The 41940-nt window shown below is 61.6% G+C and carries 43 protein-coding genes (1 of these 43 only partly in view); 11 read left to right on the top strand and 32 right to left on the bottom strand.

From position 1 onward, the window contains the following. The 3 genes in view from ACFOOQ_RS22305 to ACFOOQ_RS22315 are tightly spaced (at most 35 nt apart) and all read right to left on the bottom strand, a layout consistent with a single transcriptional unit that may run on beyond the window. Nucleotides 1–13, bottom strand: the 5' portion of a protein-coding gene (locus tag ACFOOQ_RS22305; RefSeq protein ID WP_379729920.1) for a branched-chain amino acid ABC transporter ATP-binding protein/permease. It extends 1829 nt beyond the left edge of the window; the window shows 13 of its 1842 coding nt (coding positions 1–13); the start codon lies at nt 11–13; its stop codon lies off the left edge, out of view. 2 nt (nt 14–15) lie between these two features. Beyond that, nucleotides 16–894, bottom strand: a complete 879-nt coding sequence (locus ACFOOQ_RS22310; protein WP_379729921.1) for a branched-chain amino acid ABC transporter permease — start codon at nt 892–894, stop codon at nt 16–18. Nucleotides 895–929: 35 nt separating this feature from the next. Next, on the bottom strand, nt 930–2270 hold the full coding sequence (locus ACFOOQ_RS22315; RefSeq protein WP_379729922.1) for a substrate-binding protein: 1341 nt from the start codon (nt 2268–2270) through the stop codon (nt 930–932). A 190-nt stretch (nt 2271–2460) separates the two neighbouring features. Between ACFOOQ_RS22315 and ACFOOQ_RS22320 the strand changes: the two genes are divergently transcribed. The 4 genes from ACFOOQ_RS22320 to ACFOOQ_RS22335 all read left to right on the top strand — a co-directional run bounded on the left by ACFOOQ_RS22320 (nt 2461) and on the right by ACFOOQ_RS22335 (nt 7553). Then, nucleotides 2461–4002 (top strand): helix-turn-helix domain-containing protein, encoded by a 1542-nt coding sequence (locus ACFOOQ_RS22320; protein ID WP_379729923.1) that lies wholly within the window; start codon nt 2461–2463, stop codon nt 4000–4002. Nucleotides 4003–4118: 116 nt separating this feature from the next. Beyond that, nucleotides 4119–4517, top strand: coding sequence for a response regulator transcription factor (locus ACFOOQ_RS22325; protein ID WP_379729924.1), 399 nt, complete (start codon nt 4119–4121; stop codon nt 4515–4517). A 7-nt stretch (nt 4518–4524) separates the two neighbouring features. Further along, nucleotides 4525–4788, top strand: coding sequence for a hypothetical protein (locus tag ACFOOQ_RS22330; protein WP_379729925.1), 264 nt, complete (start codon nt 4525–4527; stop codon nt 4786–4788). Further along, nucleotides 4788–7553 (top strand): ATP-binding protein, encoded by a 2766-nt coding sequence (locus ACFOOQ_RS22335; RefSeq protein WP_379729926.1) that lies wholly within the window; start codon nt 4788–4790, stop codon nt 7551–7553. The genes ACFOOQ_RS22330 and ACFOOQ_RS22335 overlap by 1 nt, the downstream gene beginning before the upstream one ends. A gap of 24 nt (nt 7554–7577) precedes the next feature. Here the strand turns inward: ACFOOQ_RS22335 and ACFOOQ_RS22340 are convergent, their stop codons facing one another. Further along, nucleotides 7578–8195, bottom strand: coding sequence for a TetR/AcrR family transcriptional regulator (locus ACFOOQ_RS22340; RefSeq protein ID WP_379729927.1), 618 nt, complete (start codon nt 8193–8195; stop codon nt 7578–7580). 138 nt (nt 8196–8333) lie between these two features. On the opposite strand from ACFOOQ_RS22340, the gene ACFOOQ_RS22345 reads away from it, so the two are divergent. Genes ACFOOQ_RS22345 through ACFOOQ_RS22370 form a run of 6 tightly spaced genes read left to right on the top strand, consistent with a single transcriptional unit; the run spans nt 8334 to nt 13753 of the window. Next, complete coding sequence (locus tag ACFOOQ_RS22345) at nt 8334–9002, top strand: peroxiredoxin-like family protein (RefSeq protein ID WP_379729928.1); 669 nt, start codon at nt 8334–8336, stop codon at nt 9000–9002. Next, a complete protein-coding gene (locus tag ACFOOQ_RS22350) occupies nt 8999–9937 on the top strand; it encodes a DMT family transporter (protein ID WP_379729929.1) in 939 nt (312 codons plus the stop codon). The genes ACFOOQ_RS22345 and ACFOOQ_RS22350 overlap by 4 nt, the downstream gene beginning before the upstream one ends. A gap of 13 nt (nt 9938–9950) precedes the next feature. Beyond that, nucleotides 9951–10658, top strand: a complete 708-nt coding sequence (locus ACFOOQ_RS22355; RefSeq protein WP_379729930.1) for a glutathione S-transferase family protein — start codon at nt 9951–9953, stop codon at nt 10656–10658. A gap of 2 nt (nt 10659–10660) precedes the next feature. Beyond that, a complete protein-coding gene (locus ACFOOQ_RS22360; RefSeq protein ID WP_379729931.1) occupies nt 10661–11467 on the top strand; it encodes an SDR family NAD(P)-dependent oxidoreductase in 807 nt (268 codons plus the stop codon). A gap of 36 nt (nt 11468–11503) precedes the next feature. Beyond that, the gene (locus ACFOOQ_RS22365) at nt 11504–11767 is read left to right on the top strand and encodes a BufA1 family periplasmic bufferin-type metallophore (RefSeq protein ID WP_379729932.1); all 264 of its coding nucleotides are present in this window, start codon (nt 11504–11506) and stop codon (nt 11765–11767) included. A 54-nt stretch (nt 11768–11821) separates the two neighbouring features. Continuing rightward, nucleotides 11822–13753: a methyl-accepting chemotaxis protein gene (locus ACFOOQ_RS22370; RefSeq protein WP_379729933.1), complete on the top strand. Its 1932-nt coding sequence runs from the start codon at nt 11822–11824 to the stop codon at nt 13751–13753. A 27-nt stretch (nt 13754–13780) separates the two neighbouring features. Here ACFOOQ_RS22370 and ACFOOQ_RS22375 read toward each other — a convergent pair whose 3' ends face one another. From ACFOOQ_RS22375 to ACFOOQ_RS22510, 28 genes are all read right to left on the bottom strand, one after another. Then, nucleotides 13781–14725: a UDP-glucose 4-epimerase family protein gene (locus ACFOOQ_RS22375; RefSeq protein WP_379729934.1), complete on the bottom strand. Its 945-nt coding sequence runs from the start codon at nt 14723–14725 to the stop codon at nt 13781–13783. After that, nucleotides 14722–16146 (bottom strand): phosphomannomutase, encoded by a 1425-nt coding sequence (locus tag ACFOOQ_RS22380; protein WP_379729935.1) that lies wholly within the window; start codon nt 16144–16146, stop codon nt 14722–14724. Before ACFOOQ_RS22380 ends, ACFOOQ_RS22375 begins: the two co-directional genes overlap by 4 nt. A 31-nt stretch (nt 16147–16177) precedes the next feature. Continuing rightward, entirely contained in the window at nt 16178–16942 is a 765-nt protein-coding gene (locus ACFOOQ_RS22385; protein ID WP_379729936.1) for a glycosyltransferase family 2 protein, read from the bottom strand. An 11-nt stretch (nt 16943–16953) separates the two neighbouring features. Beyond that, nucleotides 16954–17928 (bottom strand): hypothetical protein, encoded by a 975-nt coding sequence (locus ACFOOQ_RS22390; protein WP_379729937.1) that lies wholly within the window; start codon nt 17926–17928, stop codon nt 16954–16956. Further along, on the bottom strand, nt 17925–18725 hold the full coding sequence (locus ACFOOQ_RS22395; protein ID WP_379729938.1) for a class I SAM-dependent methyltransferase: 801 nt from the start codon (nt 18723–18725) through the stop codon (nt 17925–17927). Before ACFOOQ_RS22395 ends, ACFOOQ_RS22390 begins: the two co-directional genes overlap by 4 nt. Then, a complete protein-coding gene (locus ACFOOQ_RS22400; RefSeq protein ID WP_379729939.1) occupies nt 18722–19858 on the bottom strand; it encodes a CgeB family protein in 1137 nt (378 codons plus the stop codon). The genes ACFOOQ_RS22395 and ACFOOQ_RS22400 overlap by 4 nt, the downstream gene beginning before the upstream one ends. 218 nt (nt 19859–20076) lie before the next feature. Continuing rightward, complete coding sequence (locus tag ACFOOQ_RS22405; protein ID WP_379729940.1) at nt 20077–20961, bottom strand: glycosyltransferase family 2 protein; 885 nt, start codon at nt 20959–20961, stop codon at nt 20077–20079. Beyond that, a complete protein-coding gene (locus tag ACFOOQ_RS22410; RefSeq protein ID WP_379729941.1) occupies nt 20958–21785 on the bottom strand; it encodes a methyltransferase, TIGR04325 family in 828 nt (275 codons plus the stop codon). The genes ACFOOQ_RS22405 and ACFOOQ_RS22410 overlap by 4 nt, the downstream gene beginning before the upstream one ends. Nucleotides 21786–22039: 254 nt before the next feature. After that, the gene (locus ACFOOQ_RS22415) at nt 22040–22999 is read right to left on the bottom strand and encodes a glycosyltransferase (protein ID WP_379729942.1); all 960 of its coding nucleotides are present in this window, start codon (nt 22997–22999) and stop codon (nt 22040–22042) included. 25 nt (nt 23000–23024) lie between these two features. Further along, the gene (locus ACFOOQ_RS22420) at nt 23025–23891 is read right to left on the bottom strand and encodes a class I SAM-dependent methyltransferase (RefSeq protein WP_379729943.1); all 867 of its coding nucleotides are present in this window, start codon (nt 23889–23891) and stop codon (nt 23025–23027) included. 119 nt (nt 23892–24010) lie between these two features. After that, nucleotides 24011–24397, bottom strand: coding sequence for a hypothetical protein (locus tag ACFOOQ_RS22425; RefSeq protein ID WP_379729944.1), 387 nt, complete (start codon nt 24395–24397; stop codon nt 24011–24013). After that, a complete protein-coding gene (locus ACFOOQ_RS22430; protein WP_379729945.1) occupies nt 24385–25236 on the bottom strand; it encodes a methyltransferase, TIGR04325 family in 852 nt (283 codons plus the stop codon). The genes ACFOOQ_RS22425 and ACFOOQ_RS22430 overlap by 13 nt, the downstream gene beginning before the upstream one ends. Beyond that, a complete protein-coding gene (locus tag ACFOOQ_RS22435; RefSeq protein WP_379729947.1) occupies nt 25217–26092 on the bottom strand; it encodes a hypothetical protein in 876 nt (291 codons plus the stop codon). Before ACFOOQ_RS22435 ends, ACFOOQ_RS22430 begins: the two co-directional genes overlap by 20 nt. After that, on the bottom strand, nt 26089–26721 hold the full coding sequence (locus ACFOOQ_RS22440) for a PIG-L deacetylase family protein (RefSeq protein ID WP_379729948.1): 633 nt from the start codon (nt 26719–26721) through the stop codon (nt 26089–26091). The genes ACFOOQ_RS22435 and ACFOOQ_RS22440 overlap by 4 nt, the downstream gene beginning before the upstream one ends. Then, nucleotides 26718–27419 (bottom strand): WbqC family protein, encoded by a 702-nt coding sequence (locus ACFOOQ_RS22445; protein WP_379729949.1) that lies wholly within the window; start codon nt 27417–27419, stop codon nt 26718–26720. The genes ACFOOQ_RS22440 and ACFOOQ_RS22445 overlap by 4 nt, the downstream gene beginning before the upstream one ends. Next, nucleotides 27416–28315: a hypothetical protein gene (locus ACFOOQ_RS22450; protein ID WP_379729950.1), complete on the bottom strand. Its 900-nt coding sequence runs from the start codon at nt 28313–28315 to the stop codon at nt 27416–27418. Before ACFOOQ_RS22450 ends, ACFOOQ_RS22445 begins: the two co-directional genes overlap by 4 nt. A 59-nt stretch (nt 28316–28374) precedes the next feature. After that, nucleotides 28375–29052 (bottom strand): cytidylyltransferase domain-containing protein, encoded by a 678-nt coding sequence (locus ACFOOQ_RS22455; RefSeq protein ID WP_379729951.1) that lies wholly within the window; start codon nt 29050–29052, stop codon nt 28375–28377. Then, nucleotides 29049–30065 carry an N-acetylneuraminate synthase family protein gene (locus ACFOOQ_RS22460; protein WP_379729953.1) on the bottom strand — a complete coding sequence of 339 codons (1017 nt, stop codon included), beginning with the start codon at nt 30063–30065 and terminating at the stop codon, nt 29049–29051. Before ACFOOQ_RS22460 ends, ACFOOQ_RS22455 begins: the two co-directional genes overlap by 4 nt. An 8-nt stretch (nt 30066–30073) precedes the next feature. Beyond that, nucleotides 30074–30484, bottom strand: coding sequence for an acyltransferase (locus ACFOOQ_RS22465; protein ID WP_379729954.1), 411 nt, complete (start codon nt 30482–30484; stop codon nt 30074–30076). A gap of 162 nt (nt 30485–30646) precedes the next feature. Then, on the bottom strand, nt 30647–31729 hold the full coding sequence (locus tag ACFOOQ_RS22470) for a radical SAM/SPASM domain-containing protein (RefSeq protein ID WP_379729955.1): 1083 nt from the start codon (nt 31727–31729) through the stop codon (nt 30647–30649). After that, nucleotides 31722–32609, bottom strand: a complete 888-nt coding sequence (locus ACFOOQ_RS22475; RefSeq protein ID WP_379729957.1) for an NAD-dependent epimerase/dehydratase family protein — start codon at nt 32607–32609, stop codon at nt 31722–31724. Before ACFOOQ_RS22475 ends, ACFOOQ_RS22470 begins: the two co-directional genes overlap by 8 nt. Then, on the bottom strand, nt 32566–33279 hold the full coding sequence (locus tag ACFOOQ_RS22480; protein WP_379729958.1) for a sugar phosphate nucleotidyltransferase: 714 nt from the start codon (nt 33277–33279) through the stop codon (nt 32566–32568). The genes ACFOOQ_RS22475 and ACFOOQ_RS22480 overlap by 44 nt, the downstream gene beginning before the upstream one ends. Then, nucleotides 33272–34261 (bottom strand): NAD-dependent 4,6-dehydratase LegB, encoded by a 990-nt coding sequence (locus ACFOOQ_RS22485; RefSeq protein WP_449265833.1) that lies wholly within the window; start codon nt 34259–34261, stop codon nt 33272–33274. The genes ACFOOQ_RS22480 and ACFOOQ_RS22485 overlap by 8 nt, the downstream gene beginning before the upstream one ends. Nucleotides 34262–34280: 19 nt before the next feature. Beyond that, complete coding sequence (locus ACFOOQ_RS22490; protein WP_379729960.1) at nt 34281–35573, bottom strand: ABC transporter ATP-binding protein; 1293 nt, start codon at nt 35571–35573, stop codon at nt 34281–34283. Between the two features lie 8 nt (nt 35574–35581). Further along, nucleotides 35582–36436, bottom strand: coding sequence for an ABC transporter permease (locus ACFOOQ_RS22495; protein WP_379729962.1), 855 nt, complete (start codon nt 36434–36436; stop codon nt 35582–35584). A gap of 74 nt (nt 36437–36510) precedes the next feature. Continuing rightward, nucleotides 36511–37605, bottom strand: a complete 1095-nt coding sequence (gmd, locus tag ACFOOQ_RS22500; RefSeq protein WP_379729963.1) for a GDP-mannose 4,6-dehydratase — start codon at nt 37603–37605, stop codon at nt 36511–36513. A 13-nt stretch (nt 37606–37618) separates the two neighbouring features. Continuing rightward, nucleotides 37619–38599 carry a GDP-L-fucose synthase gene (fcl, locus tag ACFOOQ_RS22505; protein ID WP_379729965.1) on the bottom strand — a complete coding sequence of 327 codons (981 nt, stop codon included), beginning with the start codon at nt 38597–38599 and terminating at the stop codon, nt 37619–37621. 5 nt (nt 38600–38604) lie between these two features. Further along, a complete protein-coding gene (locus ACFOOQ_RS22510; protein ID WP_379729966.1) occupies nt 38605–40029 on the bottom strand; it encodes a mannose-1-phosphate guanylyltransferase/mannose-6-phosphate isomerase in 1425 nt (474 codons plus the stop codon). A gap of 1271 nt (nt 40030–41300) precedes the next feature. Here ACFOOQ_RS22510 and ACFOOQ_RS22515 point away from each other — a divergent pair. Continuing rightward, nucleotides 41301–41519 (top strand): helix-turn-helix domain-containing protein, encoded by a 219-nt coding sequence (locus ACFOOQ_RS22515; protein ID WP_379729968.1) that lies wholly within the window; start codon nt 41301–41303, stop codon nt 41517–41519. Nucleotides 41520–41940 lie beyond the last annotated feature (421 nt).

A 41940-nucleotide genomic window follows, 5' to 3' on the forward strand; every position in this document is an offset into this window, starting at 1 on the left:
TGCGCTTAGCCATGATTACGACCGTCCCTGCGAGCCGAGCAGTCCGTGCGGCCGCACCACCAGAACCAGCGTCATCACGGCGAACAGCATCGCCTGCGACAGGCTGGGATCGAACATTGCCGTGATGCTGAGGATTTCGCCGGCGATCAGTCCGCCGAGCACCGCGCCGGGAAACGAGCCGACGCCGCCGATCACCACCACCACGAAGGCTTCGACCAGGATCGCCTCGCCGATATCCGGCGTGATCGGTGCCACCGGCACGTTGACGATGCCGGCAAAGCCCGCTGCCATGGCGCCGATGCCGAAGACCACCATGAAGATGCGGTAGACATTGATGCCGAGCGAGTCGACCATCACCGCATCCTCGATGCCGGCGCGGACGATCATGCCGAGCCGGGTGCGGTAGAGCACGAGATACAGCGCGATCAACGCGACGGCGACAATACCGATCACCGCCAGGCGGTAAGTCGGATAGATCATAAAGCCGAGATTGGTGATGCCGGTCGCCCAGCTTGGCGCCGGCACCGACTTCGACAGGCTGCCGAAGAAGAACCGGATCACCTCGACATAGACGATCCCGAGGCCGAAGGTGACGAGGATCTGGTCCTCATGCGGCCGGCTGTAGAAGTGCCGGATAATCAGCCGCTCCATCACGATGCCGACGAACATCACGAAGATGGCGCCGGCGGCGACGGCAATCAGGTAGGAATCGGTCAACTGGTAGGCAACAAAACCGGCATAACCGCCGATCATGAACATCGCACCGTGCGCGAGGTTGAGGACACCCAGCGTGCCGTAGATGATCGTCAGGCCGGAACTGATCAGCGCCAGCAAGGCACCGAGCACCAGCCCGTTGAACATCTGCGAAATGAAATTAGGCCACGAGAGCATCATCAACCCCGCACACGGATCACGATTTCAGGAGACGATCAGACGTAATCGCCGAGCTTGCAGCCGAAGGCGTCGGGCGCCTGCATCAGGCCCTCGCCGGCGACCACGTCGACCACATCGTAGTAATCGTCCGCCCCCTTCATGTCCGACGCCTTTTTGGCGCGGATGATGACGACCGGCCGTACCAGCTGGTGATCGGCGCCGCGGAACCAGACCTCGCCCACCGTCGATTGCACCTTGAAGCCGGCCTCGTAGGCCTTGATCACGTCCGGCGGATAGAAGGACTTGGCGCGCTCGACGGCATCCGCCCACATGGCGATCTGCATGTAGGCCAGGTTGGCACCCCATTCCGGGTTGTAGTTGTACTTGGCCCGGAAAGCCGCGTTGAACATCTTGGCCAGCGGATACTTGTCCTCGAGCGTCCACCAGTAATCGGTGGCGGCGAACACGCCTTCCATGATCTCGGGGCCGACTTCCTTGGCCAGGAACGGCGAGATGTACGGGACCGCCAGCTTCATCTTGCCGATGATGCCGAAATCCTTGGCCTGCTTGATCGAGAGAACGGCATCACGGCCGAAGTTGATGTTGATCACCACGTCGGCGCCGCTGTTGGCGACATTCAGCAGATACGAGCTGAAATCAGTGGTGCCGAGCGGCGAGATCTGGTTGGTCGCGACGGTCCAGCCGCCGGCCTTGAGATGCTCTTCCATCGACTGCCGCACGGTATGGCCGTAGGTGTAGTCGGGGGTCAGGAAGGCGATCTTCTTGTTCTTGCCGAGGTTCTTGATCAGCACCGGGGCAATCGCCTTGGCAGCGGTCTCGGCGTAGAAGCACTCGCGGAAGGAATAGCGCACGCAATCCTTGCCGGTGGTGTCGTTCGAGCCGGTGATGCCCGGCAGGTAAATGACCTTCTCGCGCTCGGCCAGCTTGTTGTCGGCGACCGCTTCGGCGCTCGACACCGAGCCGGTCATCATCACGGCCTTGTTCTCGCTGATGAACTTCGACAGCGCCTGGACGGCGGTATTCGGCTTGGCTTCGCTGTCGGCGACGCCATGCTTGACGGTCTTGCCGAGCACGCCCTTCTTGATGTTGGGCGAAATCTTGTGCATCAGCTCGTGGCCGGCATTGAGATGCTCAAGCGCCAGCTCATAGCCCTTGATCAGATCCTCGCCGGCGGCGGCGTAGGTGCCGGTGCGGGGAACCGAGACACCGACGAACACGGAATCGCCGGAGGAACCGGCCGGATAGGTGCCGAGTGCGGGATGATCCGCCGCCAGCGCCGGCAGGACCAGACCCGCCGGCAGCAGGGCGCCACCGGCCAGGGCCGAACCGGCCTTGAGGACCATGCGGCGGGAAAGCGGCTTGTCGAATACGGTCATTGGTACTCCTCCCATTTTTGCTTTTCGTGCCTTGGCAGCGCAGGCCACCGGCACACTGCGGTCTATGTCTAGGGAGGGCCCGGAGACACTGCAAGAACAGCCTGCCCGTCTTGAAAACTTTAGTAAAAATGTTGATTTATCGGTATTAACTATGTAAATTTATTTACAAATCGCACATCGGAAAGCGCACATGTCCCGCCTGCCCATCGGCCGCCAGATCCGCGAAGAACGGCAGAAAAAGCGCCTGACGCAGAGGACGCTGGCCCAGGCTGCGGGCATCTCGACCTCCTACCTCAACCTGATCGAACACGACAAACGGCCGATCGCCGGCGCCCTGCTCAACCGCATCGCCGCCGCGCTCGGCACCGACGCCGGCCGCCTGAGCGGTGCCGCCAATACCCGCCTCGCCCAGGACCTGATGGAAATCGCCCGCACCCATGCCGGCCTGCCGACGGCCGAGCCCGAGGCGGTGCTGGATTTCGTCGGCAGCGCGCCGGCCTGGGCGCGCGCCTTCCTGCAACTGCACCGCAGCTATCGCGAAGCCTCGGAAACCGCCGCCGCATTGTCGGACCGGCTGAGCCAGAACCCGGCCCTGATCGAACTCAGCCATGCGGTGCTGACCCGCATCACCTCGATCCGCGCCTTCGCCGAAATCCTGCGCGAACATGGTGAACTCGACGAACTATCGCAGCGGCGGTTTTCCGGCATCATCGCCACCGAGGCCGATGCACTCGGTTCCGGCGCGCGCACCATGATCGAACTGCTCAGCGCCACGCCGGGCCAGGCGGCCGGCATCTCGCCCGATGAAGAGGTCGACGATTTCCTCGTCTATCACAACAACCACTTCCCCGAACTGGAAGACGCCGCGGACGCCCTGCGTGGGCTGATCGGCCAGAATGACCGGATTACCGATACGGCCATCGCCGCACGGCTGGAAAGCCGGCACGGCATCCGCGTCACTGCCATGCCGGAAACGGCAGACACGCCGGAAAGCGGCGTCATCCGGCTCGATTCCGCCCGTTCGGCGGTCAGCAACCGGTTCCTGCTGGCTCGCCATCTGGTCGAACAGGATCATGCCGCGCTGCTGTCGGATATCGTGCAGGCCTCGCCGCTGCTGACCGGCGAGCAGGCGCGCACCACCGGCCGGCGGGCGCTCGCCAATTACCTGGCCAGCGCATTGCTGTTTCCCTATGCGCCGTTCCTCGCCGCCGCCGAGGACTGGCGCTACGACATCGAGCGGCTGGCCCATCATTTCGGCGGCAGCTTCGAGCAGACCGCGCACCGGCTGGTCACCCTGCGCCGCCCCGGTGCCGAGGGCATCCCGTTCGCCTTCCTGCGCAGCGACCCGGCCGGCAACCTGTCGAAGCGCTTCAGCATCCCCGGCCTGCGCATGCCGCGCTACAGCGGGGGCTGCGCGCTGTGGCCGCTCTACGGCGCCTTCCGTACCCCCGACCGCATCGTCCCCCAGCTCGCCCATATGCCGGACGGCGAGCATTACCTGCTGGTCGCCCGCTGTGTCGCCAAGCGCGCGGTCGGCTACGGCGAGCCCGGCACCCTGTTCAGTGTCATGCTCGGCTGCGACGCGGCCTATGCCCCACGCATCGTCTATGGCGACCTGTTCGGCGGCAGCCGCGCCGCCGCCACAGCCACCGGGATCGGCTGCCGGTCCTGCAGCCGGGCCGGCTGCCCGCAGCGCGCCTATCCGCCGGTTCTGGCCCCCACGCCCCGCTGATCACGGACTCGACTGACTGCCACGTCAGCCGGCCTCGACCGGCCTCCCCCGGCATGCTAGCCTGCGGGCAAGCCGGACCACCCAAAAACGAGAACCGGCTTCTGTGGAGGACGTTCATGTCTGGGCGCATTCTGGTCGCCGAGGACGAGCCGTATATCGTCGAGGCGATTACTTTCCTGCTGTCGCATCAGGGCTATCAGGTCACCGCCGTCGAGGACGGCGCCGCCGTCATGCCGGCGATTGCCGATGCAAAGCCGGACCTGCTGATCCTCGACATCATGCTGCCCTCGGCCAACGGCTTCGAGGTGCTGTCGCGCATCCGCTCGGCGCAGAACCTGAAGGCGCTGCCGGTGCTGGCGCTGACCGCCAAGGGCCAGGAGGCCGACCGCCGCCGCATGACCGATCTCGGCGTCGACGATTTCGTCACCAAGCCGTTTTCCAACCGCGATCTGGTGAGCCGGGTCACCCGGCTGATCGGGGCCGTCCAGCCGGACCAGCCCGCCGCGCGGAACTAGGCCGGCGATGGCGGCGCGACGGCGCTACCGCGAGCTTGCCGTCATCCTGCCGCTCGGCGGCGTGATCCTGTTCATGCCGCCCTATCTGCGCATCTTCAACCGCGCGGATTTCCTGTTCGGCATTCCGGTCATGCATCTCTACATCTTCGGCGCCTGGTTCCTCGGCATCCTGCTGACCGCGCTGCTCGCCCGCCGGCTGATCCCGCCGGCCGCCGATGCGGCCGGGCCGGCGCCACAGGATGCCACCGGCGACCGCGACGATCCGGACTGATGCTGGCATCGGGCACCATCGTCGTCGTCGCCGGCCTGTATCTCGGCGGCCTGTTCCTGCTGGCCTGGTTCACCGACCATCGTGCCGCGCAGGGTTCGCGCCGCTTCATCGGCTCGTCGATCAGCTACACGCTGTCGCTGGCGATCTACTGCACCTCATGGACCTTCTTCGGCGCCGTCGGCTCGGCCGCGCGCAGCGGCCTCGAATACCTGACGATCTATATCGGACCGACGCTCGCCCTGATGGCCTGGTGGTATCTGCTGCGCAAGCTGATCCGCATCAGCAAGGCGCAGCGCATCACCTCGATCGCCGACTTCGTCTCGGCCCGCTATGGCAAGAGCGCCTCGCTGTCGGCACTGATCACCGTGATCGCCGTCGTCGTCGTCACCCCCTATATCGCGCTGCAGCTGAAAGCCGTCGCGGCCGCCTATAACGCGGTCAGCGACCATACCATGCCGGGCCTGACCCAGCTCGGCGAGACCAGCCTGTCCGGCGATACCGGCCTGTGGGTGGCGATCTGCATGGGCACTTTCGTGATCCTGTTCGGCACCCGCAATCTCGGCGCCGACGAGCGCCATCCCGGCGTGGTCGCCGCCATCGCGCTGGAATCCATGGTCAAGCTGTTCAGCCTCGGCGCCATCGCCATCTTCGCACTGTATGGCCTGAACGACGGCATCGCCGACCTGTTCCATCATGCCGCGCAGGCGCCGTCGCTGCAGCGCCTCTATGTGTTCGGCGAGGGTTTCGAGCCGCGCTGGATCGCCACCACCTTCTTGTCGGCCGCCGCGATGATCTGCCTGCCGCGCCAGTTCCAGGTCGCCGTGGTCGAGAATTCCGACGAACGCCACCTGGCCACGGCCTCCTGGGTGTTTCCGCTCTACCTGCTGCTGTTCAGCCTGTTCGTCATCCCGATCGCCATCGCCGGGGTCACCCGTCTGCCCGAGGGGATGAACCCGGACCTTTACGTGCTGACCCTGCCGATGGCCTACAATCAGGACTATCTCGTGCTGCTGGCTTTCATCGGCGGGCTGTCGGCCGGAACCTCGATGGTGATCATGGCCAGCATCGCGCTGTCGATCATGATCTCGAACCATCTGGTCACGCCGCTGCTGCTGCGGCTGCCGTATTTCACGCCGCCGGGCAGCGGCGATTTCTCGCGGACCCTGCTGCTGGTGCGCCGCTTCAGCATCGTTGCCATCCTGACGCTGGGTTATGTCTATTACCGCACCATCACTTCGGCCGATCCGCTCGCCTCGATCGGGCTGGTATCGTTTGCCGGCGTGGCGCAGTTCCTGCCGGCCCTGCTCGGCGGCGTGTTCTGGCGCGGCGCCACCAAGAGCGGCGCCACCACCGGACTGCTGGTCGGCTTCGCAGTCTGGATCTATGCCCTGCTGCTGCCCAATTTCGCCATCCCCGGCTCGCCGCTGTTCGAACTGGTGCGCAGCGGCCCCTGGGGCCTGACCTTCCTGAAGCCCGACGCATTGTTCGGCCTCGGCGGCTGGGACAGCCTGGTGCACGGCCTGTTCTGGAGCCTGTCGTTCAACATCGCCGCCTATGTCGGCGTCTCGCTGCTGACCACGCAGTCGCCGATCGAACAGCTGCAGAGTGCCATCTTCGTCGACATCTTCGAGCGCGGCGCCGAAAATGTCGACAATGCGCTGCAGCGTTCGGCCCATGCCGACGACCTGCTGCGGCTGACCCAGAGCATTCTCGGCCATGAACGCGCGCACCGGATCTTCCGCGACTACGCCCGCAGCCAGGGCCGCAAGGACGACCTGCCGGTGCCCGATCCGGCACTGATCGCCTATGTCGAACGCCAGCTCGCCAGCAGCGTCGGCGCCGCATCGGCCCGCACGCTGGTCTCGCGCATCGTCATGGGCGAGACCATCACCGTCGAGGCCGTCATCTCGATCCTCGACGAAACCAAGCAGGCGATCCGCTACAGCCGCGAACTGGAGCGCAAGTCGCACGAGCTGGAAGAAACCGCCGAGAAACTGCGCCGCGCCAACGAGCAGCTGCGCCAGCTCGACATGATGAAGGACGACTTCCTCAGCCAGGTCAGCCACGAACTGCGTACGCCGATGACCTCGATCCGCTCATTCGCCGAGATCCTCGCCAACGCGCAGGACATCGAGAATCCCCAGACCAAACGCTTCCTCGGCATCATCCAGCAGGAAAGCGAACGTCTGACCCGCCTGCTCGACGAGATCCTCGATCTCAACCGGGTGGAGAACGACCAGGTCGACTGGCCGCTCAGCGCGGCCGATGCGGCACAGATTGCCCGTCAGGCCATGGCCGCCATGGCTGGCCTCGCCAAAAGCCACAATGCCCAGCTGATCGATGCGCTCGGCGATGCGGCGCTGCCGGTCCGGGTGGAAGCCGACCGCCTGCAGCAGGTTTTCATCAACCTGATCTCGAATGCGATCCGCCATAACGACAGCGCCGCCCCGGCGATCTGGGTCGAGGGCGGTACCGCCAGTGACGGCATGACGGTGGAAATCCGTGTGCGCGACAATGGCCCCGGCATTCCACCGGAGGATCGCGACCTGCTGTTCGGGAAATTCTCACGCGGCTGGAGCGGCCGGCGCAAACACCATGGCAGCAGCGGCCTTGGCCTCGCCATTTCGCATGGCATCATCCAGCGTCTGGGCGGCAGTCTGAAACTGGAAGACTCCGGCGACCGCGGCGCCGTCTTCGTGGTGCGCCTGCCGGCCGCCGGTGCAACCGGCAGCGAGGCAAGACTGGCGCGCGCCGCCGGGACGTAAACGACACTCAGCCGTGCAAGCTGCTCAGCTGTGCAGCGGAACTTTCCGCGCCGCCGTATCGCTGTCCAGCAGGTCGTAGATCGGCCGCACCAGGCCGTGCAGCAGGTCGCGCTCCGGCCGTGTGCGGGCGAGGACGCGAATGCCGAGCAGCACGCTCAGCAGCAGCCCGGCCAGGTCATCGGCGGATTGTGCCGTGGTGATGGTGCCGTCGCGCTGGCCGCCTTCGGCACAGCGGCGGAAGAAGGCCTCGACCTGCTCCAGCATGCCGGTCACCACGCGACGGAATTCCGGGTCGTGCGGCGCGACCTCGAGGGCCGAGTTGACCAGCATGCAGCCCTTGCGCTGGGTGTCCTTCAGCGAGCGGTCGATGATCTCCTCGAAAAAGGCAGTGATCGCCTGGCGCGGCGGCAGATGGCCCTCGAAACGGCCGACGCGGTCGCCGAAGCTCTGCGCCAGGTAATGGTCCAGCGCCCGCCGGTACAGTCCGCGCTTGTCGCCGAAGGCATTGTAAAGACTGGCGCTGGTGATCCCGGTCTTCTCGGCCAGGTCGCGGACCGAGGTGCCGTCGTAGCCGTGCTGCCAGAAACACTGCACCGCCGCATCGAGGACGGCTGTTTCGTCGAATTCTCTCGGCCGCGCCATGGAGCCCTTCGCAGAAATGTGACCCGACAAGGTTATTGCGCTTGCCGCCGGTTTGGTACATTCTATAACAATCGTTCTAAAACGCAATGCCGGTCGGGATTCCCGCCGGTGCCGCCATCTCCTGCAGGGCACACGACGATGACACTGGAACAGGAACTTGCCGATTTCCGGGCCGAATGGGAGCGCACCGCGCCCGCCGGCCGGGCCGAACTCTACTCCGCAAAGGTCGAGGAACTGCGGGCGAGCGCCCTGTTCGACCAGGCCCTGCGCAGCGGCCAGGCTGCCCCCGATTTCACCCTGCCCGACACCCAGGGCCGCCCGGTGACCCTGTCCGGCCTGCTGCGTGGCGGCCCGGTGGTCGTCACCTTCTACCGCGGCGGCTGGTGCCCCTATTGCAATATCCAGCTGCGTGCCTATCAGCGCGCACTGCCCGAGATCGTCGCGCTGGGCGGCCGGCTGGTGGCGATCTCGCCGCAGTCGCCCGATGCCTCGCTCGGCACCGCCGAGAAGAACGCCCTCGAATTCGACGTGCTCAACGATGCCGGCAATGCCGTGGCCCGCAGCTTCGGCCTGGTCTTCGCCCTGCCGGAAGAATTGCGCGACGCCATGCGGTCGGCCGGCAAGCTGCTGCCCGATTTCAACGGCGACGACAGCTGGGAACTGCCGGTGCCGGCGACCTTCGTGATCGCGCCCGACGGCAAAGTGTCGCTCGCCCATGTCGAGGTCGACTACCGCCTGCGCCTCGAGCCGGACGCCATCATCGCCGCCCTGCGCGCGCTGCGTGCTGCCGGCACCCGGGCGGCATGACCGCTGCCGCCGCGTCCGTGCCTGCCATGAAGACCGACACCCGCAGACTGGCGGCCGGCTTCGGCTGGGCTGCCGTCACGGTGACGATCTTCGCCGGCTGGTTCGTCGTCACCCGCTTCGGCGTCACTCACCACACGCTGCGGGTCTGGGACGTGATTGCGCTGCGCTTCGGCGGCGGCGCGATCCTGCTGCTGCCCGCCCTGCTGGCCCCCGGCCGCCGGCTGCCGCCGCGCCTGTGGCTGGAGGGCCTGCTCTACGCCATCCTGTGGGGCGCGCCCTTCGTCCTCTTCGTCACGCTCGGCCTGGAACTGACGTCGGCGGCGCAGGCCTCCACGGTCACCCCGGCGCTGATGCCGGTCTTCGCCGGTCTGATCGGCTGGCTGGTCTTCGGCGAACCGCCGGGCGGCCTGCGCCTGCTGGGCTATGTGGCGATTGCCGCCGGCCTGGTCGCGCTGGTCGCCGGTCATGCGATGGCGGAAGGGCATTTCAGCCCGGGCGGCATTCTCGCGCTGGTCATCGCCGCCGCCATGTGGGCGGTCTACACCCTGCGGTTTCGCCGCAGCCGGCTGCCGGCGATCCAGGCGGCGGCGCTGATCTGCGTCTGGTCGGCGGCACTGTACCTGCCGGTCTACCTGCTTGCCGGCCTGTCGCGCCTCGGCGAGGCCTCGCCCGGCGAACTCGCCTTCCAGGCCGTCTACCAGGGCCTGCTGATGAGCGCGGTTGCCATCGTCACCTTCAACCGCGCCGTCACCCTGCTCGGCGCCGGCGCCGCCACCGCGATCATTGCCCTGCTGCCGGCGATCACCACCGCACTGGCCTTCCCGGTACTGCGCGAGGCCCCCAGCCTCGCCAGCGGCATTGCCACCGCCGTCATCGCCGCCGGCGTGCTGCTCGCCGCGCGGCCGACCCCGCAAGTTCCCCAAGCCACCCCGTAACAGGAGAGTTTTCGTGATCCGCTTCTATTTCCATCCGACGCCCAATCCGGCCAAGGTCGCGCTGTTTCTCGAAGAGGCCGGCCTGCCCTACGAACTGGTGCCGGTCGACACCCGCAAGGGCGAGCAGCATCTGCCGGCCTTCCGCGCCATCAATCCGAACGGCAAGCTGCCGGCCATCGTCGATACCGAGGGCCCCGGCGGCAAGGAAACCCGCGTCTTCGATTCAAGCGCGATCCTGCTCTATCTCGCCGAAAAGACCGGCCGCTTCGCCGGCAGCCCGGCCGACCGGCCGGAACTGCTGTCCTGGCTGTTCTTCATCGCCAGCGGCATCGGGCCCTATTCCGGCCAGGCCGTGCACTTCCAGCTCGCCGCGCCGGAGAAGCTGCCCTATGCGATCAACCGCTACCGCCGCGAGGTCGACCGCCATTACCAGGTGCTCGACCAGCATCTTGCCGGCCGCGACTACATCGTCGGCAGCGACTACACCATCGCCGATATCTCGGCCTGGGGCTGGCTCGACCGCGCCGGCGTGGCCCTGCCGGGCGAGGCCGACGTACTGGCCGCCTATCCGAACCTGAAGCGCTGGTTCGCTGCCATCGATGCGCGGCCGGCGGTCGCCAAGGCCCGCGCGGTCGGCAAGAGCCACAGCTTCAAGGCCGAAATGGACGAGGACGCCCGTCGCGCGCTGTTCCCGTCGAACTATCCGAAGGCGGCGGAATAACCATGGAGATCACCGGCAAGCGCATCATCATCACCGGCGGCACCAGCGGTATCGGTCTCGCCACGGCGCAGGCCCTGCAGGCCAAAGGCGCCCGCGTCTTCATCACCGGCCGCCGGCCGGACGTGCTGGCGACGGCGCTCGAACTGCTGCGCCGCGGCGGCGGCTGGGCCGAGGGCGTCGCCGCCGACGTGGCCACCGAGGCCGGCCGCAAGGCCACGCTGGATGCCGGGCAGCAGACGCTCGGCGGCCTCGACATCCTGATCAACAATGCCGGCGGCGTGCGTGCCGGCCGGCTGGAAGACACCTCGGAAGCCGAAATCCGCGCGATGATCGAGGTCGACCTCGTCGCGCCGATCCTGCTAGCCCGCGCCGCCCTGCCGGCCCTGCGGGCTTCGGGCGACGGCCTCATCGTCGACATCACCTCCGGCATCGCCCTGATCGGCATGCCCTTCTACGCGACCTATGCCGCGGTGAAGGCCGGCCTGGCGCGCTTCGGCGAGGCGTTGCGGCGCGAGCTGAAGGGTGAAGGCGTGCATGTGCTGACCGTCTATCCGGGCGCCACCGACACGCCGATGATGCAGACCTCCAAGGCCGGGCCCGATGTCGGCTTCGTCAAGGAGCCGGCCACGGCCGTGGCCGAGGCGATTGTCGACGGCATCGCCACCGATGCCTTCGAGGTGATCCGCGGCGGCGAGGCGCGCGCCAAGATGATCGCCACCAACCGCGAGAATCCCGCCGCCCTCGACGAACGCTTCCTCGGCCTCAAGCCGGCACTTGCCGAGGCCGTGCGCGGGCATTCGGCGCTCTGACTTCGCGTATCCCCACAAGCCAACGGAGACGACACCATGCAGACCCGAACCCTCGCCACCGCCACCGTCATCGCCGCCGCGCTCGCGCTCGGCGCCGGCCTTGCCGCCAATGCCCAGGCGCAGAGCAAGACCGAGAAATGCTTCGGCGTTGCCAAGGCCGGCAAGAACGACTGCCAGACCGCGACTTCATCCTGCGCCGGCACCTCGAAGAAGGATGGCCAGACCGATGCCTGGCTGGCGGTGCCGACCGGCACCTGCGTCAAGATCGTCGGCGGCAGCCTCGAGTCCAGGAAGAGCTGATCGCATAAGAGCCTGTCCGGCCTCCCCGCCGCGACATCCGTCGCAGGATTCCCCATGCGCCGCCTGAAAATATCCATCCGCATCGCCATCGCCTTCGCCCTGCTATTGGCGGTGGTCGGCGCACTGGCCGCCCTCGTCTATGCCAATCTCGGCATCCTGGAATCGGCCAAGCACAAGACCGATCATGCCTCGCGCATTCTCGCCGAGATCGGCCGCTACGGGCTGGCCATGTCCGACCAGGAAACCGGCCTGCGCGGCTATGTGCTGACCGAGGACAAGGGCTTCCTGAAACCGCTGCAGGACGGCGCGGCTGAAGCCAAGGCCGCACAGCAGCGGCTGGCCCGCCTGATCGGCCGCGACGACGCGCAGAGCCGGCGGCTCGACATGCTGGAGCAGCAGGTCGCCGACTGGCAGGGCAAGGTGTCGGCGGTGATCCTGCGCGATTTCGGCGATCCGTCGAATGCCGAACGGGTCTATGCGCTGATCCGTTCGACGGACGCGCGCGACATGATGGACGACATCCGCGCCTCGCTGGATGCCATCGAGAGATATGAACGGCAGATCCTCACCGAACGCTCGGCCCAGCAGGAAACCGCCTTCGCCCATGCCTATCGTTATTCCGCCACCGGCCTGGTGCTGCTGACCGGCATCGCCCTGCTGGCCGGCATGCTGATGCACTGGTCGATCGCCGTACCGATCCGCCGGCTGACCGCCGCCATGCGCCAGCTGGCCGCCGGCGACCTGTCCGTCGCCATCGCCGCCAACCAGGGCCATGACGAGGTGGCCGAGATGGCCGAGGCGCTGGTGGTGTTCCGCGAGAATGCCGCGGCCAGAGCGATGCTGGAGGGTCAGAACGCCATGCGCGCCGAAGAGGAAAGCCGGCGCACCGCTGCCGAGCGCGAGCGAGACCGTGCTGCCGGCGAGGAAATCGCCGCCCTGGTCGCCGCCGTGGCCGCCGGCGACGTCAGCCGCCGCCTGCCGGCCGAAGGCAAGGACGGGCTGTTCCTGGTGATGGCGCGCGAAATCAACCGCCTGACCGAAACGATGAGCGAAGCGCTGACCGAAGTCAGCGCGGTGCTGACCGCCCTGTCGTCCGGCGACCTCACCCGCCGCATCGCCAGCCGCCACGACGGCATCTTCGGCGCCATCCGCAGCGATACCAACAGCATGGCCGACAAACTCGCCGGCATCGTCACGCGGCTGTCGGAAACCGCCGCGGCCGTGCATACCACGGCCTCGGAAATCTCCACCGGCGCGACGCAGCTCGCCTCGCGCACCGAAAGCCAGGCCTCAAGCCTCGAGGAAACCGCGGCAGCGATGCACGAGGTGACCACCACAGTGCGCCACAATGCCGACAACGCCCAGGCCGCCAGCCGGCTGGCGCTGGTCGCCCGCGACACGGCGGAAAAAGGCGGCGACGTGGTCGGCGCCGCCGTGGCCGCCATGCAGCAGATCGAGGACAGCGCGCACCGCATCGCCGACATCATGAGCCTGATCGACGAGATCGCCTTCCAGACCAACCTGCTGGCGCTGAACGCCAGCGTCGAGGCGGCGCGTGCCGGCGAGGCCGGTCGCGGGTTCGCCGTGGTCGCCCAGGAGGTGCGTCACCTGGCGCAGCGTTCGGCCAATGCCTCGAAGGACATCAAGGCCCTGATCGGCGCCTCGAACGGCCATGTCCGCAACGGCGTCGACCTGGTGAACCAGACCGGCGCCGCGCTCGGCGAGATCGTCGGCGCCGTCAAGAAGGTCTCGGATATCGTCGGAGAGATCGCGCTGGCGTCGCAGGAGCAGACTACCGGTCTGGAGCAGGTCAACCAGGCCGTAGGCCATATGGACGAGCTCACCCAGCGCAACAGCGGCCTGGTCGAAGAAACCACCGCCTCGGCCCAGCTGCTGACTGACCAGGCCGGCGCGCTCACCGAGGTGATCGGCTATTTTCGCACCGGCAGCGGCATGGACGCCGGGGTCAGGCCAGGCAGGATATGACGGGGCGGAAACGCCCACGACAAGGTGTCAGCTCGACGCCTTGATCTTGCGGTACCATTCGGCCGCGATCGCCAATCCATCTTGCATGGTATGCGGTGGCGCCCAGCCAAGCTCGGTCCTGATTGGCGCACAATCCGCCGTCAGCGATCCCAGCAGCCGCTCGATGGCCGCCCCCTTGCCAAGCAGCTGTCCGCACAAGCGGAAGCCCGCGGGCGGCACCGGAAACAGACGCGGGCGGCGGCCAAGGGAAGAAGCGATACGCCGGACCAGTTCAGGCGTCGACACATCCTCGTCGTCACTGACCATAAATGTTTTGCCGGCTGCCTTTGCCTGTGTCAGGCAGGCGACGATTGCATCAACCAGATTGCCGACATGGATCAGACTGCGGCGATTCCGGATGGCCGCAAATGGCAGTGGCCAACCGGCATCAACCGCCTGCATCAGGCGCAGGAAATTGGCGCCGACACCAGGGCCATAGACCAGTGGTGGCCGCAAGATAACAGCCTCCATCCCGGTCCGGCCCGCAATCTCCAGCAATCCCTGCTCGGCCTGCCATTTGGAAACGGCATAGGGACCGCAGGGGGCCGCGGGATCGTCAGCCTTGTAAGGCCGGTTGCCTCCCTCGCCCAGCACCTTGATCGTGCTGAGGAAAACAAACCGCTTCACCCCTGCCGCAGCAGATTGCCGGGCCAGATTTGTCGTGCCCTCACTGTTGACCTGCCGGTAAAGCCGCGCGGCGTCGGTGCCCTCGGCCCCCATCACATGCACGCGGGCCGCCAGATGGAGCACCGCATCAGGGGCGTCCGACAATGCGGCCGCCCAGCTCGTGCCGCCGTCAATATTCCCGATAACGACTCCTATCGCCGGCCCGGGCCGGCGCATGGCGCGGATGACCGTATGGCCGGACCGTTCCAGACATGCACAGAGTTCGCGGCCGACGAAGCCGCTGGCGCCCGTAACGAGGACCTTCAAACCACCCGCTCCAGCGTGCTGTCGCAAAGCTGCGTGGCCTGCCGGTACGAGCCGGCCTCGGCGTAGCATCGCAGTTCCGGCGCGTTGCCGGAGGCCCGCAGGTGGACAATATCCCCGTCGGCAAATGTCAATCGCACGCCGTCTGTGGTATCGAGACCGGCAATCCCGCCCTTGAACACGAAAACCTCCGCCCGGAAAGCTGCGTCATCTGTCAGGCGTGCAAGCAGTGTCCGCGACACCGCATTCGGAACGTCCTGGATACGGTCGCTGTGGGTGAAGCGCGGCGGCAGGTCGGCAACCAGATCGGCCAGCGAGCGCCGCGCCTGAACCGTGGCAGCCAGAATGGAGATCATGGGCAGGATGGCATCCCGGGTCGGCAACGCCTCCAGGCCCGGCAGCGACGAGGCCAGCAGAAATCCGCCATTCGCCTCGAACCCGGCCACGGACCCTTCTCCCGTCGCGAGTAGGTCATTCATCCCGGCGATGACATACGGGGAGCCGATGCGTGTCCTCGCCACGCGCCTGAAAACCCCGGCCTGCTCGATCGCCGTGTTGCAACTGACCGGCACGGCCAGGGCCTGAATGCCGAGCGCCCGGGCACAGATCAGGCCCAGCAGGTCACCACGAATAAAATTGCCATCGGCATCGAATACAAGCGGGCGGTCGCCGTCGCCGTCGGTCGACACCACGGCATCAAGGCCAGACTCGGCACACCATTGCCGTGCCTGCGCCAGATCCGCGGCACCGACCGCCTCGGTGTCAATCGGCACGAATGTATCGCTGCGCGCCAGCGGCAGTGCTGTCGCCCCGAGGCCTTCCAGAATCGCCAGTGTCACATCGCGGCCCACGGCACTGTGCTGGTACAGGCCGATACGCAGGCCACGCAAGGCGCCGGCACCGAAGAACCCGATATAGCGCTCAACATATCTGCGGCTGGCTTCTGCTGCGGCTTTGGGAAGCGCGGCGGACGTGGACGGCACATACGAGCGGTCGGCCGGCAGCGGCAGAGTCGCCATGGCCTGCTCGTCCTCCTTGAGAATCTCCCCCGTCGGTCCATAAAACTTGATCCCGTTGCGATCAAACGGGATATGGCTGCCTGTCACCACCATCCCCGGCATCACCGCCGACAGACAGTGCAGGGCCAAGGCCGGTGTGGGCAGCGTGCCGAGAAACACCACCCCGTGGCCGAGATGCCGCAGCGTCTGGCAGACCGCCCGGGCGATCGCCGGACTGCTGGGCCGCAGGTCCATCGCCACGGCCACGGCGCCACCGTCTGCCAAGCCGCCGGCCTGCCGCATCCGCTCCACAAAGGCGAATACATAGGCCGAGACCGCCTCAAGGGTCAGATCGGCAACCAAAGCCCGGACACCGCTGGTGCCGAACGCCACCTGCGGAAAACCGGATTGCAGGGTCGATGTCATGGCAGGACCATGGTACCGGCAGCCACTGCTGTCACCGCGCCAGCATCTCAAACAGCTTGATCGGGTATTTCGAAAGTATCTTCAGCATATTGGTCCGTATGCCGTTTTCCCGGCAGGCGCGCAGCACTTCCCGGTTCAGCCGGATTTTCGCCTGCAGACCGTTGGTGCTGACACCACCAGCCTGCATCCTGACCAGCACCTCGGGCAGATGACGGTAGCGAAGCTGCTGACCGTGGAATATTCGGATAATATATTCAAAATCTCCGGCGATCCGGTAGTCCGTTTTGAACAGTCCGGCCTTGCGAACCACCTCGCGCCGCAGGAACAACGCCGGATGCGCCGGCATCCAGCCCCAGGCCAGGCGTCCCGGGCTGAACCGGTCGGACCGATAGCGCCGGACTACCTGCCCGGGCTGCCCCTCGCGAAAGAACGTGACGTCGCCCATCAGGGCGTCCAGCCCATGCTCTGCAATCTGCCCGGCAACGCGCGACAACACATGAGGCGACACGTATTGATCATCAGCATTGAGAAACGCGATGATGTCGCCGCTGGCCCGCTGCAGGCCCTTGTTCATCGCATCGTAGATGCCCTTGTCCGGCTCGCTGACGACTGCGGCCAATCCGCCGCGGAAACGATCCAGGATGTCGGCCGTGCCGTCGGATGAAGCGCCATCAATGACGATATGTTCGACATTCCGGTAATCCTGATCGGCGACAGACTGCAGCGCCGCACCCAGCGTCTTCGCGCTGTTATAGCAAACCGTGATGACGGAAACGGTTGGCAGCGTCTGCTCCATGTACCGGATCATCAGTAGCGGATGAACTGGCGCGCGATCTCTTTGAGTGGCATCGGGATCAGCTGCTGGATCCAGCGGCGCTTCCGCATGCTTGTGGGCGAGACGAATCCGCCGGAGAAGCCAGCAATGATCGATTGCACCTCGCGGATAACCTGCCCGAGTTTGGTTTCGTAGGCCTGATAGACCATCTCCGGCTCGCGGCAACTGGCGGTGTAAAAGGTCGAAAGCCGGTCGAACCGTCCGTTCTCGATCAACTGGAACTGGTGGAAGTGGTAGAAGATCAACGGGCTGTCCTGCACCGTGATGCCACCAGCCGCGTCATGCGCAAAGCGGTATTGTTCGTAATTCCAGGGCGCGATGCCGGCTCCCGGATGCATCAGGATATGGCACCCCGAATACCGGCCTGGCCATTCATCGAGGTATTTCTGGTCACCCATCTTGCCGTCTTCGAGCCGGTAATAGCACCATTCCATGCATTGGTCGCGCCAGCGCGACAGACACGCCATGCCCTGCTCGTCCCGCCGGAAACTGACCCATTCGACGCAGAATCGGCCATTGACCTCGCGATCCTTGAGCCGCTCACTGAAGCGATGTTCGATGATGGCGATCGAGGCATCCCCGATTTCGTCGAATAACGGCTGTATCGGAGAATAGAACAGCAGGTCAGCGTCAAGATAGGTAATGAAATCGATCTCCGGATTCCGCTGCAGCACATGCCAGGGCAAACAGGGGGACAGGGTCCAGCAATATTCGGCGATGCCGCGATCAGCCTTCGCCTTCAGCAACGCTTCATCCTCGATCTCATCCAGGGACAGGCAGACCACATCCGGCAGCTTGAGTTGCTCCAAGATGCTCCGCGTCTGCGCATCCATGCAGAGCACATGTACATGGGCATCCGGACAGTTCTGCCTGAGCGTCTGCAGCATTGCCACGCCCTTGAACAGGTAGTTTCTATCGAACAGGGTGCAGAAATATCGAGGGCTCATGGGGTACTCTTCTTGCACACATAGGTGCGATTGGCGGCGCCAACCCTGTGAGAAACACTCTCGTCCAGGGTATAGGTTGCGATTACCTCAAGGCCGCAATCGGCCAGAAGGCTGAGGAACTGCGGTTCGTTGAAGTGGATTTCCACCGTCTCCACGCCGTAGGCCTGCTTGCGGTAGTAGACCGTAGGCTGCCCTAGAACCACTGGCGTGCGGTGGAAGATGGCATACTGGCGGGCGACACGAGCGGTCTCGGCCACGCCAGCCCGATATTCCGGGATATGCAGCAGGCAGCAGCCGGAAATCACGATGTCGAAGGCTTCATCCGCGTAGCGCAGCGCGGTGGCGTCCGCCACATCGAAGCGCAGCGCCGGGTATTTCTGGCGCGCCAGGGCAATGAACGGTTCTGCATAATCGCAGCCGGCATAACCCACGCCAAAGCCAGCAATATCCAGGACCTCTGAATAAAACCCGCTGGAACACCCTATTTCCAGCAGCGAGAGCCCGCGCACGTCTGACGGCAGGTCCCGCAGCGCCCGCACCATGATATCGAAGACATCGACCGACTCGCCGTGCCGGTATGTCGCAAGCTGCCGCTCGACCAACTCCCGCTGCCTCGCCGGCAGTTCCTGCGCCTGCCAGGCCGCCCGCAGGCGGCTGGATTCCGCAGTCGCCTGCTCTCCTTCCAGCCGTACGTAATGGGAAGAGACCCCGGCGGCCGGCAGGGCCTGCAGCAGATATCTGAGCAGACGCTTCAGCCCGGGAAAGCGATTCAGCAGCGCGCGAAGCCCGGCAATCATGGATGTTGCGCCCGCAGATACCGTTCCAGAACCGGGACCAGCTCTTCCATGCGATGCCGGTAGGTGTGCTCGCGCAGCGTACGCGCCTGTCCGGCGCGGGCGATGGCCTGCGCGTCCTCGGGGTGGGCAAGGTAATACTGAATCAGTTCGACCGCCTCTTCGGCACTCGAATAGGCAACGACTTCGCTGCCGATCTCGAACAACTCGCCCAGGTTATCCTTCCGATCGGTCAGAAGCAGGGTTCCGACACCGGTTGCTTCATAGAGGCGCATGTTGTTGGCATTGTTCTCCGCCACATTGATATGCCGGTTGAGCGTGATGCGGCTGCGGGCCAGGGCGCGGTACATATCCAGGCCCCAGACTTCACCACCATGCCGCCTTCGTATAGGGGAGGACCGCGGCAAATTTCCTGCGCCATAGCCAAAGAACCGAATGTCAGTATTGCGCGCAATATGTTCGAGCAGTGGCAGAGCCTTACCGTGATGCCGGCTGATTCCACCCACAAAGCTGACACCGACATCCCTTTTTACATCATCAAGCATCGAGAGCACCCGCTCATCGAACCCGATCCGAAAATACTCGGACGCCATTCCGCTTTCCCGCAAGCGTGGAACGAAATGCGGGAAAGACGTCAGAATCAGATCGTATCCACGCAGAAATGATTCGGGCGGCAGCGGAGAAGCAATCTGGCCGACGACAAGGCCGACATGTTTCTTTAGTTGCTGAAGCACTTCACCGGGAAAGAAGCTCAGATCTTGACAATAGAGCACGTCCGGCTTCAAAGCGCGCACATGGGCCACCGCAACGTCAAGCAGACCGGGTAACGAGGAAAGCCATGGTCCCACGACGGGCAGGCGAAAGGCGCGATGCGGCACCTTCAGCGCCAGTGTGCTGACCGGGACATCGTTCTCCCTGGCCCAGGTCTGCTGGAGCTGGACGCAATTAACGATCAGGTCATGAGCCTCACACCCGAGATTGTTGAGGTGCCGGCTATAAAAATCAGAAGTGCCAAAGCACGCATCGAGCAACTTCTTCTGCTGCTCCCGGTAACTCAGCCGAGAGATTCCACTGTTCAGGCGGTAATGCGATGCCACGAAGCGAGGATAGTACGTGTCAATGATCGCGATACGCATACTAACTCCTATCCATGAACCGCAATGCAACGACCGGACGGCCTCCTCTGCCAATGGTGTCTAAAAAAATCATTGGAGATTCCGGAAATGCCGATGGCGGGCTGCATCAGTCGAAAACATAACGCTATGCCCCCTGGTACTCGCGGCAACCTTGGTCATAAAAGGCGGCACAGACAAACTGCAGACACAGCATCGCGAGTACCGCAAACCGCCCTGTATCAACGCATCCATGTGATTAAAGTCCCGGCGCAGGAAAACAAGGCCCTCGCGCAGGAGAAGTAGAGCATCCTAAACGGAGCAGTCAGGCGTTGAAGAGGAGTTCCCACCAGAAGATAAAAAAGAACCTTGCGGATGATATTGCTGGAAGACCGCGGACTGAAGTGGCGTTCCCACCAGTTGAACCGCGAGACATCGTTGCCGTAGACCGGCGGGGAATACACAATAGCCCCGGTTGCCACCAACAGGCGCACCCCGTGCCGGGCAAATCGCATAGCCACTTCGTAGTCGGCAAAATAGTGCGGCAGCAGCCACGGCCGCATCATGCCGAAGCGGCTGAACAGCATGGCGGGATAAAGCGTGCCGCGTCCGCTTAAGGCATCGACCTGGTAAGTCGCCTTGTTTGCCCTCACCTCTTCCGGTGTCAACTCACTCAGCCGATCCCAGACTGCAAGACCGTTTATGTTCACCCGTGCGCCGATGCTCGTCAACGGAGGGTCGCGCCCCGGTTCATGGATCACGCTACCAACCGCGGCGTCACCGTGGCTGCGAGACGTTTCCACCAGAGTCTCGACATACCCCGGCTCAAACGACGTGTCGTTGTTGAGAAAAAGGACATAGTCCCTGTCCGTCGGCTCCTGGGTCCGGACGTATTCAAGCCCGCTCTGGATCGCTCCGCCCCACCACAGGCTGCCATTTCCCCTGAGAGTAACCACGTCCTGCTGGCTGGCAAGAAAATCGCTCGTTCCATCCGTCGATCCGTCGTCGATAACGACGAGATGCAGAGCCCCTACCAGCGTCTGCCGGCGCAAGTCGTCCAGCACTTGCTTGGTATGCTGCAGGCGATTAAAAACCGGGATCAGGACAAAGATTCGCACCGGTTTCACCGCTTCTTTTCCAAAAACCAGCTCTGGTAAGGCGCTTCGTGTCCTGGCGGACCGAAATACGATCCAGGATAGGGATCAAAATTATCCACGATCTCGTAGCCATACTCAGCAAAGATGGCCTCAAGCTGCACGGCATCGAGCAACCACAGGGGATAGCTTGCCGGGTAAATGGCCGGGTCGACATGCTGAACGGCGATTTCGTCCGGGCCGTGACGCTGCGCCATGGTCCTGTGGATCAGCACAAAGGGAAACTGCCCGGCGAGTAACCGACCGAGAATCTCGTGGGGCCGAGGCAGGTATTGCAGCACACTGGACAGTAATAGGAAATCCGGACTCAGCTGACTGACACAGTCTTCCGCCGTTGCAAAGAAGTGCAGTGCCGGAGTTTCGAACTCCCGCCGCCCGGCCGCCACGAAATGCGCCTGCTCGACCACGCCCCAGGCGAAACCGGACAGATGCTCCAGCCATCGACGATGCTGATAGTACAAACTGCCAAGGGCGCCGCCAAAATCCAGCACGCGCAGAGGCTGGCCGCGCGAACCCGCATACAGCATCCAAGCCAGCAGCGCATGGTCGAATTCCCGCCGGTGGAATGTCAGGGTATCCCGCTCGAACATCGCGCGGCCATCTCGGACGTCCCGAGCGGCCGCAACCGCCCGGTCGAGAATGGCGGTCGCATCATAACCAACAGCCGCCGCGGCCGCGGCATTCCAATCACCAAAGCCGGTCTCGAACCGATTGCCGCGCGACGACACCGGTCCTTCTGCCCGCCCCGCCTCAAGCGCCATCCGCCAGACGCCAAGCTTCAACGTGACGGATTTCATACTTTTTTGCCCACTCCAGATTCGCGCAGAACGCACAGAAGCGACCCGACGTCGATGCATGTCTGCAGACACTTCACCCCGTTGTCGCCATGCGGCGACATGTTATCTGGAATCATTCCGATCCCTTCTTCATTCTGGTTATGTAAATATTCACTGGAGCGAGGCGGGACTTGCCTTCTCCGGAAACTGGAACGGACGCCGCGTCGACGCGATCGCATTTTATTACGAGCAGTTCCTCAGCGTACCGAATCCTCTCAATTATTTGCAGGCCCCTCACCCAATCGCGTTGCCATTCTTTTCAGCCGCCTGATGATCCGTATCGGTATCGATGCCTTTTTCGGGAGAAGATACCGCCGCAACTTCTGAATCGATTCGGCGTCTTCCTGCATGGCTTCCGGCCACGTTGCCGGCGCTTCGTCGTGAATGTCCTGGTTTTTCTCGTCCATGCCGCAATTCTGCCCGGACCCGTCAAGACCAATATTTCGCACATAACTTTTTGTCGCATTTAAGCAAAGGCCGCCATTCTCGAAGATGGTGGCATACCAGAAAATTGCCCATGTGCTTATTTCGCCGGCGTCATTCTGCCGGACCTGCCGCCAGAAATCATAGGCACCATCGAGATTGAAGGCGCGGATCTTCTCCTGATCCCACTCGGTGATCAGGCGACGAGGTTCTTTCCTGAAATATGCCCAACGGTCCGCCCAGGTTGCCCAGGCCCAGCAATTCATCAACCTCCACAGCAAGGCATCCGGTGCATTCCTGGCACTGTCAAACACAGGGTAATTCCAGGCACCGATATGCCAGACCCGGGGTTCGTGCCGATAGCGCTCCAGCGCCGCATTCATGAATTCCAGAAACGTCGGACTGGTGACGATATCGTCTTCCAGCACGATGACGCGGCCATACTGGCCACAAACCTGCGACACTCCGTCGATGATATTTCCGGCCAATCCCCAATTCGCGCTTCGTTCGATGACCCTAACGCTCTTAAAGCCGGAGATATCGCGTACGAGTTCTCTCACCTCGCGAACTTTTACCTCGGCCTGAGAATTCTGGGCCGCATCCGAATAAATGATCAGGTCCGTATCGACAGCCAGAGTGTTCCTTTGCAATGCGCCCAGGGTTTCACGCGTGTGATCCGGCCTTGCGTAGACAAACAGCACCACGGGAGCCAGCCGACTGGTGCCCGGAAGGAATGAGGTCATCGTCTGCATATTCCCCCTGCTGTGTCACATGGCGTTAATTAACTGGGTACAATTCGACAACCAGGCTATCGCCCTTGCCTGCCGCATCGACCGCCCTGTTGGCAGCCACCAGCCCCATGCTGATGCCCCTCCGGAGCCGGTCTTTCAATACCGCCCAGAGCCATTCTGCCAGAGTCGGCTGCCGATGCGCGGCCGCGCCACTTGCCCAACTGCCGGAAGCCTGGCCTTCACGAGTTTCTTCCGAGAGCGCGCGGATCTGCAGCACTGTCCACAGGTTCGGCGTGACCGTGCGCACCCGCCCCACGCGATAGCCGTGCTGACTGGCCAAGCGGGAAAAAGATTTCAGCGAGAAATGATGCTGGTGATAGGGAACATGCCAGTTGATCCACTTCCGGCCGGAGAGCAGCCGAGCCAGCGATCCTGCATTCGGGAAAGAGAGGATCAGCCGGCCATCCGGCTTGAGTCGCGACTTCACTACATTCAGCAGCGCCCCGGGTTCGGGGATGTGTTCGATCACCTGGTTCATCACCACTAGATCGAACTGTTTACCAGGAAATGGGTTATCATGAATGCTGCCGATATGGACGTTCAGGCCAAACTTATCAGCAATTGCGCGAACATTGGGATCGGTTTCGACGCCGTACCCTTCCACATCCACTAGCTTCATTTCCAGTAGCGAAAGACAGGCGCCACTGCCGATGTCCAGCACCGTCTGCCCCGCCCTGGCGAGATAATGTCCCTGGTTGTCGGTCCCCGAAAGCCATCGCCTGAACGCCGCCCGGGGCTGCACCACCAGATTGGCCTCGCGCTCCATGGACTCATAATCAACGCTCGCACGGGGGTAATACTGACTGTACAGGGCCGGAAGATCGGATTCCATGAGCCGCGGCGTTGTCATCATGTGCCCGCATTCGCGGCATTTCATTATGGAATAGCGACCCGGGCACCCGTATCGGTCATCCCAAATCTGGTCAATCAGCGCGTTCGTTTCCGAGCCACAAATTATGCATACAACATTTTTCATACACTGCACTCGATTGCGCCATAGCGCATTCCATACCGGAAAATGAAATTCAGCGCGCCCCCGAGGCAAGCCAGAAGTCCATGCAGCTGGCGTTGCATCACCGCCTTGAGAGAGGCCGTCAGTCTCTGCAGAGGCGCCCGTATCGACATATAAAAAACAGTCGTGCAAACCATATTTTCGTATGACCGCGTGCCGGATAGCCGATCGAGCAGGTCGATTCCAGACATGCCGTTGCCGTATTCCGGCGGCGAGTAGACCGTGGTACGGCCGATGACGAGTACGGGACCGCCATGACGGGACAGACGCAACGCCTGAATGACTTTCTCCAAATCTGGAAAGCGGTGAAGTGCGGGGTTCAGGGCAAAAGTTCTCAACGTCGCCATCTGTTGTTCACCAGGAACCAACCTTTGTATGGCGCCTCCTGTCCGACGGGGCCAAAATTCGCACCTGGATGCGGATCGAAACTGTCTAAAACTTCATATCCGCAAGTCGCAAACATCGCCTCCATGCGTGCTGCATCAAGCATCCACACCGGATAACTGGCCTCATAAATATTCGGCGCTACATGCTGCACCGTCAGCTGGTCGGGAGCGCCATGCGCCATAGTCCGGTCGATGAGCACAAAAGGCAGCTGCAGGCCCAATATCTGGTCAAGCATTGCATAGGGTTTTTCCAGATACTGCAGAACACCGGACAAAAGCGCGAAGTTCGGCTGCATGTCCGCCACGCAGCGATCAATGTCCGGGTAGAAATGCAGCCTGTCGGTCTGGAATTCGGCCTGCCCCAACTCGATGAAATGCGCCTGCTCTACCACCCCCCAAATGAAATCGGGAAGACGGTCAAGCAGGAAACGATGCTGGAAATACAGGCTGCCGAGCGCTCCACCGAAATCCATCACCCGTAGAGCATGGCTCTGAACAACCGCATACATTAGCCAGGCCAGCACTGGGTGCACAACCTGTCTATGCTCGAAAGCAACGGTATCCCTTTCATACGCGGCATGTCCGTCACGAACCCGGCGCGCCGCGATCGAGGCTTTGAGCAGGATATCATCGGTCTCATACCCAGTGGATCGCGCTTTCGCATCCTGCCAACTCGAGAATCCGATTTCAAACCAATTGCCTGTGGGCGACGACTCACAAATAGATTCTGGCTCCGGCTCTTTACGGCCAAGCTGGAATACTGCGCGCCAATTCCCAAATTCAAGCGCGATGCGCTTCATTAATCCTTCTCCCCAGGATGTCGGCGAAATCGACGCGCAGGAACTCGTCGAGCTCACCGCCTGGCGTAGCATTGAGTATCCTGATGCCATTTTGCTCGGCAGTCTGCCGCAGGGCCCGGTACTGCCGCCACAGTCTGGCCAGCGACTGGAAATCATCATACCGGGAAATCGTGACTTTCCCATCATTGCCTACCGTGCAGTCCTTGCCGGCAAGAGCCTTGGGCTCGAATGCGTACTGGTATAATCCGCTCTTGAAATGGTCATGATCGACCCCGAGCAGGACAATCTCCCTGAATCCGAGATACATCGCGATCATCAGAACCATAATCGGCACCGATTCAACCCGCGGGACGGGATTTGCCAGATCGATGATCCGGCGGCTCTGCAAATCATCGAAATCGTCGCGCAGGGCCAGATAATGGACCGTCCGCCCGGAGAACAGACGATGCCGCTGTATCAGTTCAGCCTCCGTATCACTCAGGAACAGGATTGCATCGCCAATGCTCTCATGCATCTCGTCAAACCAGCGCACGACATCATCCTCGGTCATGAGACCGTAGGTTATCTGCGGAACACAATGGTAACGCGGCCGGATTCGGTCGTAGTCATCATGCAGATAGCCATTAGAAACCGAGAAGACGGTCTGCCCGGCCAGCAGGGATAAATCGAGCGCCTTGACGCTGGGCCCGTTGCCTAGGATGAAGCATCGTTGCCCTGCCTCGGCGTTGTGCAAATTCCGGTTGGCGGCCAGCAGCTTATGCACGACCGGTGCTTCGGCCCGGCGATTCACATGCCTGACGGCGAGCCTGTACAGGCCGTGAGGCAAAAAGTTTTTGATGATTTTCCTGAAGCTCATGCCTGCAACCACTTCACGACTTCATAAACCTCAGCGCTGGGGACGCCGATCCTCTGGCCGGCATTTTCGGCCTCGTTCCTGAAAAAGCTGATCCACTTGGCGCCGGTCCGCTCCATTTCCGAGGCATGCGCCCGAATTGCTGCCTCCTTGGCGTCCCAATGACGGGTAATATCGACATAGAAGTTACCGCGAAAATCCATTGTCGAGTGATACCAGTTGCTACGGTACATCAACAGGCGCGGTACGTGCCGACAACTGTGCAGCGATGCCCTTGCCACGGCCTGATGGTCGTGATGGATGTCGCCGACCCAGTGCGTGTAGACCACGTCGATTGCCAGATTCTGCACCAGCTTCAGGATCTCGACATTCAGGGCATCGACGAACTCGACTTCCAGGGTCTTGAAGTTGCCACAGAACAGTTGCGTGACGCCCAGGATATTCATCGCGGCTTCGGCCTCGCTGCGGGCAACCTCGCTGCTGCGGACCGACTGGTCATACTGGTTGGTGAACCCGGAAACGGTGGCAACAAAGACGTAAACTTGATCGCCTTCCGCAGCATGGCGTGCAAGAGTGCCGCCGCACCCCAGTTCGACATCATCAAAATGCGCGCCGATTGCAAGAATGTTCATCGACAACTCCTCAGCAGGGCACGCGTGCCGGCAACCCCGCAATTGAACAGGACATCAAGGATCGAAAGGTAGGGGATGAAGGGTTCATATTGTTGCGGATAGACCGGATGTTCGAACTGCTGCCACACCACCTCGATACCAGCCCTGGTGAACACCTCGGTATCCATATAGGCACGCGCGCCGGTGCCGGACAGGTAGTGGGTCGCCCCCACCTTCTGCAGCAGGTCAACCAGCATCTCGTTCTTCTGACCCTGCGGCAGCAAACTACTGGATAAAACGAAAGGTATACGCACCTCCAGAAGATCTGCCAGACGTTCCAACCAGCGCATATTAAACATCTGCATACTGGCCGGTGGATTCTGGTACAGGTCCTCGATGATGGGCATGACTTCCGACCAGCCGGTTGCCCTGCTATAATTCTCCCGCAGAAGGCCGAGGTTGTTCGCCACCCAAGTTGCATCCCCTGCCAATGCGACCTGATTGATCGGCGTTCCAAGAGGCGGCTTCTTCACGCCCAACGTCAGCCACTTCTCCCCAGTCGCAGCCCTGATCTTGTCGCGATGCGTCCAACTGCGGCTGGTATTGGTGACAAACTGCACATGATCCAGCACGACATACAGATCAGCATGCAGAAACCGATGGAAGAACCCCAGATAGGGAGCAAAATCCGGCTGATGGATCACGACGGTATACGTCATGCCTGCTCCTTCGAAACCGCCACAAGCGCGGCCATCACCCGGCTGCAGCCCTTCAGGTCGACGGCCTTCATGGCTGCCCGGCTCATGCTCGACAAGGGCAAATCGCGGTCCAGCACGGTCATATCCGCCTCGGCATGGTAACCCGCGAAGATGCATCCTCCCAGGCGTTCCAGCGCCCTACCAACGGGAACCTCGAAACCCTCGCTGGCAATAACGATACATGGTAGCCCCACGGCATTGGCCTCAAACGGCGTCATACCGCCGGCGGTAATGGCCAGATCATGCCGCGCCATTTCTTCGGTCAGCGACGGCACGCCGTTCCGGTGGATGGTGAACAGCCCGGCCGGCGCCTGCATCAGAACAGCATCGACAGCGTCGTGATGTGCGAAGGCTGGGCCGAGAACAACGGTGGCTTCCCGCCTGCGATCCAGTAGCGCCTGCATTACCCGCGGCGTGATGCCCCAGGTATCGGCGCCACCCATGGTCAACAGAATCCGATCAGCCCTGCCGCGCTCTCGGCGCAATGCTGCCAGGCCCGCGTCCAACAGCAGATAATCGACCCCCTGGAGCACCACCTGGCCTTGCAGCCTGTCGCCGTCCTCGAATGATAGCGCCGCGACATGCAGATCGGCCAGTGCAGCGCCATCGCCACGATCATCAAAGGTCGCAAGCCGGCGCCCCGCAGCCTTTACTCGTCGCGCGTGATCCGCGTCAGTATGCAACCGGTCATTGATCCACACTCGGGTGTCTGGATGTTCATCCAGCCAACGGCCTTCCCACCCATCGCCGGCGATCAAATCGACGATATCGACGTCATAACCGAGGCTTCGCAGCCTGGCGACCGAAGATGGGTGATCGTTGATGAGATAGCGCACGGGCAAACCGGCGCTGCGCATCGCCGCAGCCAGTGTCAATGAGCGATAAAAGTGGCCGAGTCCACGCGCATGCGAGCTTTCTACACAGAGGACGAACACAGGCGGATTGCCTCTTCCGTGCCTAACAGACGACCCGAGCAGTTCTCAGCCAGTCGGCAGGCGCGCTGCCAGTCATCTTCGGTATCAACGGTCAGCCGCAGGCTTGGCGCCTGCTTGACGAGCGGCACCTGCAGGTGGCCAATCCGGAAGTGTGCCGGGTTTTCCTCGATATACTCGTTCACGTGCTCACGCTGGTTCGGCTTGAGACCATCGGAATGACTGCGGTGCAGAGCCTCCCGGGTGAACACCTCCGCGCCTATCCCCACCGGCATCTGGCCGAAAGAATGACTGTAGTCATAGCCGCCGGAAATGTGCAGATCGAGCAGGCGATCCAACTCTTCCGTGTCGGTGAACGGATTGTCGGCCGTCAAGCGCACCACATGGTTGAAACCGTATTCCTGCGTGCACTGCCAATAGCGGTCCAGCACGTCCGCCTCACTACCACGGAAGCAGGCCGTATCCTGCGACTCGCACCACGCGACGATGGCATCGTCGGCTGCTTTAGTCGAGGTCGCGACAACGATACAGACCGGGTGATGCAGGTGGCGTAGCCGCTCGATCACATGCAACAGCAGCGGTCGACCATCGATCGGGCGCAACACCTTGCCCGGCAGTCGCGTTGACCCCATCCGCGCCTGGATGACAATCCCGAGCGTCACTCAAGATCTTCCCAGGTCAGAACGCTGTCTTGCGTCATATCATGCGCGACCCGACGGCCCGGCAACTGTTCGAAAAACTTTGGCGCGATGCCATAGCCCGGCCGCTTGATCGCGATGTCATCCGGCCCGATGATCTCCCCGGCTGCCAAGGCCCGCTGCAGCACCACGCTCTTCCGGTTATTGCGGCGCGTCTTCGACTCGCTAGCCGCCGGCTCCTTGACACCCGTGCCGCGCATGACTTCGAAGCTGCGAATGGCATCGACCAACCACTTCATCTCGGCAGGGTCGGCCGAAAGCATATGGTCCGGCCCTTCCGCCTTCTTGTCCCAGGTAAAGTGTCGCTCGATAATCCTCGCCCCCATGGCCACGGCGCAAAGCGACGCGACGGGCGTGAGGGTATGATCGGAATACCCCACGTCGAGATCTGGAAACGTCGACATCAGTGTCTGCATAGCTGCCAGGTTGACGTTTTCCGGATGAGTCGGGTAGCTGGTGATCGCGTGCAGCAACATCAACTGCCGGCAGCCCGCCTCCCGCATAGCTGCAACCGATTCCTTTACTTCATCGAGCGAACACATGCCGGTCGACAGGATTACCGGTTTACCGGTCTTCGCCACGTATCTCAGGAAGGGCAGATTGACGGCATCATCCGAGCCGATCTTGTGCGCCCCCACGCCACAAGCTTCCAGCAGGTCGACATCGCCCCCGTGCGATGGTGTCGAAAACCAGTCGACGCCACGCGACTCAGCATACTGAAATACCGCGCGATGCATGTCGGCATCGATTTCGTATTTGCGGAACAGCTCGAACTGCGACGCAACCCCCGTATTCTCCATATCGAATATGGCCTGCCGGCTCGATAGCGTGTCCGCCCGGTAAGTCTGCAACTTAACTGCGTCCACACCGCAGGCGACCGCTTCATCGATCAGGCGAACAGCCTGCTCGAGTGTGGCAAAATTCCCGCCCACTTCAGCGATGACATAGCATCGGCCATGACTATAACGTTTGAACACCTTTCGCCTTACTCCCTGTATTTAATGACGCGAGCCGGTACGCCAACAGCAATGCCATATTCCGGGACATCGTGGGTCACCACCGAATTTGCGCCTATAACAGCGCCTTTGCCGATATGGGTATTCATCAGAACCCTGGCACCGGCACCGATCCAGACATCGTCACCGATATCAACCATTCCGACCAGAGCGGGTTGCTCTCTAATCAAGACATTTCGTGCCACCCCATGACCGTGGTCGATGATCTGAACATCCGACCCAATCAGTACATTGTCGCCAATCCGGATGCAGTTCTTTGCGGTGATGATATTCCGCCTGCCTATGACAGTATTCTCCCCGATATATACTTTGGGATTTGGCAGGGTAAGTTGGAAGAACGCTTCATCCTGGATCGTCGAACCGGATCCGATCTCCAGCACTGAGCCAGAAGCCAGCCTGAATACAGCACTCCTCTTTATGACCACATCCTGGCCGCAGAGAATCCTGTATTTCCAAGCCTTATACTTGGTCGTTAGCCGTTGCCCCAGCCCGCCTCAGTTCCGGTAACTAGCTTTGTCAACTTTCGCCGGTTGGCTGGTCATTTACTTGCCGATGACCTGACTGCGGGACACATAGTTCCTTACGGTGAATTCGCGATCGTCGACCTTGGCGGTTTCGTCCTCGGTCTTGCGCGGCAGGTAGCAGCGGCGGCAAACCTCGCTGTCCATAAACCCCTTGTCGCGCTGGTGCAGCGCCCGTACCGCATTCATCTTTTCCCCGTGCCAGATCTGATGCACGGTTTCAGCATTGGCATCGCCGATGACTTCGCGGTTTTCCTCGTCGTTCGAACATTTCATCACCAGTCCGTCAGCGCCGATGACGAGCCGCTGATACTGCTGAGGGCAGGTGAAATTATCGAGATACTCGATCTGTGTGTCGTTGCCGAGATAGTCGATCAGGGGGTTGAAGGCCACCAGGTCCACATGCGGCGCGAACGTATCGTAATATTCCTGTACGTTCTCCCGGACCGCCGGCCATATGCCCTGTATCTTGATTACCGGCCGGTGCAGACCGCGCTCCTTCTTGTAGGCATTGATGGCGCGGATATTGTCCATCAGGTCGTTGAACTTGATCGGCTTGCGAATCTTCTCGTAGGTTTCGCCCACACCGTCCGCGGAAATGGTGATCCAGTCGAGGCCGGCCTCGGCGACCTGCCTGAAGAAATCCGGGGTCAGTTTGCCGCCATGGGTCAGGGTAGACACTTCCCTGATGCCACGCGACTTGGCGTAACGGATACATTCGACAAAGCGCTTGTGAAGCGTGGCCTCGCCACGCAGACTCAAACGGATCGCCGGCACCTTACCGCCGATCTCGTCAATAACGCGGGTGAACAAGTCCCAGTCCATGAGCTTGACGTTCACGTGCTCCTTGAACTTGGCCGTGATGGTGTAGCACATCGGACAGCGCAGATTGCAGACTGAAGCCAGCTCGAGATCTACCAGCAAGGGATAGTCGCTGACCTTCTGCTGCTTGGGCAGTGCCGACCAATCCGTCCGGTAGCTGGCGTATTCCTTCTCCCAGCCCTCGCCGCGATACTGTTCGAACCGCGCCTCGCGCTCCGCCGTATCCATAGAATAATTGCCCTTGTTGATGGGCACATAGCGTTTTTTGGCCATATCACTCATGATCTGCTCCGCACAACAAGTCGTGTATCCCGCCGGCAAGGTCAAAAGCCGGCTTCCATTCCAGAATCCGCGCCGCCAGGCTGATTTCCGCCTGCACATCGGGGATTTCCTGATGGCGCGGTTCCGCAGTGGACACCACCGGCAGACTAGTTCCGGCAACCGACTGCAATGCAGAAACGATATCGGACACCGAATGCGACACGCCGCTGCCGATATTGACCCGGTTGAATCCACCGGGCGCATCGAGCGATCGCACGAAAGCGTCCACCACATCCGGCAGGTAAATATAATCGCGTCGCGGGGTCAGGTCCATGACGCGGATTTCATGAGTATCCAACTGGCCGATCAGGGTCGGCAGCAGAAATTCTCTGCGCTGACCATGTCCAAAAACATTGAAGATACGCAGTACCGTGACGTCGGTTCCCTGAAAGTCATGGGCAAACTCGCAGCATTGTTCGCACAAATACTTGCTCAACGCGTAGGGATTGTTGGGACGGGCCGGATCGGATTCCCGTATCGGCAACTGCTGCGGGATACCGTAGACATAGGCACTCGAGAAAATCATTCGCGCCGCATTTTTGCGACACCAATCCAGCGCGTGTTGGGTGCCGGCCAGATTCGCGGAAACGAAGGCCGCCGGCTCCCGCCAGCTGTCCGGCACGTAGCTGCGCCCCGCCAGATGGATCAAGGCCCGGGCCGATGGCAGTGAAGCCCAGAAGCCGGCGTCCGTGACATCGCCATCTCCCCGGGACAGGCCAAGAATACGCCGCCCCTCTGCCTGCAGGCGTCGGCACAGAGCCCGCCCGATGAACCCGCCGGCGCCGGTGACAACAACATCAAGCACCGAGGAACCGCTGCTTCGTTGATTCAAATTCGTCAATCGCCTGCGCATAGTCATCAGGGCGACCAATATCGAGCCAATAGCCGTCATAGGGCCGTACCCGGGCCGCCTGACCGGCCGCCAGCAGGTCGAGCATCAAATTGTCAAACCCGTACGCCCGTCCCGGCGGGATATGCGCCAGAACAGCTGCCGACAGCATGTAGACCCCCATGCTGACCTGATAAGCTGCCATTGGCTTCTCACGGAACGCCGTCAATCGCTGATTGTCATCTGCTTCGAGCACTCCGTAGTCTATATGGTGCTCACGCCGCATCGATGAAATCGTAAACAACTCCCCGTTCCTGACATGCGTATCATAAAAATCCGCATAATTCAGATCAGTCAGGATATCGCCATTCATGACGAGAAAATTATCCGGCAGATCCGTGATCAGCCTGAGCGGACCCATGGTGCCCAGCGGCCGGTCTTCCAGCGAATAGTCGATGCGCACGCCCCAGCGGTCGCCATCCTGGAAGAAAGCCTTGATGATCTCCGCCTGATGGTTGACCGCCATGGTGATGCGGTCGAAGCCGGCTGCAACCAGCTGGCGGATGATCACTTCAAGGATCGGATACTCGCCAATCGGCATCAACGGCTTCGGCAGAACCACAGTATAGGGCCGCAGGCGCGTCCCACGACCGCCGGCAAGGATGACTGCCCGCCTAGACATTATAGATATCCGCCTTGTAACGCGCGATGTTCGCCGGGTCGCGGAACCATTCGATGGTTATGGCCAATCCCTCTTCCAGCGTGAAGCCCGGCCCGAAACCGGTCAGGGCGGTGATCAGGCTGTTGTCGCACAGGAGTCGCTCGACCTCGCTGTTGTCGGGGCGCAGGCGCTGCTGGTCACACTCGATCTCGACATCAACCTGCAGCAGGCGTGCGATCATCTGCACGGTGTCGCCGATGGAGATTTCGCGCCCCGAACCGATATTCACCGTCTGGCCGACAGCCTCGTCACAGCCCGCCAGCGCCAGGAAGCCGGCGCAGGTATCCAGCACGAAATTGAAGTCGCGCGTCGGCGACAGGCTTCCCAGTTTGATCCGCCGGCTGCCGGACAGCAGCTGCGTAATCACGGTCGGAATGACGGCGCGAGCGGACTGTCTGGGACCGTAGGTATTGAACGGCCGGGCAATGACAACCGGCAGGCCGAAGCTGCTGAAATAGCTGTAGGCCAGCGCATCGGCACCGATCTTCGTCGCGGAATATGGCGACTGCGCCTGCAGCGGATGCTTTTCATCAATCGGCGCATAGCGCGCAGTACCGTAGACTTCGCTGGTGGACGTCTGGATCACGCGGGGGACATTGTTGTCGAGCGCGGCCTGCAGCACATTCAGCGTGCCCTGGACATTGGTATCCACATAGCTGGTCGGCGCCTGGTAGGAATAGGGTATGGCAATCAGCGCCGCGAGATGAAACGCCGTATCGACGCCACGCATCAGCGTCCGCATCTGGGCCGGATCACGCACGTCGCCCAGCACGATCTCCATGTCGCCTTTCAGCGGCGACTGGTCGAGCCAGCCCCAGCTCGAAAAGGAGTTGTACTGACACAACGCACGGACCTTGCGGCCACTCTGCACCAGGAGCTCGGCAAGATGTGACCCGATGAAGCCGTCAGCCCCGGTCACGAGTATGGTTTCATCGCTTTTCATTATCGACGCCGCACTGCCATCAGATCCGCTCGACCTCCCATGGCAGCTGCAGTGCCGAAATGGACGGTTTGCGCGACTGCCCCAGCATCTGGATAATGCCGACGTTGTCATGCACCTCGAACCGGAGGTTCTCGACCACCGAGTAGATCGAGAAGCGGGAAGAAATCCCCGCCCGTATATAGAACGAGCCGGTGTTCAGGGCCGCCGGGGGAAACCGCACGATCGCGCGGTAACGGCCCGGCATCCGTGCCTCGAGGCGGGATGGCTCGAGTTCTGGATCAGACAGGCTGAAGATGCAGGTAAAGCCGTCTTCACCCATGATCTGAAGCCCGACCGACAGGCCGGAAAGCCGTTCCCGAAGCTCGTATTCGATCTCGATCGCGAAGCTCTCCACCAGGTTGATCCTGCTGGACGGTTCGCCCTTGGCATCGAGAACGCTGACCTTGTAGATCACCGCCTTGCCCTCAAGCTCCTCCGGGACCAAGTCATGCGTGCCGTTGACGCCGGATTCGCCCCGCGCGAGGTATTCCTGTACGACGCTGGCCGTTTCCCCGATGGCTGCGACGCGGCCGTCCTCGATATAGATCGTCTTCGGGCAAAGATTATTGATTGCCGTCATATTATGGCTGACAAACAGGATGGTGCGGCCGTCCTTGCCGACCTGATGCATTCGCCCCAGGCACTTTTTCTGGAAATTCGCGTCACCCACTGCGAGGACTTCGTCCACCAGGAGTATCTCCGGCTCAAGATGTGCCGCGACCGAGAATGCCAGCCTGACATACATACCGGAGGAATAACGCTTGACCGGTGTATCGATGAATTCCCCGATCTCGGCAAATTCCACGATTTGTTCGAACTTCGACGCCACCTCGCGCTGACTCATTCCGAGGATAGCCCCGTTCAGGTAGACATTCTCTCGTCCCGTCAGTTCGGGATGGAACCCCGTGCCCACTTCAAGAAGGCTGGCCACACGGCCCTTCAGTCGGATATGCCCGCTACTCGGTGCGGTGATACGCGAGATGACCTTCAGCAAGGTCGACTTGCCGGCACCGTTGCGGCCGATAATGCCGGTAACCTCGCCCTGTCGCAGTTCGAAGGAGATGTCGTCCAGCGCCATGAAGCGCTCGCCCCGCATCCGCAATGAGCGACTCTTTGCGGTCGACAGGTCGGAGACGCTGACGTTCGGATCCGGCCTGCCGCGCAAGCGGGCATACCAGCTCTGCATATCCCGGTACAACGTACCGTGATTAATGACGCCGAGGCGGTAATGCTTGCTGACGTTTTCGGCTCGAACAACGACATCGCTTACCATAATCGACCTCAGACCGTATCCATTGCACTGGACTCAGCGTGCGAAAACAGCACCAGCCCCACGAAAAACAGCACTGCCGCGACCGCCACATTGCTCAGCCACAGCGAGTAAGGAACGCCGGCCGATCCGAACAGCGCCATACGCAACGTCTCGATCGGCGCAGCCATCGGATTCAAATAGAAAACCCACTGGTACTTCTCGGGAATCTGCTGAAACGGGTATACAACAGGAGACGCATACATCCACAGCTGCGTGAGAAAACCGGTCGCAATGATCAGATCGCGATAGCGGACCGTGAGCGCAGAGACGATCAGACCCATCCCGATGCCCAATACGGCGACGTAGAGAATCAGTAGAGGGACCAGCAGAATAAATGGACCTGGCCATGTAATCCCGCTTCCGGCGAATATGAAGCCGACCATGATGACCAACAGCAGGCAGAACTGGATGCCAAAGGCGACCAGGCCGCTCATCGCCACGGCAATCGGCACTACCAATCGCGGGAAATAGACCTTGCCGAACAGCGAAGCATTCTTGGAGAAAACTTCAGAATTGTTCGCCAGGCAGGTAGCGAAATACGTCCACAGAACTATGCCAGACATATAGAAAAGATAGGGTGGCAGGCCGCTGGTGGACAGGTTGGCAATCCGCCCGAACACGACGTAATAGGTCAGCGCCGTCAGCGACGGCTGGATCAGATACCAAAGCGGCCCCAGCACCGTCTGCTTGTAGAAGGTGACAAAATCGCGCTTGAAAAACATCCAGACCAGATCGCGGTAACTCCAGAGGCTTTTCAGATCGACGCCAATCAGCCGGCCGCCCGGGCCGATCACCACGTCCCAGTGCTCCTTCTCCTGCGTCATGCCAGACCGGCCGAGGTATTGCGCGCGCACTGCCTGCCGGCAGACCCAGTAAAGTGAAATCCGGACACGTCGCCCTACTCCTTGTAATCCATGGCCTTGTAGCCATGCTTTTTCACCAGCTCGTCGCGCTCGGCAGCCTTCAGGTCCTCGCGGCTCATCTCGGCAACCAGCTCGGCAAAGGAGGTCCTCGGCGTCCAGCCAAGTTTTTCCCTTGCCTTTGAGGCATCACCCAGCAACGTCTCGACCTCCGTAGGACGGAAATAGCGGGCATCAACCGCGACGATGCAGCGTCCATCGGCATCGTACCCCTTCTCGTCGACTCCGTTACCCTCCCAGCGAATCCGGATTCCCAGTTCCTGCGCCGCAGCATCGACAAAATCGCGAACGCTGTACTGGGAGCCGGTCGCGATAACGAAGTCCTCGGGCTCTGCCTGCTGCAGCATCAGCCACTGCATTTCGACATAATCCCGGGCATGCCCCCAGTCGCGTCGAGAGTCGAGATTGCCAAGATACAGGCAGTCCTGCAGCCCCAGCTTGATGCGGGCCAGCGCCCGGGTAATCTTGCGGGTGACGAAGGTTTCACCGCGGATCGGGCTTTCGTGATTGAACAGGATACCGTTGCAGGCATAGATGCCATAGGCTTCGCGATAGTTGATTGTTATCCAGTATGCGTAGAGCTTCGCCACCGCATACGGACTGCGCGGATAGAAGGGTGTGGTTTCCTTCTGCGGGGTTTCCTGCACAAGGCCGTAAAGTTCGCTCGTGCTGGCCTGATAGAAGCGGCTCTTTTTTTCCAGGCCGAGAATACGGATCGCCTCCAGTATGCGCAGCGCCCCCAGTGCATCGGAGTTGGCAGTGTATTCGGGCTCCTCGAAGCTCACGGCCACATGGCTCTGTGCCGCCAGATTGTAAATTTCATCGGGCTGGGTCTGCTGGATGATCCGGATCAGGCTGGAGCTGTCTGTCAGGTCTCCGTGATGCAGGAAAAAACGGACATTCGCCTCGTGCCGGTCACGATACAGATGATCGATCCGGTCGGTATTGAACAGGCTCGTCCGGCGTTTGATCCCGTGAACGATGTAGCCCTTGTCCAGCAGGAATTCGGCGAGGTAGGCACCATCTTGGCCGGTTATGCCGGTGATCAATGCGACCTTGTTAACTACGTTCATTAACGAAAATCCCTCATCCCCTGATCGACGCCGATTTCAGAAAGTCCTGATAGGCCAGCGCCAGCCCCTCTTCCAGTGTCACCAACGGTCGCCAGCCCAATGCGTTCAGGCGGGCGCTGTCCATCAGCTTGCGCGGCGTGCCGTCTGGCTTCCCCGCATCGAATTCCGCTTCGCCGCGATATCCGACGGTCCGGCCAATCTGCTCGGCAAGCTCGCTGATGGTGATATCGTCGCCGCAACCGACATTGATGTGGCTCAGCATCGGCTGGGTATGCTGCTCATAGACGGCTTTGTCGAGGTTCATGACATACAGCGATGCGGCTGCCATGTCGTCGACGTAGAGGAATTCACGCCGCGGCGTACCGGTTCCCCAGATGGTGACACTGGCGGCGCCGCTCGTCTTGGCCTCGTGGAAGCGCCGGATCAGGGCCGGAATGACATGCGAGTTTTCAGAGTGATAGTTGTCGCCCGGCCCATAAAGATTCGTCGGCATTACGCTGCGGTAATCCAGCCCGTGACTTTCGCCATACTGGCGATTATAGCTTTCGCAAAGCTTTATGCCGGCGATCTTGGCAATGGCATATGGCTCGTTGGTCGCCTCGAGGGGGCCGGTCAGCAGCGCATCCTCGCGCATCGGCTGTGCGGCGAGCTTGGGATAGATGCAGCTGGAACCGAGGAACAGCAGCTTGCGAACGCCACTGCGGAAGGCAGCATCGATGACGTTCAATTCCATCATCATGTTGTCGTAGATGAATTCGGCCGGATAGGTGTTGTTCGCGTATATCCCGCCGACCTTGGCCGCGGCCAGGTAGACCTGATCGGGCCGTTCCTGCTCGAAAAACTGCCGGGTCGCGGCCTGATCGATCAGATCGAGCTGTGCATGCGTGCGCGTGACAAGACGATCGGACGGGTGGCCCGCGGCCAGCAGCGCGCGCACGATGGCTGAGCCGACCATGCCCCGGTGTCCGGCAACGAAAATCTTGGGTGCCAGCATGATGATTAACCGACCGCCCTGCCGTAGGCATCCTGTAACCGGACAATATCGTCCTCTCCAAGATAGCCGCCGGACTGGATCTCGATGATTTCAAGCTCCGTCTGCCCCGGATTGCGCAGGCGGTGCACGACTCCGACCGGAATGTAGGTCGACTGGTTCTCGCTCAACAGAAAGACCTCCTCGCCGCGCGTCACCTCGGCCGTACCCTTGACCACCACCCAATGCTCGGCGCGGTGATGATGCTTCTGCAGGCTGAGGGAGGCTCCCGGCCTGACGCCGATGCGCTTGACCTGGAAACGGTTGCCGGCATCGACCGTATCATACCAGCCCCAGGGCCGCGCCACCTTGCGATGAGTCACGGCCTGCGGTGAGCCATCCTTCTCCAGCCGGTCGACGATATCGCGCACCTGCTCCGCACGATCGCGATGGAGAACCAAGACGGCATCCATGGTGTCGATTACAAGTAAATCATCGACACCCAGCACCGCCACCGGCCGATGCGGCGCATGCACATAGGTGTTGTGGGAATGACGGGCCACCCCCTGCCCCTCAATGCGGTTGCCATCTTCATCGGGCGCGCTGAGATCGGCGACGGCATTCCAGCTTCCGACATCGCTCCATTGGCCGCGGAAGGGAACCATGACCATGCCCACATGTTTTTCCATCACGGCATAATCGATGCTCTGCGCCTCGCAGGCCATGAATGGTGCGGGGGCGGGGCGAATGAAGCGATGGCCGGTCGGCCCGATCTCCTCCTCGACTGCCGCGCAGGCCTGCCTGCAGGCCTGCAGGATCTGAGGCGCGTGCACCTGCAGGGCGTTCAGCAACGTGCCCGCCGTGCACAGAAAGATGCCCGCATTCCAGACGACCCGTCCGCCAAGGATCAGTTGCCGGGCCCGCGCCGCATCCGGTTTCTCGATAAAGCGCACAACCTGCCAGCCGCCGTCCGTGCGTTCGGCACCCTGTTCGATATAGCCATAGGCCGTACTGGGAAAACTCGGCACGATGCCGAAAGTGACGATTGATCCGGTGCGCGCCGCGCTTACGCCCTGCCGAACCGTCTGCGCAAAGGCCGCTGCATCCGGGATATGGTGGTCGGCCGGGCAGAATAACAGAAGCGCCTCCGGGTCGGCCTCCTCAAGCGCTGCCACGGCCATAGCGGCGGCAGTATTGCGCGGCGCCGGTTCCAGGACCGCGGCTCCCTGCACGCCCGCCTCTGCCATGGCATCGGCAACAAGGAAACGGTGGTCTTCGGCCGCAACTACAAGCACCTCGCGGTTCAGTATGGCGACCCGCTCGAGGGTCAGGCGCAGCAGACTCTTGCCGCCGATAAGGGGGACGAACTGCTTTGGGAAACTTTTGCGCGATAACGGCCACAAACGGGTTCCGGCACCACCGCACAGGATGACAGGGCGAATTATATCAGCCATGGCCAGGCAGGCGGTTGGGGGAAATCAGTCGAAGCATCACACAATTGATCAGAAAGAGAGCAGTGGTCAGATTGGGATACCGGGCGGAAGATGTGACGTTGTGGCCCGAAGCCGGTGTTCTGCGGGAAGGCCGGCCATCAGGGAATAGCCGGGAAGCAGAGCCCAACACGCTACCGCACTTCCGTTCGCCCCGGTCGGGCGCGGCTCCGGCGGATCAGCAGCATAGCTTGGGTCCGACGACACGAATCACTCTGTTCATCGGATGAACACATCATGCCAGACTCTTCCAATTTAAGGCAACCATTTGCTGTATTGGCAGGATGCAGGAATACGGGCGAAAACAACGTTGAACCGCCTATGTTCAGCCGCTTTTATACGTATAAAAAAGCTATTATCATACAATCGTGTATCTATTATCTGGATGCTGGCCACATAGCTGCAGCCCGTTTTTAAAATCAGCCCGGCATTTTCGATAACCAATTCTGAAACAAAGATAATTTTCAAGAAGCGTCCCTAGGCTGTGGTCAACCAGCCCCTGCAGAAGGAGCAATTGCTGGCTCGCGCATCACTGCCTCGACGGTCCGGTAGTGTTCGGCCATTTGCCGTTCTTCAGAGGTGCGGATCTGAGCTTGCATATAGGCGCCGAGGCCGCGGACGTGGCCGACCAGCAAGCGCCCCACCGGCAGCCGGGCAGTCTCGTACGCCTTGAGGGCCGCGACTGGATTATCCGGCGCCTACGCCAATGTCCTCGTGAGCGCCATGGCATCCGAGGCGGCTTTGGCCCCCCATGCCGCAATGCGGCCGGCGTGGTGACGATGCCGCGGTTATGGCGTTCGGTCGAGAATTCTCGCTTGATACGCATGAAATGGCCTCCGGATTTGGCGACAATTTGGTGACAAAGCCGGTTGAGCCGCTATTTCCTGGGGTATCTTCGGGTTTCCTGTCTTTCCATTAATCCATTGAATTTCATCAATTCTCTGGATTCGCGGAAGCTCACGAGAAAGTACAAAAAAATACTGTCTAATTTTACACCAAGGATGTCGGGAGTTCGACCCTCTCACCGCCCACCAGTTTCTCTGAAATATGACGCCCCCGGCGGGAATATGGCTCCGGAAAATCCGGGGCAATGACCTTGCGCGCGCTGATTGGCGCAGTCCGTGAACCTGCCTGATGAAGCAGATGCCCGTTTCGATGCGAATGGGGATAGAGATTCCCTGAGAGCCTGTTCAAGATTGCACCCGTGCTGGGTGTAATGCGGGGCAAATCAGGCTATGTGTTTTTACCTTCTCGCACTGCAGCTGTTTGTTGCTCTTGTCGAGGAGCAGAGCTTTGCGCGTGCGGCGGCCCGCGAAAATATTGCCGCTTCGGCGCTTAGCAAGCGGATCGCCGATCTCGAAAGCAGCCTCAAGGTTTCGCTGATCCAAGCTGAGCTCGCCAAGCTCATAGCAATTGATGGAAAAGCGGTATTAGGCATCAAACGCCACCAATAGCCGCGATTTTCGCGTGGCATCAGCTATTTATCAGTGACGATCGTCCGTCGGCCGTCCTATTGAAGATGACGCATTAAACTCAGCAGCTTCGCGGCAGCCACCTACCCAAGTGGTGGTCACTGATGACTAATACCGTGGAAAAGACACAATATATCGAGACACCAAGATGACAGGCTTGTGTGTGCGTGTTTCTTGTCGAACCGGTCGCAAGACTTTCTTCTACGAATATCGGCCGCCGAATTGTCGCCACGCGACTAAGCGAAACCTTGATGGAATCAGTACTTTGAAGGAAGCCACACGAGAGTGTCGGGAGTGTCTGGAGTGTCGGGAGTGTCGGGAGTGTCGGGAGTGTCGGGAGTGTCGGGAGTGTCGGGAGTGTCGGGAGTGTCGGGAGTGTCGGGAGTGTCGGGAGTGTCGGGAG

Source organism: Ferrovibrio xuzhouensis (genome assembly GCF_042648965.1).
Lineage (GTDB): Bacteria > Pseudomonadota > Alphaproteobacteria > Ferrovibrionales > Ferrovibrionaceae > Ferrovibrio > Ferrovibrio xuzhouensis.

Bases quoted from the DNA above. Each gene is read 5' to 3' on its own strand.
- ACFOOQ_RS22390 (WP_379729937.1), bottom strand. From the start codon at position 17,928: ATGAGCCCTCGATATTTCTGCACCCTGTTCGATAGAAACTACCTGTTC.
- ACFOOQ_RS22385 (WP_379729936.1), bottom strand. From the start codon at position 16,942: ATGGAGCAGACGCTGCCAACCGTTTCCGTCATCACGGTTTGCTATAAC.
- ACFOOQ_RS22410 (WP_379729941.1), bottom strand. From the start codon at position 21,785: ATGAAATCCGTCACGTTGAAGCTTGGCGTCTGGCGGATGGCGCTTGAG.
- ACFOOQ_RS22360 (WP_379729931.1), top strand. From the start codon at position 10,661: ATGGAGATCACCGGCAAGCGCATCATCATCACCGGCGGCACCAGCGGT.
- ACFOOQ_RS22415 (WP_379729942.1), bottom strand. From the start codon at position 22,999: ATGCAGACGATGACCTCATTCCTTCCGGGCACCAGTCGGCTGGCTCCC.
- ACFOOQ_RS22495 (WP_379729962.1), bottom strand. From the start codon at position 36,436: ATGACGCAGGAGAAGGAGCACTGGGACGTGGTGATCGGCCCGGGCGGC.
- ACFOOQ_RS22485 (WP_449265833.1), bottom strand. From the start codon at position 34,261: ATGAAAAGCGATGAAACCATACTCGTGACCGGGGCTGACGGCTTCATC.
- ACFOOQ_RS22515 (WP_379729968.1), top strand. From the start codon at position 41,301: ATGTGTTTTTACCTTCTCGCACTGCAGCTGTTTGTTGCTCTTGTCGAG.
- ACFOOQ_RS22365 (WP_379729932.1), top strand. From the start codon at position 11,504: ATGCAGACCCGAACCCTCGCCACCGCCACCGTCATCGCCGCCGCGCTC.
- ACFOOQ_RS22370 (WP_379729933.1), top strand. From the start codon at position 11,822: ATGCGCCGCCTGAAAATATCCATCCGCATCGCCATCGCCTTCGCCCTG.
- ACFOOQ_RS22315 (WP_379729922.1), bottom strand. From the start codon at position 2,270: ATGACCGTATTCGACAAGCCGCTTTCCCGCCGCATGGTCCTCAAGGCC.
- gmd (WP_379729963.1), bottom strand. From the start codon at position 37,605: ATGAACGTAGTTAACAAGGTCGCATTGATCACCGGCATAACCGGCCAA.
- ACFOOQ_RS22350 (WP_379729929.1), top strand. From the start codon at position 8,999: ATGACCGCTGCCGCCGCGTCCGTGCCTGCCATGAAGACCGACACCCGC.
- ACFOOQ_RS22490 (WP_379729960.1), bottom strand. From the start codon at position 35,573: ATGGTAAGCGATGTCGTTGTTCGAGCCGAAAACGTCAGCAAGCATTAC.
- ACFOOQ_RS22335 (WP_379729926.1), top strand. From the start codon at position 4,788: ATGCTGGCATCGGGCACCATCGTCGTCGTCGCCGGCCTGTATCTCGGC.
- ACFOOQ_RS22435 (WP_379729947.1), bottom strand. From the start codon at position 26,092: ATGAGCTTCAGGAAAATCATCAAAAACTTTTTGCCTCACGGCCTGTAC.
- ACFOOQ_RS22420 (WP_379729943.1), bottom strand. From the start codon at position 23,891: ATGATGACAACGCCGCGGCTCATGGAATCCGATCTTCCGGCCCTGTAC.
- ACFOOQ_RS22310 (WP_379729921.1), bottom strand. From the start codon at position 894: ATGATGCTCTCGTGGCCTAATTTCATTTCGCAGATGTTCAACGGGCTG.
- ACFOOQ_RS22395 (WP_379729938.1), bottom strand. From the start codon at position 18,725: ATGATTGCCGGGCTTCGCGCGCTGCTGAATCGCTTTCCCGGGCTGAAG.
- ACFOOQ_RS22425 (WP_379729944.1), bottom strand. From the start codon at position 24,397: ATGGCGACGTTGAGAACTTTTGCCCTGAACCCCGCACTTCACCGCTTT.
- ACFOOQ_RS22440 (WP_379729948.1), bottom strand. From the start codon at position 26,721: ATGAACATTCTTGCAATCGGCGCGCATTTTGATGATGTCGAACTGGGG.
- fcl (WP_379729965.1), bottom strand. From the start codon at position 38,599: ATGCTGGCACCCAAGATTTTCGTTGCCGGACACCGGGGCATGGTCGGC.
- ACFOOQ_RS22325 (WP_379729924.1), top strand. From the start codon at position 4,119: ATGTCTGGGCGCATTCTGGTCGCCGAGGACGAGCCGTATATCGTCGAG.
- ACFOOQ_RS22380 (WP_379729935.1), bottom strand. From the start codon at position 16,146: ATGACATCGACCCTGCAATCCGGTTTTCCGCAGGTGGCGTTCGGCACC.
- ACFOOQ_RS22345 (WP_379729928.1), top strand. From the start codon at position 8,334: ATGACACTGGAACAGGAACTTGCCGATTTCCGGGCCGAATGGGAGCGC.
- ACFOOQ_RS22320 (WP_379729923.1), top strand. From the start codon at position 2,461: ATGTCCCGCCTGCCCATCGGCCGCCAGATCCGCGAAGAACGGCAGAAA.
- ACFOOQ_RS22400 (WP_379729939.1), bottom strand. From the start codon at position 19,858: ATGCGTATCGCGATCATTGACACGTACTATCCTCGCTTCGTGGCATCG.
- ACFOOQ_RS22430 (WP_379729945.1), bottom strand. From the start codon at position 25,236: ATGAAGCGCATCGCGCTTGAATTTGGGAATTGGCGCGCAGTATTCCAG.
- ACFOOQ_RS22510 (WP_379729966.1), bottom strand. From the start codon at position 40,029: ATGGCTGATATAATTCGCCCTGTCATCCTGTGCGGTGGTGCCGGAACC.
- ACFOOQ_RS22330 (WP_379729925.1), top strand. From the start codon at position 4,525: ATGGCGGCGCGACGGCGCTACCGCGAGCTTGCCGTCATCCTGCCGCTC.
- ACFOOQ_RS22450 (WP_379729950.1), bottom strand. From the start codon at position 28,315: ATGCGCAGCGCCGGTTTGCCCGTGCGCTATCTCATCAACGATCACCCA.
- ACFOOQ_RS22470 (WP_379729955.1), bottom strand. From the start codon at position 31,729: ATGAGTGATATGGCCAAAAAACGCTATGTGCCCATCAACAAGGGCAAT.
- ACFOOQ_RS22445 (WP_379729949.1), bottom strand. From the start codon at position 27,419: ATGACGTATACCGTCGTGATCCATCAGCCGGATTTTGCTCCCTATCTG.
- ACFOOQ_RS22340 (WP_379729927.1), bottom strand. From the start codon at position 8,195: ATGGCGCGGCCGAGAGAATTCGACGAAACAGCCGTCCTCGATGCGGCG.
- ACFOOQ_RS22480 (WP_379729958.1), bottom strand. From the start codon at position 33,279: ATGTCTAGGCGGGCAGTCATCCTTGCCGGCGGTCGTGGGACGCGCCTG.